Source organism: Paenibacillus sp. L3-i20, assembly GCF_022180385.2.
In the GTDB taxonomy this organism is placed as follows: domain Bacteria; phylum Bacillota; class Bacilli; order Paenibacillales; family Paenibacillaceae; genus Pristimantibacillus.
In genome coordinates this window covers 1,610,619-1,667,458 of sequence record NZ_BQME02000002.1, presented here as the reverse complement: position 1 = coordinate 1,667,458, position 56,840 = coordinate 1,610,619, and the positions used below count along the sequence as shown (strand labels likewise).

The following is a 56,840-nucleotide window of genomic DNA, read 5'->3' as shown; positions in this document are numbered from 1 at the left end:
AACCTCCATAAATTTAGAGTAAACCTATAGGTTTACTAATAGAATATAGGAACGCAGGAGGGAAGGCAATGCAAAAATATATTAAGTCCGAAAAGGGCGGCACTTTGATGATAGCATTCGGATTTATCGTAGTTCTTGCGATAATGATAGCCCCGCTTGTACTACAAACGAATAACGGTTTGTTGCAGGCCAAGACGGGAGGAAATAAAGAAATTGCCTTTACACAAGCCCACTCTGCTTATTCTGTATTTGGACGATTATATGAAAATCTACAAACAAAAACGAATAAAAAATATACGAAGGAAGATGTTGAAGCAATCTACAATTCTGTGGCTAACTTGGCTGAATTCAAATCTGGACCCGGAAAAGTAGTTTTAAAATGGGAGGAAAAAGAAGGCAAAGCTATAGCTGTTATCTTTACTTCGCAAAGCGGAGAAGGTAATCAAAAAAGAGTCAGCAAATTGAAATATCCTTTAAAGGCACTTCCGGAAATCCCAGAAGTAACATCACCGCCAACTAAACCGGAACCAACAAAACCACCTATACCAGGACATAAAACAGTCATACAAAATAATCCTGTAAATGATCGAATATTTGTAAAATGTCCGGTTCCTAGTACTGACTTTATTGACCATAGTTATAACCCGGTTAAATTCAGAGCAGACTTCGGTCAACAATCCGAACACTACTTAACGACAGTGTTCCAACAAACAAATGCAAGCAGATTAGAAGATGTAGCGACAATCAACAATAACAAGACAGCATTAACGGATAAAGTAATAAATGGATCTAGCAAAGTGGGCGCTTATGCAGGAAACATAAATATTATAGGGACCAGCTCAGATGTAACATTGATTGACGGAATAGAAGCAGCAGGTAATCTCGTTTTTGCAGAAAATATATCAAAAAAAACGACGGTTAATGGCAAGACGAGAGTCGGCGGAAACTTGACCATACTAAATGTTCAGACTGCAATTGGATCAGCTGTATATACCCCAAATGAACAGCTAACATTTTCAGACTCGGTTTATGTACGGGGAGATGCCATAATTGGTTCAGGAGGTCCTGTTAATAAGTTAATTGTAAAAGGTGACCTTATTATTGGAGGCAACTTAACTTTTAAGAATACGGCATATGATCTGCAAGTAGAAGGAGATCTAATAATCGGGGGGGACCTGATTGGGGAGCAAGCCAGTACGATAGAAAATTGGACGGTAAATCGTTCTATGTTAATTAAGGGGTCAATGAAATTTAACAATACAATCGAGAAATTTGCAGTAGGTGGAAATTTTATTTCGAAGAAAACGATGGAATTTTCAAATCGTGTTAAAGACTTGCAAATTGGTGGCGCGCTTGTGTCGGGTAACGATATGAAATTTGGCAACAATCTTGATGTCATTGTTGTTGGGACAGACTTAATAGCTGATAAAAATTTTACTATTGCTGTAGCTGGGACGAAAAAGCTTGTAGTGAACGGCAATTTTATCGTTTATGAAAATGCTTCGATAAGTGAAGTTGCAATTGCAAATACGGATAACAAAATGAATGCTTTTATGGTTGGAGGTACAACGAAATTTATTAATTATACAAACGAAAAAGCAGTCTGTATTACAGGTTAATAAGTTAAGAGTATTTTTTGATTGATATGTACTATAGAAGGAGGATCCCATTGATTAAATCATTGTTGCGTAGCTTAGCAGGTAAACAACTCAGTATTGGAATTGAGCTGACAGAAAAAGAAATAAAAGCATGTGAGTTGCTTACTGACGGAAAAGGCAACAATAATGTGGTCCGCTATGCAAGGTCACCATTAAAAGAGGGGTTGCTACAGGATGGTAAAATCGTTGATGCCACAGAGCTTGGGGAGGCAATTGATAATCTATTAAAAGCTAATAAATTTTTATCGAATCATGTTCATTTCTCGGTGCCTAGCGAAACGGTGATGGTTCGTACTTTGAAGCTCCCGGATTTGTCACATATGGAGTTAAAGAAGCTCGTTCAGTTTGAAATGAATAATAATCTTCACTTAGCATTTGAAGATCCTTATTATGATTTTGTGAAGCTTCCAAGCTCACAATCAGGATCGTCGGAAACAGCGAATAACGAGGTTGAAAAACTAGCGGAAGTACTCGTTGTAGCAGCGTCTACAAACATTTTGCGTCAATATGCAGATATGTTCGAGAGTATTAAACTTAAACCAATCAGTTTTGAGATTAAGCCATTCTCACTGTTACGGCTGCTTACACAAAGTAATAGAGATCTACAAGCAAATTGTTATTTGATCGTAAACGTGAATGAACTAAGCAGCGAAATTACTATTATTGATAACGGTGCTATCCGATTGTCGAGACTCGTTGAAGTACCTTTTCAACTAATGATGAGCAGTGAAGTGAAACAAGGAAATGTTTGGCTTGATAACTACACGGATCCAAAACAATTATTCACAAATGCGGCACAGGATTTAATTGAAGAGATTGATAGATTAATGAACTTTTACTACTATTCATTAGGAAAAAGTGAGCAAACTTTTCAAAGTATAATGTTAACTGGAGATTTACCTAGTGACAATATGATTCATTTAACTGAGATGATGCAAGAGGGGCTGACTCCAAAGGTGTGTCAAGTAGAGTGGGATAGTCTACCTATGGATGTTGATGTGAGTGGATGGAGTATACCAGTATACGCTGTGACGCTCGGTCTTGCATTAAGGGGTGGAAAGTAATGTGGAATGTTGGAACGATTAATTTACTCCCGCCCAAAAAGAAGGCACCTCGACCATCACAAGGATTAATTCTAATTGTATTAGCTTTGATTTTAACAATCGCTATTGTTGTGCAGTGGGTGCTCGCTTCAAAATGGAAAACAGAAGCAGAAGTGTTCGATAAAGTAACAAAGCAAACAGAAATTCAGATTAAAGACTTAAAAGAAAATGGCGAACTAATTGCAAAACGAAATGCATATGCAGATGCCAAAATGTTTATTGAAAAAAATGAAAAAAGTCGCATAGACTGGGCGCCGTACATATCTGCGGTAGTAGAACCATTGCAGAAACAGGATATTATTAAGCTTTTGACAGCAGATGAGTTTAATAAACTAACTATTGATTTTGAATTTCAAAAACTTGAAAGTTTGATTGAATATATTGAGCAGCTTGAGCAGGATAATAGGCTTAAAGAAGTAAAACTTGATACTACATATTTAAGTAAAAATAATGAGGATGCTGAAAATGCTGACCAATCAAACGGTGAAAAAGAAAAAGACATCTATAAGTTAAAGCTGGCCATTCATTTAGAAAAGGCAGGAGGTCAACCGTCATGATTAAACTTCAACGACAAAACCTGCTTGCTGGAGCTTCTTTAAGTCGAATGCAAATTGTGTTAATTATTGTAGTGTTTATATTTTTAATAGTGAATGTCGCAATGTTATTATTAGTAACATTACCCCAGCGGCGTGAGACAACAAAAAATGAGTTGATGTTAAAAGAAAGTCTCGCGCAATCTTTTCAACTAGCTGATACATATACGCTGCAAAAGCTTCCACAATCGGATGTTGACAAATTAAAAATCAGAGCTCCGTTCGAACGAAAAGATTCAGATGTACTGCTTGATTTCCTAGAAGTTGCAGCCATTTCAAACGTTTATGTTACTTATTTAAATCAATCTGGATTAGATAATAATGGTGCGGTCCAAGTGCAAGCTAGTGGGAATACAGGTCCTAATGGAAACACAGAACCAAACCCAAATGAAATTTCCAGTCCCGGTATACAAACGCCAACTGGTACGATGATAGAACCTGTTTTTAAGTTAAAGCTAATCGGAAATCGAGAAGGTATATTATCATCTATCAACCATTTGCATCAGCATGATAGGCTTTATCAAAATATGAAGTGGGTAATTACGCACAAGTCAAGAAAGCAGGCTGAAGAGGATCATCCTAATATAAAGGAGAGACCGATGATTAATCTGGATGAGCCTATTTATGAAATTGATCTTGATATTCGTACTTATATATTGGGGCAATATGCACATTTATTTACTAACAAAACACAATAGAATGTAACAATGATTAGAGGCGGACAGGACGTTGTTCCTGTCTATTTTATTTGCTCCTCAAGCAGCCGGTTCGTGATTGTCATACTATTGTCATAGGAGACGGTGTATTGGCAGTTGTTAGGGTACGGGAAAAAGGGCATAATGGTAGCAGATAATAATACATAGAAAAGAGGAACGGGAATGTCTTATAACGACCGTTTCATACGGGCAAGCATGAAGGAACACGTAGATCGTGTGCCGGTATGGTATATGCGACAAGCAGGAAGGTATGACCCTGAGTATCGTAAAATTAAAGAAAAATATTCTTTACTTGAAATTTGCAAGCAGCCAGAACTTGCGGCAGAGGTAACACTAATGCCGGTTCGCAAGTTAGGTGTGGATGCTGCTATTTTATATTCTGATATTATGAACCCTGTAGCATCAATCGGTATTGACTTCGATATCGTTGCTAATATCGGTCCAGTCATCCATAATCCGATTCGATCAGCAGCGGATGTGGAGAGATTGAAACCTATCGATGTTGAAGGCGACTTGGGTCATGTAATTGAAACAATTCGTATATTGGATCGCGAGCTAGATGTGCCGCTTATTACATTTGCGGGAGCGCCATTCACTATTGCAAGTTATTTAATTGAAGGCAGACCGTCCAAAAATTATTTGAGCACAAAAGAAATGATGTATAGCGAACCAAAAGTATGGCATGAACTTATGCGTAAGCTTGGTGATATGGTTATTACCTACTTGCGTGCACATGTCGCTGCTGGGGGCAAAGCGTTCCAATTGTTTGACAGCTGGGTTGGTGCGCTCGCACCTGCTGACTTTAAACGATTTGTACTGCCGACGATTGAAAGAATATTTGATGAGTTGTCGGATTTGCCACAACCGAAAATCTATTTCCCTGGTGTCAGCTCTGGCGAGCTTCTACCTGAGCTTCACAACCTTAAGGCAAATGTAATTGGCCTTGATTGGCGTGTGTCGATACCTGAAGGTCGCAGAAGGTTAGATCATAAGTTTGCGGTTCAAGGAAATCTTGATCCTACAATATTGACAGCGCCAATGAGCGTTATTGAATCATATGCTGCTGAAATTATTGATCAAGGTATCACAGATCCAGGTTTTATATTTAATTTGGGGCATGGTCTCTTCCCAGAAGCTTCTTTAGAAAAGCTTGCTGAATTGACAGCCTTTATCCATACGTATTCCGAGAAAGCTATTAAAGCACAGAACAAAGGGGCGACAAGCAATGTCTGATCGCAATGGTAAAATTGGCGTGTTAGTAATGTCATACGGCACACCTGAATCCATGCAAGATGTTGAAGCTTACTACACACATATTAGACGCGGTAACCCACCCACATCGGAGCAGCTTGCTGAATTAACGGATCGTTATGATGCAATTGTTGGTGGAGTATTCCCTCTAAGGGAAAATACGAATGGACAAGTAGCAGGCCTGCAAGACAAGCTTGAGCAAATAGCTCCGGGTCAATATACATGTTACCAAGGTCTTAAACATGCTAAGCCATATATTGAGGACGGCGTTGATGCGATGGCTCAAGACGGTATAAGCAGAGCTGTCGGCATCGTACTTGCACCTCATTATTCTACAATGAGCGTAGGTAGTTACATTAAGAGAGCTAAGGAAAAAGCAAGCGAACTTGGTATTGAGATGTCGTTTGTAGAGAGCTATCACCTTCATCCAAAGCTGCTTAAAGCTTTAACGGAACGTGTACAGGATGGTTTGAAAAAGCTTGTGGAAGTAACTGGAGGAGAACAGAAAGTTAAAGTTCTCTTTAGTGCGCATAGCTTGCCTGAACGGATTAGAGAGATTGGTGATCCGTACGAAAAGCAGTTGATGGAGACATCTGCTGCAATAACGGATGCTGCTGGTATAACGGAGTGGCAATTTACATGGCAGAGCGCAGGTCGGACGAAAGAGCCTTGGCTTGGCCCAGATATATTGGAGACGCTAGCTACGCTGCAACAAGAGGATGTTAAAGCGGTATTGGTAGCACCTGTTGGTTTCGTATCGGATCATTTGGAAGTGCTCTACGATCTAGATATTGAAGCTAAGGCTGAAGCAGAAAAGCTTGGAATGACACTTGAACGTATTGCAATGTTAAATAAAGATCCACTATATATGGAAACATTGGCTGAATCGATCATAGATGCGATGATCGTGACTGGAGAGGAATGAATATGATGCGGAGTACAGAAACGATTGATCGAATTGTCATTATTGGCGGGGGGATCAGCGGACTGAGCTCCGCTTTTTATTTGCAGCGAGAAGCGGAGCGATTAGGTAAAAAGGTACATCTTACAATCGTAGATGGTGCACCAACGCTAGGTGGCAAAATTAATACGCTCAAGAAGGATGGCTTCGTTATCGAAAAGGGGCCGGACTCTTTTTTGGCGCGTAAATTAGCTATTGTCGACCTAGCGAAAGAACTTGGCTTAGAAGGTGAATTAACAGCTACGAATCCAGAGGCCAAAAAGACATATATTATGCACAAAAGGAAGCTGTTTGCGATGCCGCCGGGACTTGTCCTTGGCATTCCAACTGAAATTGGACCATTTGCAATGACGGGTCTGCTCTCTTGGGGCGGGAAGTTGCGAGCATTGCTCGACTTGTTCTTGCCATCAAAGGCTAGCCAAGAAGATGAATCACTAGGTGGTTTCCTAGAGCGAAGAGTCGGTACAGAAGTAATGCGACGAATTGCAGAGCCATTGCTTGCAGGAATCTATGCAGGTGATCTGAAGAAGCTCAGTTTAAAGGCAACTTTCCCCCAGTTCGCGGATTCCGAACGTAAATTCGGAAGTTTGATCAAAGGAATGCAGCATAATCGCAAAGTAGCCGCAGCATCACCTCATGCACCTGGAAGTACGTTTCTAACGTTTAAGGGAGGTTTATCTACACTTGTTAATGGTCTTGATGATGCCCTTAGTGATGTGGGACGACGTCTCGGTGTGAAAGCAACTCGTATTGAGCGAGAGGCTAACGGATATGGGATTGAATTGGACAGCGGTGAACGGTTACTTGCTGATCGCATCGTAATGACCGCGCCTGCGTTTGCGGCAGCAGATTTACTTGAGCCACTGGTAGATTGCCCAGAGCTTCGTAATATCCGTTACGTTTCGGTAGCGAATGTCGTTATGGCTTTCGAAAAGAGTACATTCGGCTTATCGTTTGATGGTTCAGGTTTTGTAGTTCCGCGTTCAGAAGGATTGCATATTACTGCTTGCACGTGGACTTCGAGCAAATGGCTACATACAAGTCCAGATGATAAAGTGTTGCTCCGTTGTTATGTAGGTCATTCGGAGGATCAGGAAAGCATTAAGCTTCCAGATAATGAGCTTATTGCTGCTGTTCGGCAAGATATTCGGGTAACAATGGGGATTACTGCGGAACCTATATTTACAGAAGTAACGAGATTAAATCAATCTATGCCTCAATATCCTGTTGGCCATGTAGATAATATGAGTACTTTGCGTACCCGATTAAAAGAACAGCTCCCTGGCGTATGGGTAACTGGTGCTGCATTCGATGGTGTAGGTTTGCCCGATTGTATACGACAAGGGAAAGAAGCTGCTGCTGTTCTGCTCAAACAATAGAATAAAAGTCATTTTTCCCCGAAGAAGAAATAGGACAATATTAGCTTCGCTTAAGAGAAAAGAGAAGGTATAATGAGGAAGTCTAGCTTTTCTGAATGATAGTTTATCAGGTAAAGGAGTCTTTCAATGTCATTATCCAGATCGAATTCTCGTCAAAATGAGAAAGAAAAGCGAAAAAAGAGATTTCGCAAACGATTAAGTCTTACACTAATTCTACTAGGAAGCAGCATTATCATAATAGGTGTTGTATTGGTTTATGCTAAAGAAGCAGGACTGAGGGATTGGATTCCTTTTATAGCGAGTCAAGAGAATGGGGAAAATAGCAATTCTCAGACTGGGACTAACGTAAACAAAACTAGCGATGGGAAAAAAGGCGAGGATCTACCTAAAGTAGAGGAACCTTCTTCTGAAGTAGTGAAGCCCGGAGTAAAAGAGTCCGAGGAGCCTTTGCCAACGAGTACCGATAATGCTACAGAAGGTACAATTGAAGAGGCAGATAAGAGAGTCACCTTATCCTTTGTAGGCGACTTGCTGCCAGGAGAATATGTTACACCTTTTATGACTCAACACGGCTACGGATTTCCTTATGAGAAAGCAATGTTATATTTAAGTGAACCGGATCTGTTAGCTGGAAACTTGGAGCTTCCTATTACGAAACGTGGAACGCCACTAGTGGGCAATAAATATGTATATAAAGGATTGCCAGAAGCACTTCCTGCACTTCGTGATGCTGGTTTTGATGTGTTTAGCTTAGCTAACAACCATGCGCTCGATCAAGGAGTAGAAGGAATGGTTGATACAATTACTCATTTGGACGAAGCTGGTATAAGCCATATGGGCACTGGAAATAACGATACAGAAGCTTTTGCTCCAGTTATAAAAGAAGTTAAAGGGATCAAGGTTGCTTATATTGGTGTAAGCAACGTTATACCTTTTGCCGAACAGAAGGCGGATAAAAATGTTGCAGGAATTGCGGAAACGTATGAGACGAAACGTGCAGCAGCAGCGATAGAAAGTGCGAAGAAACAAGCGGACATCGTCGTTGTGATGGTCCACTGGGGTGAAATGGAAACAGATCAACCCAAACCTTACCAAAAGAATAACGCACGTATATACATAGATGCGGGGGCTGATCTCGTGATAGGCAGTCATCCGCATGTACTGCAAGGCTTTGAGACGTATAAAGGGAAATGGATTGCATATAGCTTAGGCAATTTTGTGTTCACTAATTATCCAAAAGGTGCCCTAGCTGAAACAGGTGTGCTTGATGCAAGTTGCACGAAGGAAGCTGATTGTAAGTTATCATTTAATCCGATGATTGTTACGGAAGTTCAGCCAACACCGCTCGAAGGTGAAGATGCGAAAGCATTGCTTGATCGACTAACGTCAATATCGTTTGGGGTAAAGCTTGAGGAAGATGGATCTATCGTACCGAAATGAGGATTGAGAAAATGAGAAATCCGTGCGTTGCCCATCGAGGCTGGTCTAGCCGCGCACCGGAAAATACGATGTCTGCGATACGACTTGCATTTGAAGCGCCTGACATTGATTGGATTGAAATTGATGTACAGCTTTCGAAAGATGGAGTACCCGTCGTTATTCATGATTATACGTTAAGAAGAACGACAAACGGTCGTGGGGAAGTAAGGAAATGGACAGCAGCAGAGCTCGCATCGCTTGATGCAGGTAATTGGTTCTCGCAGAAATATCAAGGCGAAGCTATTCCTACGCTGGATACTGTTTTGAAAGAATATGGAGGTCGCTGTAAACTTAATATCGAGCTAAAAACAGATGGAATTCGTTATCCCATGATCGAAGAGAAAGTACTAGAGCGCATCTATGCATATGGAGCTACTAAGGATGTTGTGTTGACATCGTTTCATATGGGAACGCTTGGACGTATTCGTAAACTTTCGAAGGGGATACGTACAGGTCTTATTTTGGATGGCTGGCGTAATACGTTAACGAGGGAACTTGCGGAGATCGAATCGGACTTCCTCTCTATTGGCTATTCAAGATTAAACAAAGCTCGGATTGAGGAGCTTCAAGAAGCTCGAATTGAAACGATGGCGTGGACAATTAATGATAAAAAAGCCATTCGAAATACGGCTACTCTTGATCCTAATCTCCTTATATGTACGAACTATCCTGATCGGTGGCGGGAAGCAATGAATCCAAATGTAGCATGGAGAACGTTTTCTGGGCTATTAGATAAGTTTAGGAAATAACTCAACGTACAATCGTTTTATGTGCTATTGCAGGAAGGCTCGGTGAAGATCTTGGTTGGATTGATAGATGATTGGTTAATAAGACTGCTGGTCGGGATAATTGGGAGCGGTCTAGCTGCATTTTTTGCATATCGGGCACGTTCCTTGTCAGCATCAGGTGCTTGGTCAGCGATGGTGATGGGAACAGGATTTATAACATTAGGCGAACCTATTTGGTTCGGAGTGCTGATCGCCTTTTTTATCTCCTCGTCTTTCTGGTCGAAGTGGAAGAAAAGATCGAAGGCGAAGGAAGATGCCGAAGCAAAATATGCGAAGGGCAGCAGGCGTGATGCTGGGCAAGTTTGGGCGAATGGCGGCGTGGGCTTGCTTTTATGTGCCGCTCATGCCATTTGGCCCAATGAGGGATGGATGTTTGCATACATCGGAGTGATGGCATCCGTGAATGCGGATACGTGGGCGACTGAAATAGGAGCCCTAAGTCGTACTGCGCCGCGAGCTATTACGAGCGGCAAGCGGGTAGTGCCCGGCACGAGCGGCGGAGTTACGCCGCTCGGCAGCGCAGCAGCGCTTGGCGGCGCCGTCTTCATCGGCGCCGTTGCCGCGCTGCTGCAAGTGCTCACGCAGCAAGCCGGTGGCGTTGCTGCGGGCTATGGCGGCGAAGCCGCTGCGACGGCGTTCATCGTCGCAGCGGCCGCCGCTGGCCTGGTCGGCGCTTTCGCCGATTCTCTGCTCGGCGCAACAGCCCAGGCCATGTTCCGCTGCCAAGTATGCGGCAGCGAAACGGAGCGCGTCGCGCACTGCGGCACCGCGACGCGGCATATACGCGGCTTCGCAGCGCTGAACAACGACAGGGTAAACCTGCTGTCGTCGCTCTTCGCTGGCTTGCTTGGCTTTGCAATCGGTGCATTGTTCTAGCCTGCTAAGGTGCTTGACGATTGTTGCTTTGTACTGACGAGTTAAAGAGTGCTGCGATTTGTCGGAGCAAAAAATGGCGTTGCCCTTTAAGTAGAGTAATCTACGAAATGAGGCAACGCCATTTTTTTATGGATTCGTAATTTGCGAAAGGAGACAACGTCATTTTTTGGGACTTCGAGAACAAATAACTATGTTCAACATGAAACTTATTTCGCAAATATATTTGAACAGTGACTTAATTAAGTGCATAACTACACTTTATTCGTTCATAGTGGTCTATATGGGAAAAGGCTTCTTATTTACTTGCTAGTCAGTTGCTCCATCTGACCAATTAGCTCCTCGAATACGCTCATCGCTTGCTCGATTGGCTCAGGTGAAGACATATCAACGCCCGCCTTCTTCAAAATGTTGATTGAGAAGTCGCTGCCGCCACTCTTAAGGAATCCAAGGTAACGTTCTACTGCAGGTGCACCTTCTTCTAAGATTTGCTTAGAGAAGCTTGTAGCTGCTGAGAAGCCCGTTGCGTATTTGTAAACATAGAAGCTGTTGTAGAAGTGTGGAATCCGTGCCCACTCCATTTCTATGTCCTTATCTACGACCATTCCAGGTCCGTAGTATTGAACATTCAAATCGTAATAGATTTTGCTTAGCTCCTGAGGAGTAAGTGATTCTCCTGCCTCTGCACGTTCATGTACGATTTTTTCGAACTCAGCAAACATCGTTTGACGGAATACGGTTGTACGGAATTGATCGGCATAATAAGTGAGAAGGTACATCTTTTCTTTTGCATCTGTCGATTTGCCTAATAAGTGATCCATCAGGAGCGCTTCATTAAGTGTGGATGCGACTTCAGCAAGGAAAATTGTATATTGAGCATCACGATAGTTTTGTGTCGTATCTGAATAATACGAATGCAGCGCGTGGCCCATTTCATGCGTTAAAGTGAACATACTGTTTAAGTTGTCTTGATGGTTGAGAAGCACATATGGATGTGTTCCGAAAGCGCCCCAGCTATATGCCCCGCTACGTTTACCTTCATTTTCATACACATCGATCCAGCCATTGTTAAAGCCGTCTTGAAGTACATTTAAGTAATCTTCACCTAGCGGCTTTAAGCTTTCATGAATAATCTTTTTGGATTCCTCGAAGCTGATCGCCATGTCGAATTCTTCTACGAGGGGAGCAAACAAGTCGTACATATGCAACTCATCAACACCGAGCAGCTTTCTGCGCAGTTCCATATATCTGTGCATAAGTGGAAGATGCTTATGGATCGTATCAATTAAGTTTGTGTACACTTCCTTCGGGATATTGTCGCCATAGAGCGACATGCCTAGGGTAGAGTCGTATTTGCGAACTTTTGAGTAGAAAGTATTTTTAGTAACGTTTGCATTTAAAGTAGATGCTAACGTATTTTTTAGTTTGCCATATGTATCATATACCGCTTTGAAAGCTTCTTTTCGAACTTCACGATTTTTACTTTCCATAAATTGAATGTAGCGGCCATGAGTTAACTCTACTTCTTCGCCAGCTTCATTTTTCACTTTAGGGAATTTCAAATCTGCATTGTTCAACATGCCGAAGATAGTACCTGGTGCCGAGCTGACATTGCCAACTTGAGCAAGTAGTGCTTCTTCTGTTTTCGAAAGAACATGAGCCTTTTGACGACGCATCTCTTCTAAAGTATGGCGGTATTTCACTAATGAATCGTCTCCGATCATAGCATCTAGCTCACCATCGGAGAGACTTAACACTTCCGGTGTTACGAACGATAACGCTTCGCCTGTTTCTACACTTAGCTTTTTGGATTTGTCGGATAATGCTTGATAACCAGGTTCAGCTGTATCTTCATGATGGCGCATGTTGGCATACACATAAAGTCGTTCAACATGGAGCGAAAGTTCGTCTTCAAGTTCAAAACAAGCCTTTAGCTGCGCTGCATTATTTAATTTACCTTGATAATCGGCAGCTTTTTTAATTAATTTCTTAGCAGATGCGTATTCCTTATCCCAAGCGGTTTGGGACGGAAACAGATCCTCCAGTTTCCAGCGATGCTCAGCCGGCGTTTCTGAACGTTTCGGTATGTGATTCATCGTATTCCTCCTTGGTATCGATAAGATAGATTGCTTCTGCCCAGCAAGGTCTATCAATTGATCATTGGTGACAACACCTTGCGTAAGCGTAATAGCGAGCAGTAGAGACAGCCATTTCATCAAAGCTTCTCCTCTCAAACACAGTTTGTCGCTACTATGTCCGTTTGAAGAGGAAGTTATTCTAAGATGGTAAGCATATTTCTAGTCTGCCTACCAATAAAACTAAGAAGTTCCTGTACCCATTTTGAATAGTGAATAAACAATAAGGAAAAAGGCAAATGCGATGAGTGAGATGGAGACAATCGCCATCCCGCGCCGCATTTTTGGCGGTAATGTGTCCCGCTTCAATATAACTACGAGGCCTAGGGAGAACGCCGCAATAATGAAAATAATAGTTGATGAATTTGGATCCATGTTCGTAAAACAGCCTCCTATCGTTAACTATGCAAAGAACTCAATCGTTATGTTCGCCACCCCATGCTACAATTCCTTCACATGAAGCATGGGGTTTTAAGAACAGCTCTATCTACATGGTGGTATCCGCTTAAACTTCTTTTAAATTGCTCATAATGCTTTCTAGTTCTTCCTCGCGACCTACAAATTGCTCAGCGCGGTAACGATTTTTTGCCCAGTGAAGCATTTCTTGACGGCTAACGAATGTGTGGCAATCTTCGCCCCATTGATCTGATATTTCTCTGACAATTAGAGTTTTTCCCTGTACAACAACTGTCAGCATATTGTAATTGTCGATTTTGTAAATTTGATGTTTTTTAAACATTGAAATAGCCACCTTTAGATATTTGATTTATAGTATAGTTAACATGATAGCCATTATGGGGACGGTAAGCAATACGAACCGTCTCTTGAGTCAATTGTTTGATGGGCTATTTATGCAGAGAAATACCAGTTGAGTAGAGTTTAGTTGAGACGAGATGAGACGAGATGAGACGAGGAGAGGGTTTATTTGGAAAAACCACAGTATGAGCAAGTTGGCGTTGCTATGACTTGCAGAAGTTATGTTGAGTACCTTAGTATGTTTGACTTAACGGATACTGAGCTAAAGCAAGGCGCAATATTGGATATTGCAGCAGGAGGTTCCTCGTTCATAGCTGAAGCAAGAGAACGTGGTTATGATGCTTACGCAGTTGATCCTAGATATGCTGGTGATGTTAATAAGTTGGTCACTGAGGCGCGCCAAGAAATCGAAACGTCAACGGCAAAGCTAGAAGCGCTTAAGGAACACTTTGACTGGAGTTATTATGGTTCAACAGATGTTCATCGAAGAGGTCGCTTGGATGCATTGAGTAAGTTTGCAGATCATGTTCAGCGTGAGAATAAGAACAGTTTTTATATTGATGGTAAGCTCCCTGTGCTTCCCTTTAAAAATAATACATTTTCTAATGTGTTGTGCAGTCATTTTATGTTTCTCTACGGTACTCAATTTGATTTTACATTTCATCTAGCTTCAATTATAGAGATGTTGCGTGTACTTAAACCAAATGGCCAAATTCGGATATACCCTCTTATTACACTGCAATTTCAGCCTTATGATCGTCTTGATGAGCTCATTCAACTCATTAGTTCGGAAGGTGGAATAGTTGAACGAAGAGATTCGCATCTACCATTTATTCCTGGTTCCGAGCACTATTTGCATATTCGAAAAAAGTCTTAAAGTATGATCCGTTTTACAGAAATTTAAAACCAGAAATCGAATCATTATTAATGATAAATGTAATTGTCTCTATTCAGCAAATCAAGGCAATAAAAACAAGGACTCTCCACTAGTAGGAGGGTCCTTGTTTAAAATATAAGAACTTATAAGTTTTTCATCTTATAAGAGGCTTATATTTCTCCGCGAAACGAAAACTAAGCCTCCAAAGGACGGCTTTAGCAGTTTACGCTTGTTTCCACACAAGACAAGATTAATATTCCATCTTTATCGGTTCCAACGACTGAAGTGGTAGAGCAGGAAGCCAATTGCTGCTGCGCCAGCGATTCCAGTAGCTGTTTGATAGTAAATTGCACGTCCGAATGATTCGTAGATGAACCCTCCTAATACACCGCTAATAATTCCTGCCAACCCTGTCCAAATGATCGTATATACTGCTTGACCTGATGCGCGGAACTCGTCAGGGATAAGCTGTGAAATATATCGCAGCGCTGTAGAGAAATAAATGCCAAAAGAGACGCTGTGCATAAGTTGGGTTGCGACGACCCAACTTGGATCAGTTATTTGGCTTAGAAACCAAAGCCTGAGCCCATACATAATGGAAGCAAACATGAGTAGCGGTAGCTCTTTAAATTTATGACCATATTTGCCGAGTAGAAAGAGAATCGGAATTTCACTTACCGCTGATACGATGAGTTACTCATAACACCAAAAAGAAATCATCATAAATAAAACTGTATCTTAGAACAGGATAAAGTATGAATTTACCTGGTTTATTACGCCGTCCTTTTTCGATTACTTCCACATAAACCTTTTCAAAAATGGATCTCAAAATTCTATTCTTATCTTCTGGATCTACGGCGTTGTTAAAAATCTGTAAAGCAGAATTGAAATTTCCCCTTACTTTTGCGATATCTAATTCAGGTTTGTTATCTAATGATTGTTCGTTATAATTAAAGAGCATTTGTTTTAATTTGGCTTGCTCATCGCGTATTTCATTTCTGCTTTCTTCAAACTCTTCGTCGTCATATTTACCTTGCTCGTATTTATCTCTAATGAATTTCAATCTTGTTTTTAATTCTGTGTTTCGTCTTTCGATATATTGCTCAATGTCCTTGACTGATTCTTTAGGTCGGTTGTCAGAACTGCTAGATGAAATCGAGAGAAGTGTAGTTTCAATTTCATCATCTTTTAAATCTCTTAAATAGGATATTGTTTCGACTAATTGATCAAGGACTAAATTATATTTTACTGAGGTACATTGTGAGTATCTACAAACCATAAAATCTTTATTGTGGATGGAAATTTCCCCATCCTTTTTTTTATACTTCTCTCTCCGCTGATTTCTTGTCATTTTGTAACCACATACTTTGCAAACACAGAGGCTGGTCAGCTCTGTTATAGTTGCCTGTAATTTAACTCGAGGTGCGTCAGTATCAAGTGCGAGTTTAGCTTGTGCTTTATTCCAAGTCACTAAATCGATAATAGGTTCATGAGCATTGTGAACAATAACATGTTCTTCTAATGGTCTTTCTATTTTAGTCCCGTCTGGCAGTATTTCCGTACGGTTATAAGCTACTGTACCGATATAAGCATCGTTAATTAAAATTGATTCGATAACTCCAGTCGACCAGCGTTCACCTCGCTTGGTAGATGTAGGTATTTTTTGAGACAATAGATAGGTTGAAATTGACCTAGAACCAACATTTCTCCTCTTGTCCGACCCTTTAATAGGAATTCCGTAAGCAAACAAATCAAAGATGATTCTAATAATACGCGCATTTTCAGGGTCGATTTCAAGCTTGCGAGTGTTTTTATTCCGAGTATAACCAAAGGGTACTTTTCCCGCTGTCCATCTCCCTTCCATGGCTTTAGTTATTTTTCCCCCAGTTAATCGTTCTCTGGTTGTTTCAAACTCTTCACGTGCAAAAAATAATTCAAATCTAATCTGTCGTGTATCAGATCCATTCTTCGGGTCAAATACACGAGATGGAGTTATTATAAAAATGCGATTCGTTACAATAAGGTCATAGATAACTCCCATATCAGCATAACTTCCACGCCCCATACGACTAATTTCTTTAACTGCAATCGCTTGATAGAGTCCTTGCTCAAGAAGTTTAAGAACATTTTGAAAAACAGGTCGACTTTCAATCTTATCACCTGACCCAATTTCATCCATCTGTATATAGGGTATCCCTAAAGGTGCTAGAATGCGATCCATAAGGTCTCGCATATTTTTCAATGTATCTTCGCCCGTTTTACGTTCTAGATCAATTTCTTTCCGTGATTTTCGATTATAGTTCAAGATGCTCACGACACCATTGGCTTTTAGAAAATCGACACTTGACATGTACGCCATATTTACAGCTCCTAATATTTAATTCATGTGTACTACGAAATCTTGAAGGTTTATGCTTCCTGCTCTTTTTTATGCTCAAAAATTTCTCCTACTGATACATCTAAAAAGACACATAACTTTTCGATGGTCTCCAAATCTACACGTTTAACAGTGTCATTATATAAACCAGCAACAGTATTGATTGCCAGTCCTGTGCCTCTGACAACATCTCGTTGACTGAGTCGTTTACGTCCCAAAATTTCACTTAGATGATTGATAATCATAAAGTAACACCCCCTGGATTTAGTATAAGCTAACTAAAATTAAATATCAATTAGTTGATACATTGTATTGACTTGTGTATCAACAAGTGGTATATTTGTATTAGGAAGTTGATATAACACTTCCCGAAAGGGTGAGAAAATGAAAGATTGGGTTTTGCTCTTAACGGCGGTCATTCAGTTCTACACTGCAATCATTGTAAGTCGGACAAGCCGTAAGACAAAGAAAAAAGGAACCAAACGACGCCAGCGCACCACACGCACACGCAAACGTAAATAGGTTCCTAGGAGGGAGTTAGAGGCTCCCTCCACCCAATCTTAACATATAGCATGATTAAAATAAATGGAGGGAAGAGCGATGGAAGTAATCACATGGGTCATCATCGTAGCAGCTTTAGGGGTTAGTTTGATCGGATTGGTTAAGGCTTTAAAAAATCGCAAATAAGCCGGCGGGCGAACGTGAGGGAGGATATTGAAATGTCAAAAGTAATTGAGTTCCCAGCAGATCGAATTGTGAAGGGTGTACACATGTATATGCCAGAACTTGATGAGCGAAAAGTCAATGCTCAGATCGAAGCGAGTCTAAGTCACTATGGCAACCATTACTTCCTTTACACTTCGCTTGAACTAAAGGGGCGGGGTATCGTCCAACAAGAAACAAGCCGACCTGGTTTGAACAGTTATAAGGTTACAATAAATGCTTTCGAGAAGATTAAGCAGCAGTACTCGATTAGCATGTCTCGTTATCTAGATTAACCGCCTGATGAGTCCACAACGGAAGTGGACGAAACCATATCGTTGAAACTAACGGTATGGTCGCGGAACTCCGCCACGTGGCAGTCGTACACACTGCCCTTTACATATATTGTTCTTTGATAGTTACATAGGACAAGTTTATAAGTGCGTTTTTTTGTCTATCAGCTGCCATCTAATAGTGAGAGTACTAAATGATTATCAAATGTAGTTGATGTCGATGGCGCTCTCATATCTCGTCGCCAAACGCTCAGGTTTCAACCGTTATAGACGCTAGACCTCGACTCATACAATTGAGCGAGATAATCTACAGCGTCCTAAAAACTAAACTGGAGCGTTTGGCGATGTGCATTAAAAACCAAAAATTGATTGAACAAGCCTAAGTGGATTAGGCTACGTCTAGGCCAGCCCCGTAGTTGGTGAGGCCGCCGTTTTGTTTAGCTGCGGGGCAAATTATTTTTAATGTCAAGACTGGTTTAAGAACGTTTGTTCGCATATAATAAAAACATCAAATAATGAGGACGGTGTTTTTATGGCAATGCCACAACGTAAAAAGCTAGAAGGAAATGGGTTATGGGAATCTAGTCGAATGATATTGCCTGAGCATAGGAAAGCAATGAATGATTATGACAAAGAGTCGAAGCGTAGAAGTAGGATAAGTCTTGATGAACAAGAATGGGAAGACATTTCAAGGGATGTTTCCGAGTCTATGGCAATGCGGCAACAGATCACTCTTCGCATGTATCATCCTTTTGAAGAATTAACTATAGTCGGCGTAGTTGATCGAGTGGATCAATTGAAAAAACGATTCATGGTCGATGGCGAGTGGTTTGATATAAAAGATATCGAGGGTGCTAGTATCAATTCTTAAAACTGATTAGCTAGTATGATGAATTGGTAAAAAGGAAACTCTCTACTTAGATAGAATAATTAAGTGGAGGTGATTTCAATGACCGAAAAGGTTGCATACACAATATTACTTAACCAACAAAATGGACAGCCAGCCAAATTTGTCATACCTAATGAACTCGTAACTTTCCCGTCAGATTCAGACAATCATGAATTTATGTTTATGATTGCAGAAGATAGTGAAGGAAAAGTAGAGTTTTTATGTTCGGAAGATATCAATTACATTACTACAACCGATCCTGATAATCCGAATAGTTTGGCTGTGTTTAAGTCAGTGCGCGGAGATCGATGGCCTGTACATACTGAAAAAGCAGTGCTGCAAATGACGAATTTAATGGGTAAACTCTTGGTAATAGATGGCGGGCGGTAAGTCGTAAAAGCAAAAAAAGAGCCGCGGGGATGCTCTCCCATACGACTCGATTCCGATGCTTTCGGTTGCCAATAATATAGCATGTTTGATTTGGTCAGTCAATACAACTTATAGTCACCCTAAGGGGTGGCTTTTTTCTTTGAATACTAACAGGAACGAGGTGTTAACTGTGGAAGAAAGGTTTGTTTTCCCTGAGGACTTAAAAAAACGTGCTGGAGCTATTCGGATTACTGAGGATGGCAAAAGCTTTTTTACCCCAGTAGTTGTTTTTGGTCCTGATGGAAAAACTCCGCTCAGTGTGGGTGGCGGGCAGAGTGTTTATTCAGATGAATACTTTACGGGATCAGCAAATACAACAAAGGTTTTTTCCAAGCAAGCTGTCGGCTTTGGGATTTCTAACACTGGCAACAATCCTTTAACGGTGACAATTGGAAGTAATGTAATAGAAGTTGATTCTGCGGAAGGGTTTGAGCAGTCTTTCAAACCATTTACGACTGTTATGGTAACGGCCAGCGGTAAATTTCGGGCGTATGGTATTTTCGGGGATATTCCCCCAGTTGTTAATCCCCCAGACACGACGCCACCAGTGAATGTGACGTTATTAACGAGTGTACCTGGTGAGAGAAACGTGCAGTTAAGTTGGGTTGCTTCGACGTCACAGGATACAGTAGCTTACGAGGTGTACAACGGTAACGTATTAGTGCAGAGCGTTACTGTAACCTCGCTCAATATCCAGGGGCTTTTAGCAGCTACTGCCTATACATTTACAGTAAAAGCTAAGGATAATGCGGGCAACATATCAAGTGGTGTATCAGTGACGGCAACAACGCTAAATGCCAGTCAACCACCTGATACAACAGCTCCTACAAGCGTAACTAACCTAACGGGTGCGCCAACTGAGACGAGTGTGTTATTAAGTTGGACAGCGAGTGTGAGTAATGATGTTGCAGCTTATGAGGTGTACAGAGGGTCGACGTTATTAGCTGCGGTGACGACAACAACATTTAGCGTCACAAATTTGACTGCAGCAACTGGCTATACATTTATGGTTAAAGCTAAGGACGCTTCTGGAAACATCTCGACGGGTACATCAGTCAATGTTACTACTTTAAGCAATACACTTCCTCCTGATACAACGGCTCCAGCAGAAGTTACAAACTTAGCAGCTGCCAATCACACAGAAACTAGCCTAACGCTGTCTTGGTCTGCTTCTGTGTCTTTAGATGTTGCGAGTTATGACATATACAAGGATAGTGTATTTTTGATTAATGTGACCGGCACTACTTACAATGTAACGGGGCTATCAGCTGATACTCAATATAGTTTTAGCGTCAGAGCAAAAGACTTGTCGGGTAATGTGGCTAATGGGGTTAGTGTAACAGCGAGAACCAAAGCGACAGTCATCGAAACGGGCCATGTAGAGGATGCTTCGCTTATCTATTACGCAAATAACCCCGTTAATGATAGTGCAATTACAACCCCGAATAAGTACTTTAATGGAACCGAGCAATTTACATTGGTATTAACAGCACAAGTTATGGGAGAGTACATCAATCTGCTTTCTCGGCAGCAGGAAGCAAATAGCAACTCAAGAGTAAGACTTCGTATCGATGGCGGGTATCAATTGGATACTACTTTCTTTGGACGTAATACATCTACTTCCGTTGACTCATATATCACGATTGCAAAGTCTACCAATACAGCAATATCTAATGATCGATTTTACCATATAGTCTATGTCAGGGATGCATCTCACTTGTCGTTGTATATCGATAATGTGCTCAAAGGGCAAGTGGCATGTGGTAGCAATATAAACTTTGATAGTAGTGGAGTCAAAGGCCTAACTATCGGTGGGAAAAATGGTAGTAATCAAACTGCAGTTACTAAAAACGCCGCATACTATAACCGTGCGCTTACAGCGGCTGAGCGGACACGTAACTTTAACGCACTCAAGTAAGGAGGTTATTTCATGGGTGGTTGGTCAACAAATAGGGGCGGCGAGTCTCGTCCTGATCCAAATAGCCACACACATTCAAATCGATCAACGCTCGATAAATTTGGAGAGAGTGGAGGAGTACCAACCTTTAACGGCTCCGCATTAGGCGGTGGAGGATCTTCTGGAGATGGGGTGCATAACCTTGTTCAACGGAGCCCATGGCTTCCTGATGATTTTGATGACCTTGTGTTTATGGACGCAAACCAAAGCCTAAATGTAATGCTAGGGTCAGGCGAGTCGTTGCGGCCAGTTTATATTGATGCTAACTCAGTAGAGTTTGATGTCTTTTTTGGCGGTAAGTCTAACAGTCAAGTCTTATTAATCGGTGGAGATAAGACAGTGGGGCTTGTTATTACATTAAGACCAAATCTGACACAATATGATATTGGAGATCAAAAAGGGTCTGCCATGATTAAGTCGGCTAAGTTCACAGCCCTCACAACGGATAAGCTGACACATAACAACGGGGATAGACTTAGATTAGTGAGGACGACAGATGGTAGCATAAGACTTAGCCTTAAAAAGAGTGGGGCAACATCGTTTATTGATTACTTAGTACTTACTCCATCTGACTTAAGACAGTTTCAATCCTACTCTCATGGTAGCGGTTTAGGCTTTATTGCCGATCGCAGAACAAACACATGGGGAACGCCGCTAGAAGGTTTTATGGCTCGTAATGTAACGGTCATAGATGACAGGAGCACGCTTTACACAAAGACAGTTGGGGCAGAGCAAGACGTTCGAGCGCTGAGTAAACAGACGTACAAACATTTCATTCATCAAGCGCAAAACCCGTTGTATATTCCTGACTTTTCAAAGACAAATCAACCTTATCATCCTTCAGTTCTTTATGTACCTAATGGATGGAATGGATATAAATATTGGATGGCTAACACCCCGTACCCTATAGGCATTGGACCTTATAGAGATCGTTGGGAGAGCGTTCATATATACTGCTCAAACGATGGCATTGATTGGCGAGCACCACAAGGACTTGTAAATCCGATTGACGATCTGACTAATCCTCAGATAGACAATTCGGATTTTTTTAGTGATCCGCACTTAGTGCTTAAGGATAACAAGATGGAAGTGTTTTATCGTATCTGTCACAAAAATTGGACAGGGACCGGTAATCCACAACCTACATGGATCATCCGTAAGATATCGAGTAATGGCGTAACGTGGAGCGCTAGAGAAACACTTATAGATTTGGAGTTTGGTAACTCACCAGTGGGTAAAATGGTTCGCTCACATGCCCTGTTTTGGGACGGCACAAAGTACCGTATGTGGTACATTGACGACGAAATAGACGGCGAGCCAGGAGGGTATTGTCAGGTTGCATACTCAGAGAGCGTAGACGCAATCAATTGGACACCAAAGGTCATATGTAAGCTCGATAATTACATTAACCCTTGGCACCTTGACTTGCTCTTTGTAAATGGCGTTTATCATCTGCTCTATCATACAAGAGTAGGACAACGGCTTATCTATTGCACTAGCATAGATGGACTTAACTTCAAGTTTAAGAAAGTGATTCTGGAGAAGAACGGGGATAGGGAATCATTTTACGGGACCGGCTTATACCGCAGTAGCATGGTCTACACTGGGTCAAAGTGGAAGGTCTACTTTACTGGAGAGAATGGGATCCATGCGAAGAACGGTTTGATGATTGGCGACTCGATGGAAGAATTGGTTGTAGTTAACGGTAACTATCATATGCATAAGCAAGTTTTTGATAAAGACATTGAGCTAGTTAATAATGGTCGAAAAAGCAGCAGCATAATCTTAGCGGATTCAGGGGAGTTTATTGGGTTCGATTACACGACCAAAGAGCCTTTTTTTCAAAAGGCTGATGGTACGAAAATCTACTTTACTAGATAACCTATTTAATTATTGGTTTCTTTTGGGGGGTAATCAATTTAAATGAACTTAACTTACGAGTTGATAACCATTTAATTGATACTTGTGCCGCGGAAATTGAAGGTAGCTCAATGAATTTATATGAGAAGTAAGCGATCGGAACTGAAATAACAGGGACTAGAAGGAATGCTACTTGCATTGAGATAAATTTACTCAGGTATAAACTCGACAACATAATCACTGGTATATGTACGAGGTATAGGCTATATGATATTTTCCCTAAAAATAATAAAGGCTTCGTCGTTAGAACAGATCTTGTATTGGAGCTTATAACTATTATGAATAGTAATAAAATTCCGATCGCAGTCATGAGATCTTGTGCAATGGGTTGTTTGAATGAGAGTGTGTAAAATAGCCAGTTATTACTTATGAGAGTTAGAGAAAGTAATGTCAGCATCCATTTAACAAGTCGGTTGAAGGGCTGAAAGATCGAAGTCAAACTTGTTCTGTATTTGGCAAGAACGGCTCCTAGTAGAAAGAAGGGGGTATAATAAACTGTTTCCCTGAGTGAGTAAACTGCTACTGAGGTTAATCCGTCGGGTGTGAAGTTGGACAAGTAACCAATTGCAACAAATGCGACTGCGGTAAAAGTGAATGTTAAGAGAAGTGACTTAATCCACGAGAATCTAACTACTGCGATCATTAATAATGGGAAAATTAATGAAATGCGCATCTCATGGAAAAGGGTCCATACGACTCCGTTCACGTTCGTCGTATCGTAGTTTAGCATGAGAATATAAGCGACAATCGCTTTAATTGATACAGCATGATCCCATCTATCGTTATAGGTCGGGCTCATGTTTGTATCCGGAGAGTGGTTTGCGAATGCTGTCATGATAATAATTGAGACGGCCATAATTGCGATATATGGAATATAGATTCTGCAAAATCGCTTTATGGCGTAAGTCCAATATGCCGGGCCAGGTGAGTCAGCTCTTTTTAAAAATGGTAAGGCTAGCACAAAGCCACTCAAAACAAAGAATAATAAGACAGGCTCATTGCCAGACCACAACAGTTTAAGTGGAGTGCTTGTAAAAAACTCAACAAGTTTGTTCGAAAACTGTTGGCTGTAGTTCGCATTATAGAAGAGAGGGAAGGATATTAGACAATGGAAGACTAAAACCGACATTGCAGCTATCCCTCTTAATGAATCTAGTTCTTCAAATCTCTGTTTCACAATTAGTCCTCCTAAAAGTAGGTAAGATGTACTAATTCGATATTAAGGTATTGTTCGTTCTTTAACAAGAACAAATTTAATTAACGGGGAAATGTTAGTTAGAGGTACCAAGGGGAGGGGCTCGTAGGTTATGAAACGTGGAAACTTAGCACTAACGGGCGCTTACGATGAAAGCCAGCTGCAAGTAGGAACTATAAGGCTTGAGGCTGAGAGAGTGTTGAACATTCGATTAGAAGGGGATGTCGTGATGGCAAAGGTTTCACAGAATTTCACGATGTTCGCTGGTGAGACAAAGAATTTGATTGTAACTGTCACAGAAGAAGGTAAAGGATTAAATCTTACAGGCTCGTCCATACGGTGGTCACTGAGGAAGAGCCCTTTCGATTCAACAGAAATCTTAATTAAAGAGATACCTTTAGATATTGAGTTAGTAGATGGGGGCGAACCAAATGATTTCATGATACAACTTGAACCAGAAGACACTATGGATTTAAATGGAAACTATTATCATGAGAGTACAATGATAGATTCGTCAGGTAATAAATCGGTATTATTGACAGGAAGAGCAACTTTTAAGTAATTGGAAGAGTCCAGAAAACCAACTCAACACTACGGAGGGATATAATGGAGATAAGAACGATCAACATTAGCATGATAAATGCAGCAACATACAATCCCCGAGTTGATTTGCAACCAGGTGATCCCGAATACGAGAAGTTAAAGCGGAGTATAGAGACATTTGGCTATGTAGAGCCGATCGTTTGGAATGAACGCACAGGGAATATGGTAGGTGGACACCAACGATTTAAGATAATGGTGAATGAGAGTGGAAATACGGAGCTTGACGTTTCTGTCGTTGATTTAGACGACGAAAAGGAAAAATTGCTCAACATTACACTCAATAAGGTTACAGGTCGTTGGGATGATGAAAGCCTTGCCCGTCTTTTGGATGAACTGCAATCCAATGGAGCAGATGTTGAGCTTACAGGTTATGATGGCTCGGAAATCAACCGCTTACTCGCTGATTTTACAGAGCCTATAGATGATCAATTAGGAGATTTCAAAAACAGAGAGTTAAGCATATCTGAATTTGACGAAGAGAACTTTGATTGTAAATGTCCACGGTGCGGCTTTGTATTTGACTCTGAGGTAGATGCATGATCCCACAATGGGAATGGAAACTCTCTGACCTCGCCAGAGTCCCGCAAAACGGAAGAACGGTATTTAGTTGCTTCGCATGTGGTGGCGGCTCCACGATGGGATATAAACGTGCAGGATTCAAAGTGTTGGGAAACGTGGAGATTGATCCACAAATGATGCGTATTTACAAAAAGAACCATAACCCGCGGTTTTCTTTTTTAATGCCGATTCAACAGTTTAAGCTGCTGCCGGATCATGAGATCCCTCCAGAGCTGTTTAATTTGGATGTATTAGATGGTTCGCCACCATGTAGTGTGTTTTCTACTGCAGGTGTAAGGGAGGATAAATGGGGTGGAGAGTATGCATTCCGTGAAGGTCAGGCTGTTCAGCAATTAGATGACTTATTCTTCGATTTCCTAGATGTTGCTGAAAGGCTTCGTCCAAAGGTAATCATAGCTGAGAATGTTAAAGGAATGATGATTGGTAAAGCTAGGGGGTTTGTAAGCCTAGTTATATCGAGGCTCCGTAAAATGGGCTACAGGGTACAACTATTCCTTCTGAATAGCGCAACAATGGGCGTACCGCAAAAACGGGAACGTCTATTTTTTATAGCTACAAGGAATGACCTGAGCTTGCCGCCTTTAGAATTGAATTTTAACGATCCACCCGTTCTATATAGAGATATCCGTACTGGTGATGGCTCGACCATTAACCCTGAAAGCAAGACATATGCTCGCTGGCACTTGAAGAGACCAAGGGACTTGAATATGGGTGATGTGACAGAGCGTGAGGAAGGAAAGATGAGCAACTTCAACACGATACTGTTAAAAGGGCAGAAGGTAGCAAATACACTAGCCAGTTCATCGGTATTTCTTCGTGATGATGTTCCAAGACACATTTCTGACTTAGACATCATTAGAATGCAAACATTTCCGTCAGATTATGACTTTATGGATGCAAGTGTGCAATACGTTTGCGGTATGAGCGTACCGCCAGTAATGATGCAGCGTATTGCGGAACAAATATATTTGCAATGGTTTCAAAAATAAAAGAGGACGCGCAAACGTCCTCCCATAGACCAGGGTATCCCCCGGCAGAGATAGCGGCGAGCCACGCGTGGCATTTCCGAGAATCCGCTATCTCGCTTCCATAATAACGGAAAGCCGAGGGGAACAGCAATGGGAACACCAAACGATGATTTGATAGCTCAACATGAGTTAGAAGTTATGCAGGGAATAATGGAGTCAAAGGAACAATACAGACGAATTATTAAGGCAGCTATAGCTCGATGGGTTAAGGACTTTCAAGACAATCGTATCGAAATAAATAGTGTTGATGATCTGCGTAAGCTTATTGAACTGGATATAGAGCTACAGAAAGACGAGATATGATAAAGTCGGGGGTGGTGGTCTTGTAGTGGCGAGAGAACGTAGCCCTGATCGAATGAAAGCTATGCAGATGTGGCTAGATAGCAATGGCGATATGAAGCTTAAGGACATTGCAGCTACTTTAGCTCTTGGTGAAACACAGATTAGGAAGTGGAAGAGCCTAGACAAATGGGATGACGTTTTGAAAGGTAACGTTACCATAGATGATAAGGGTAACGTTACTAAACGAAAGGGAGCGCCAAAGGGTAACAAAAACGCTGTAGGGAACAATGGGGGCGCTCCTAAGGGTAATAAGAACGCTATAGGTAACTCTGGTGGGACTGGTGGTCCATTTGGGAACAAGAAAGCCGTGCGAACTGGAGAGTTTGAATCCATATGGGTTGATACACTGGATGATTTGGAACGTGAGTTAGTTGATGGTATCAGCACAGACCCAGTGCAACAGACAGACGAGTCAATACGACTATTGACCATTCGTGAACGCCGAATGCTGCAGCGTATAAACCGTCTGACGGAAGGGTTAACAGAGAGTGAACGTCGTGTTCTCCAGCAACTTCGAACCAAAAAGGAAGCATACCCTGTACATGATGAAAGAACAGGGCTAACTAAGACAGTAGCGACCACGAAGGAAGAATTGGTTACTGTTGAGGTTGCGGAAACAACATTTAGAGCAGTTGATGATATTCTTCGTATTGAAGAAGCCCTAACACGTGTGCAGGCACAGAAAATTAGGGCAATCGATTTGAAGAACAAGTTAATTGATAAGGAAAAAGAGCTGCGAATTGAAAAGCTCAAGCATGAATTGCAGATTCTCAAAGGTGAAAATGACGGGGAAGATGCTCATGAAGCAAGTAAACGATATGAAGCGACTTTAGATGCTCGAGCAGAAGATGTGTTTGCAGACGACGAGGTAATTGACGATGAAGCGTAAGCGGCGAACAACTTCATTTCAGTTTAAGCCCTTTAGCCTGAAACAAAAGAAACTCCTAATGTGGTGGACAGACAGTAGTAAGTATCGGAATTATGACATGATAATTGCCGAGGGAGCTATTCGTTCTGGTAAGACAATTTCAATGATAGATTCATTCATTACCTGGTCATTGGCGAAGCATGAGAACAAGAACTTCATCCTCGCAGGAAAGTCCATGGGTGCTCTTAAGCGTAATGTAATTGAGCCGATGTTTCAAATATTGACTGCCAAGGGGATTGACTATCACTATCATCGATCGGAGAATCCTCACATAGCTATTGGCTCTAATGTGTATTATTTGTTCGGAGCAAATAACGAAGCCAGTCAAGACACGTTACAGGGGCTTACAGCAGCTGGTGCATACTTGGATGAGGTAGCGCTATTCCCTGAATCGTTTGTGAAGCAAACAATTGGTCGTTGCTCCGCTGAAACAGGAGATCAAGGGGCAAAGATATTCTTTAACTGTAATCCAGGTGGTCCGTATCACTGGTTTAAAACAGATTACATCGACAAAGCCAAGGAAAAGAAGATTCTAGTCCTACACTTTACAATGGATGATAACCTTTCGTTATCCGAAAGAGTAAAAGATCGCTTCAAGCGCATGTTTAGCGGTGTGTTCTATATGCGCTACATTCTTGGTTTATGGGTAATGGCAGAAGGCGTTATCTACGACATGTTTGATAAGGATAAGCATGTTAGAAAAACGATTGAACGAAGGTATGAGCAGTATTATGTAAGCTGCGACTACGGCACACAAAACCCAACAACATTCGGATTGTGGGGCAAGAGTCAAGACGTATGGTACAAGGTGAAGGAATACCACTATGACGGACGTAAGAAAAGCCGGCAGAAAACAGATGAAGAGTATTGTGACGATCTCATAGAATTTGTAGGCAAGCTGTCGCTTAAGGGTGTAATAATTGACCCCTCGGCGGCTTCTTTTATAGCGGCCATAAAAAAACGTGGCGTGTTCCCCGTTATTCAAGCAGATAATAGCGTGATTGACGGGATACGTGATGTAGCTTCCGCTTTGGTAGAGGGCTTGATCAAGTACAATGATTGCTGCACTGAGACGTTTCGGGAGTTTTCATCCTATGTATGGGATGAGAAAGCGGCAGCACGTGGTGAAGATAAGCCAGTGAAAGAAAACGACCATCAAATGGACGGTGATCGTTACTTTGTGAGGACAATCGTTAAAAAGAAATCAGGCGTTTATTTCCCTGACGCTAGTTAGGAAGGAGAATGTAAATGTCATTATGGCCCACTGGTGAGGAACAGCGCGAGATTAATAACATCATTATACGAGGTGCGCGCTCCGCAGCATCAATCGAGCAAATCATCAATATAGAGATAAACGACTGGAAACGCTCTGAAAAACGTAAGTGGATGGACATCGGTGCTCGCTACTATAGGAATAAGACAGATATAGACGATCGTGTACGAACTGTGATAGGGCAAAGTGGTGCGTTAGAAGTAGTTGGTAACTTGGCAAACAACAAATTGGCTAACGGGTTTGTTCGCAAGCTCGTAGATCAGAAAGTCAGCTACTTACTAGGCAAGCCGCTCACTATACAAGGTGATAACGAAACTTATCAAGAAGAACTTGAAACACACTTCAACAAGGCTATGTTACGCAGACTGCAATCAACAAAAAAAGAAGCAGTTAATAAAGGTATTGCGTGGTGGCATGTTTATTACGATGAGGAAAGTAAACTATGTTTCAAGAAAATGAACAGCGAGGAAATCATTCCGCTATGGGCTGATGAAGACCACACGATTCTTGATGCAATCATTCGAGTGTACACCGTCGAAGTTTACGAAGGGCTGAAACGCACCACTAGTGAGAAGGTTGAGTTTTGGGATTTGAACGGGGTAAGGCGCTACACTACTGGAGCAACGGGGTTTGTTCCTGATGTAGAAGCAGGGGCAATAGGCTCACACTTCTTAGCTAGCGATGGTAAGGAAGAAAAAGCTCTAAACTGGGAACGCATCCCGTTTATTGCTTGGAAGTATAACGAGGAAGAACAGTCTCTTGTTGAATTAATAAAGTCACTAGTAGATGACTATGACGAAAAGAAATCGGATAACAGCAACAATCTGGAGGACTTACCGAATAGTATCTATGTCGTTAAGAACTATGCAGGCACGAATGGCGGGGAGTTCAGGAGGAATATTTCACAATACCGCACAGCTTTTGTTGATGGTGATGGTGGTATTGAAACTGTGGGTATTGAGATCGACACAGAAGCATACAAAAACCACCAAGAACAGAATAGAAAAGACATTTATGAGTTTGGTCGGGGAGTGGATACGCAAGGCGTAGAGATCGGTAGTGCACCGTCTGGAATAGCACTGCGTTTCTTATATTCAGACCTAGACCTTGATTGCAGCATGGTTGAAACGGAGTTCCAAGCAAGCCTTGAGCAACTGAGATGGTTCATTGACACCCATATACACAACACTACTGGTACTGATTACTCTGCAGAAGAAGTTGAATTTATCTTTAACAAGGATATGCCAATTGACGAAGCAGCAATAATCACTGGTATTAAGGATAGCGTAGGTATACTGTCGGACGAAACGCTTATTGCTCAACATCCTTATGTGACGGATGTTCAGGCAGAGCTTAAGAGAGTGAAGTTGCAGCGTGAGAAGGAATTGGAGGATTTGGACCCGTATAGGGATGCGAATAAAGAACCTAACGCTCCTAAGCCATCGGGAGTTGAAGACTAATGAACTCTCAAGATTATTGGCGTATACGTGCAGAACAGCTAGCAAGAGCACAGCATGCAAAAGCAGACCATTATAGTGAAGGTGAATTAAAACTAGAGTTTGACCGCGCTATGATAGAGATAAGGCGGTACATTGAGGTCTTTTATCAGCGCTTCTCTAACAACAATGGCTTTATATCGCTTGGAGATGCTAGGAAGATGTTAAACGGATCGGAACTAAAGGAATTTAACATGGATCTCGAAACGTTTATCATGCTTGCTAAAGATAATCCTGATGGACGTTGGACCCAAATACTTAATAACGTCTATTATAAGGTCCGTGTTACCCGTTTACAGGCATTGCAGATTCAAGTTGAAGCATCTATTCAAAATCTAAGTACAGCGCAAAATAAAGCTATGACAGCTTTGTTGTCGGATGTATATTCGGATACCTATTATCGTACTTTGTTTGAGCTGCAAAAGGGTGTAGGAATAGGCGCTTCATTTGCTAAAGTAGATCAAAAAACGGTAGATACAATAATCCATCGCCCATGGCAAGAGAGCAACTTTAGTAAGAGGATTTGGGGCAATAACACTAAACTAGTTCAGCAGTTACAGACTGAATTTACTCAATCGATTATTCGCGGCGAAAGCAGCAAGAAAGTTGCAGCTAATTTAGCCGAGCGAATGGAAGTTGGAAAGAAGTCTGCCGAGCGCTTAGTACGCACAGAAGCAAGCCATATTCAAAACGAAGCTTCATTTGCTGCATACAAGGAGAGCGGCATTGTTAGGAAGTATGAATTCCTTGCTACCTTAGACAGTCGAACAAGCGATAAGTGTCAATGGATGGATAAGAAGGTGTTTAAATTGTCTGAGAAGGAAGTTGGAGTCAATTTCCCGCCGTTACACGTTAGGTGTCGCTCTACTACGACTGCTTATTTTGAAGATGAAATAAGTGTAGGCGAACGAATCGCCCGCGGCGCAGACGGCAAACAATACAATGTACCTGGCAACATGACATACAAGCAATGGCACGATAAGTATGTTTCATAGGAGGTGTGAGAGTGCCTGTAAAACAGTATCAGCGGAAAGTAATCTGTTCAGCTCTTCAATTTACTAATACTGAACCGGCACATGTTCAAGAGATTATTAACTTTGTAGCATGGCCTATATCGATAGACTACACGGCACCGCAAGATGTGAAGTTGAGAGTTATCCGTAGTTCATATGATGTCTTAGTAGCTGGAATAAGCGATTTTATCGTTAAGAAGCAAGATGGATCATTGTCGATCGCTAAATCTACAGACTTTTTAGCGGAATATACAGAATTAATCATCTGATTTGGGCCATGGCTGAGACTACCACGGCCCATTTAAATTAACCGGACACAACCGGGATACCAAGTGAGGTTGATGAGATATGGATTGGTTAAAAGAGTTGTTGAAAGCACAGGGTCTGACAGATACTCAGATCACAGCTATTGTAGGAGGTGTGGAAACAAATTATAAAGGTTGGGTTCCTGAGCATCGCTTCAAAGAGATCAATGATGCGAAAAAGGCTGCTGATGAATCTATCAAAGATCGTGACAAACAACTCGAAGACTTAAAGAAGTCAGCGGGTGACAATGCAACTCTGAAAGATCAGATTGATAAGTTACAAGGTGAGAACAAGATCGCACAGGAAAAGTACGATGCTGACCTTAAGGAGCTCCAAACCAACACAGCTTTGAAAATGGCGCTGTCTGGTAAGGTGCATGATGTAGACCTCGTATCTGGATTGATAGACAAAACGAAAATTGAATTGGATGAGGCCGGTAATGTGAAAAGCGGTTTCGATGATCAGTTTAAAGCCCTGCAAACGAGCAAGGCTTTTTTGTTTGTTCCGGAAGATAAGGGCGGCAATCAATTTCAGTTCAAGGGTACAAAACCTAACGAAAGCGGCGGCTCAGGTGGTAATGGTGGCGGTGGTAACGCTGCAAGTGATTTTGGTAAGAGAATAGCAGATTTTAGCAAGACAAATGCGGACACTGCAAAAGCACAACAATCCTATTTTGAATGATAAGGAGGCAGATTGTAGATGAGTAAATTTATTAAAACGACTTATACGAATAAGAAGGGCATCCTCAAGTTCCCTGACCACTACGTTGCTATCCCAGTAACTGTTGATGATGCTGGAGTGGTAGTGGTGGATGGTAAAAAGATTGTGCCAGCAGGAACGATTGTAGGGGGTGGCACACTTACAACACCAGCTACAAAGGTGAAAAAAGCAGTAACAACCACAGGTGTGTCAAACGCTGAGGGGGTTCTTTTTGATGATGTAGATGTTACCTATGGTCCAGCATCAGGTGCAATGGTCATCCATGGATTTATCAATAGATCAAAATTACCTGCTGCACCAGATGCTGCAGAAGTTACCGCACTTAAACAAATTACATTCCTTGCCTAAAGGGCAGAAAGGGGCTATTACATGCCTACAATTTTTGATTACGTTAGCGCCAATGCGATTGCTACGTTCATGGCTAACAATCCTAGTAATTCCGTTCCATACTTGGGGTCAACGCTGTTTCCTGCTAGAAAGAAATTAGGTCTAGACCTAAGCTGGATCAAAGGTTCTCGTGGATTACCAGTATCACTACAGCCTTCCGCATTTGATACAAAGGCAACATTGCGTGACCGTATCGGATTTAGCAAAGTTGAAACGGAAATGCCGTTCTTCCGTGAGGCTATGCGTATCGGGGAAAAAGATCGTCAGGACCTTCTCCGCTTGCAGGATAATACCAATGATCAATACATTATGCCTTTGCTAAGTCAGATATTTAATGACGTTGGGGCGCTTGTGCTTGGTGCTGAGGTAATCCCTGAGCGTCAGATCATGCAGCTATTATCCAGTGGCCGAATTCGTATTACGTCCGCTGAGACACGCCAAGACCATGATTACAACTATGGTATGAGTGCTGATCATATGGAGACGATTGCTGACCCTGCTCAGAAATGGAGTAATCCTTTGGCCGATATTGCGGGTCATATCACTGGCTGGCAAGATAAGATTGAGAGCGACACAGGTGTTCGTCCTAAACGCGGTCTTTGTACTCGTAAAACATGGGGCTATATCATGAAAAATGAGGGCTTCTTAAAAGACATGAACCCTGTTGGATGGCAAAATGTTATCGTGACTGATGCAACAATGCGCCAGTATCTTCTTACAAAATTCGGGTTGTCGATCGCTGTGTATAACAAAAAATATGCACTGCTTGATGGTAGCACTCACCAGTTTTACCCTGATGATTATTTCACTCTATTTCCGGAAGGTAATTTGGGCAGCACTTGGTATGGTACTACGCCTGAGGAAGCTGATCTATTGAGTGGAGCAACTTCGGCAGAAGTACAAATAGTCAGTACTGGTGTTGCAATAACGACGATTAAGGAAGCACACCCTGTTAATGTTCAGGCAATAGTATCCGAGATCGTGCTTCCATCATTTGAACAAATCGACACTATATTTATAGCGAAAGTAGCATCATAAGAGAGGCCGAGGCCTCTCTTTCACTTTGAAAGGGGAATGAAATATGAGTGACGAAGAGAAAGCGAAGTTGGAAGCAGAAGAGGCAGCTAAGATGGCAGCTAAACACGAAGATAAAGAACAGAAAAAGAAGCCCAAAAAAGTTGAGGTTATTTGGACTAAAAATGTCCGATACACAGATGGTCTGCATCAAGAGGGAGAGAAGTCCTCATTAACAGAGGAAGAAGCAGAAGAGCTCTTAGCCGAAGGATTAATTCGATTCCCGGAGTAGGTGAATTTGATGAGTAATATGGCAGTACTTGAAATAGTGGACCGCCGACTTGGATTGAAAGATGCAGAACATCATTCTTCAATTCTTAGCTACGTCGATGAAATAGGGTATCGGATCATGCACTATTGCGGACTTGATAACGTACCTGATGGACTCAAATACGTGTGGGCATCAATGACTATCGACGTTGTTCGGATTGAATTGCCGCATATCTCAGAGATTGCGGATACGGTGGGTGATGGGGCAGTTAACATCAGTGTGGGCGATACTTCATCTGGTGGTAGTGGCAGAGGAATTACGAATACTTCAAAAGCAAGTATTGAGGATGTAGTTACAAATTACCGTGTAGATCTAAACCGCTACCGAAAAATGAGGTGGTAGGATGGGGATTAACTACGCTAAACATCGCAAGTCAATAGAGCGCATGTATGAGGATACTTGTACGATATTTCGTCATCGCAGTGTTAAAGATCCCATAAAGAAAACTACGAGACTCGAGCCACAAAAACTGTTCGAAAACTTAAAGTGCAAACTATCAAAAGCAGGATTGCCTAAGAACGGACAGACTGAGGCGCAGAATGACGTTGTTTTCGATGCGAAACTATTTATTGCACCAGAGATTGAGATTTTACAAGGCGACTTAATAGAGGTTGTGAGGGCTTCTACAGGTCGCAAGGAATCATATACAGCAGGAAAGCCATTCCCGCCTTATAGTAGCCATCAAGAGATAAGCCTATCCTTTAGGGGATGGGCTTAATTTTGAAGTGGGGAGAATTTGATTTCTCGGCGCTAGAACGTATGACCAATCACATGAGGACATCTATGGAAAATGGAATCATTGAGAAGTTTATGCATGATTTCATACTTGAAGTAGCTTTTCGCGCGGAACGTAAAATCAAACCACGCACACCATTAGGTGAAACGGGAGAATTACGCCGCAGCTGGATGGTTGGAAAAGTAGAGCGTCATGGGAACGATTTTGTCGTGGAAATCTACAACAATACGGAATACGCCATATTTGTTGAGTACGGACATCGGACAGGTAAAGACCTCACTGGCTGGGTGGACGGAAGGTTTATGATGACAATATCCATGAAGGAAATCGAACGTGAATTACAGACTTACTACGATAAACATGTTACTAGACTACTGGATGATTTAATGGGGGGCTGAGCATGAGTCAAGTGACATTTAATGAAGTACGTTATGCGGTTCATGCTGCTCTTGATGTGGCTTTTCCGTTAATGCCGATATTTGATGAAGAGATTAAACAAGGGCTAAAACCACCGGGCTTTTTTGTTAAGCTGCTTGAGCCTAGCCATAGTCATGAGTTAAATAACAGGTACATGCGATATCACCCACTGGATATTCACTATTTTGCCGATGGCAGAAAAAATGATGACATGTACGCTATGGGCGAGCAGTTAACAAGCGTACTAGAGTTGATAAATATAGGTGGTCGCTCTTGTGCAGGGAAGAACATGAGGATTGTGATCATCGAAGATGTATTGCATTTTTTTGTGGATTATAACTTTAAAGTGTGGCGCAAAGAACCACAATATCCATTAATGCAGACACTTGAGCATAAGGAGGTAATAAATCCGTGACCGAAGTACAAGGTTTTACTAAGGCCCGATTATTGGGGTCTGAACAATTTATGCCTATCCAGAAAGACATCTTAACCGCACTGCTAGATGACGATAAATTATACTCTGTGGATGATGCTAAACGGAAGATTGAGCAGTATCTAAAGAAGGAGGCAAGATAAATGGCATCTGGAAACTGGACAACGACAAACAAGGAAAGACCAGGCGTATACGTGAATTTCACTTCTGAGCCACAACCACTCGGAACTGTAGGAGATCGTGGTGTAGTGACTATCCCGCTAGTAATGTCATGGGGTCCTGCAAAGACGGTTATTGCTGTTGACGCTGGAGCGGATACGTTTAGTACATTAGGGTATTCGCTTGCTACTAGTGAGATGCTGCTAATACGTGAGTCTTTGAAAAGAGCTAAACGATTACTTCTCTATCGTTTAAATGCTGGAACTAATGCGACAGCAACGCTAGGAACGTTGACTATGACAGCGAAGTATGGCGGTATTCGGGGAAATGATATTCGAATTGTGAGTGCGGCTAATGTTGATCAAGCAGGCACTTTTGATGTGATGACTTATGTATCTGGTGCATTGGTAGATGAACAAATTAAAGTGCCTAACGTTGGAGCGCTTAAAGCTAATGACTGGGTTAACTTTAGTGGAACAGGGGCGTTAAGTGCTTCTGCTGGTGTGCCATTGCAGGGCGGTTCAAATGGTACGACAACTAACGCTGATTTCACAGACTACATGGCGGCCATTGAAATTCATAACTTCGATACACTAGCTTACACGGGTGTAGATGCAACGCTGAAAGGAATATTCACAAGCTTTTGCAAACGACTAAGAGATGTTGAGGGCAAAAAGTTACAAACCGTTTTAGAAAACTACCCTACTGCTGATTATGAGGGAGTTATCAGTGTTAAAAACGGTGTGGTACTTGCTGATGGAACAACACTTACAGCGGCTCAAGCAACTGCGTGGGTAGCAGGAGCAACGGCGGGGGCACAAATCAACCAGTCGTTAACTTATTCGGCGTATGACGGTGCTGTTGATGTCTCACCGCGTTATACGCACAGTCAGATCGTTGCAGCACTTCAAGCTGGAGAGTTCGTATTTACCTTGAGCAATCAACGGGCAATAGTCGAACAAGACATTAATTCACTTAAAAGTTTCACTCCAGCAAAAGGTAAGCAGTTTGGAAAAAACAGAGTGATTCGTGTTCTTGATGGAATTAATAATGATTTTGTTCGTATTTTCTCTGATTTCTATCTGGGCAAGGTTTCGAACAATGCAGATGGCAGGAACCTCTTGAAGGGAGATTGCATCAAACATATGGAACTGTTGCAACGGATTGAAGCAGTGGAGAACTTTGATTCACAAACTGATATAACCGTATCTGTAGCTGATGGACAATCAGACGGCGTGTATATCGAGTCATACGTCCAACCAGTAGATAGTATCGAGAAAATTTATGTGTTGGTTAAAGTGGGAGGTGCAGCATAATGACATTCTTTAGAGAGTCAGATGCAGTAAGTGGTAAGTATGCTAAAGCTTTTGCGATAATTAATGGCCGAAAAGAAGAATTGTTTTATGCAAAATCACTAGAATCAACAATTGAAAAAAATAAGGTTGATGTACCTGTTCTCGGCAAGGTGAATACACCAAAACGTTCAACGGGCTGGAGTGGAACCGGCTCAATGACAGTCTATTATGTCACATCAGCGTTTCGTCTGTTGATGCACAGATACATTAAGACTGGACAGGACTTTTGGTTTGATCTTCAAGTTACAAATGAAGACCCTAGTTCCTCAACAGGAAAGCAAACGGTCGTGTTGATAAATTGCAACATAGATAGTATTACTGCAGCACAATTTGACACAAGTAGTGATGATATGCTGGAAGAGGAAATTCCATTCACATTTAGTGACTACGACTTGTTAGACAAATTCAATACAATTACAGGTGTCTAATAGATACCTGATACCAGGAGGTAATTATGAGTTCATTACAGGAGTTTTTGAATAACAATCCAATCGATAACATAACAAAAGAGGTGCCTATTTCAGAACGCCTTAAGGATGATAAAGGTAATTTGCTTTTATTTAAAATCAAAGGAATGACGGGTGATGAATTTGAAGATTTACGGAAGAAGTCTACAAAAACTGATCTCAGGAAAGGAAAACGGTCTGTTGCGTTTGATAATAAAACCTTTAACGAACAAATGGTTATTAACCACACAATCGAACCAGATTTCAAGTCTGCTGCTAGCATCGAGGCTTTAAAATGTACTAGCCCTTCGCAGTACTTGAACAAAGTGCTTCTAGCCGGTGAAATAATTGAGCTGAGTAATCAAATTCAAACGCTGAGTGGATTTGAATTAGACCTTTCAGAATTGGTAGAAGAGGCAAAAAACTAATAGAGGAGGGCGATGGCGAGGCTAACTATGCTCACTATGCCCTCCATAAGCTACACATACTCCCAAGTGTGTTTGCCGACTTGCCGAGGAGAGAAAAAGCATTTGTAATGGCATCTATAGATATAAAAATAAAAAGGGACAATGAAGAAACAAAAAAACTGAAACGCAAATAGTAGGAACCTCGTACTTGTGGTAAAATGAATTGCATTTACCATTATTAGGGGGTTTCCTATGACTGATCTCTTTGGAATCGTATGGCTACTAACTGGAATTTGTTTAGTAATATTCGCTATTCTTTGGATAGTAGCTAGTAAAAAACGTACTAGAACGAAGGGACATAAGACCATGACATTGACATCATTCTTTTTGTCATTGATCTTTTTTATTAGTTTTATAGTCTCTGTTGCGATCGAACCAGCTCCAGAAACAGCTAACAACAAGGATATCACTCAAAGCGCTGAGAAAGCGTCAAAGGTTAATGTAATAATTAATGCATCGCAATTTAGTGGGATCACACTTACCGAGCTTAAGGATATCATGGGTACGCCCGAATCTGTTAAAGGATGGAACTTTAAAGCACCTAGTAGAACGTACGAGGCTACTGACGTTACTTATGAGAATAACAAATTTGAATTTATAATAATCGATAACAAAGTCGTAAGGTTAACTTACTATGGTAGTACCGATGAGTATAGTAATGACCAACAAATACCTGAGTTATTTGGCATTAAGATGACACCAGGAATGTCGGTCAATAGTAATGGTGGATCAATACGGTTCGGTTCAATAGATGATAAAATTGACGATCTATGGGTGACCACTTTAGATATTGCTGCGACCTATAAAGTGACATACGACATGACATATTTTAAATGACACCCTTTGGGGTGTTTTTTTATTCCTTTCTAAATGAGGTGATAGTATCGCATCAGTTACGTCAAGCTTAAAGATGATAGATGGCATGTCCAACACTTTAAATAGAGTAATTAAACGTATGGAATCCTTGTTAGGTACGGCAGAACGATTGAATAAAGTTATGTCATCGTCTAAAGGGAATAGTTTGATACCAGCAAAGACAATTAGCGACCAAAACCAAGTAGTGAGTAAAAATCAACAAATTATTCATCTCACACAAGTCATCAACAACAACTACAACCAAATAAATAACACCATCCATAACAATAATCAGACACTAAATCAAACAAATAATACTCTTAGCCAAGTGGCTAGTAAACAAAATCAAATTAATTCTGGATTGCGTAGAGGTAAGAAGGAATCATTTGATATGCTTTCCAATTTTCAAGGCATGGTAGCTGCATACTTAACTTTTCAGGGAGCTCAGGGAATAGCTACAGCTAGTGACAGCTATGTTAATAGCCTAGCTCGAATTGATATGATTAATGATGGCTTACAGACGACAGCTGAACTCCAGAATAAGATATTCGCTGCTGCAGATCGCTCTAGGGGTAGCTATACGGATATGGCTGGCGTAATCGGAAAGATGGGCGTATTAGCCAAAGATGCATTTAAGAGCAATGACGAACTTGTCGCATTTTCTGAACTTATGCAAAAGTCATTCCGTGTAAGTGGTGCGTCTACTATGGAACAACAATCCGGTATGTATCAATTATCGCAAGCGATGGCATCTGGTAAGTTGCAAGGGGATGAGTTTCGATCGATTATGGAGAATGCCCCTATGCTAGCACAAGCAATTGCGAAGTTTACAGGAAAATCGATGGGTGATCTTAAAAAAATGTCGGCAGAGGGTACAATTACAGCTGACATCATTAAGGGAGCCATGTTTTCTGCTGCTGATGATATAAATGCAAAGTTAGATTCAATGCCCAAAACATTCGGTGATATTTCTAATCAAATACGCAACACAGCTCTCAAATCGATGGGCCCAGCTATCCTTAAAATTAGCGAAATGCTTAATGATCCAGCTACGCAACAAAACCTGAGCAATTTGGGTAACGTTTTTGGAGCTGTTGCGGTAGCCGCGGTATGGCTCTTAAATGCGGTAGCGCAAACTTATGGTTTTTTTGCGGATAACTGGCCTACGATTAGTCCTATTATTTGGGGTGTAGCAACAGCGCTAGGAGCTATGGCAATAGGTACAAAGGCGGTAGCAATCGCTACTGCGATAGCAACGGCGGCTACTAAAGCAGGAACCATCGCATTTGCTTTAAAGACCGCTGCGACATTAGGATTAGCTGCTGGATGGCGAACACTTAATACAGCGATGAAGGCTAATATATTTGTCTTAATTATATCCGTAATCATTGGTCTAATTACGTGGATTGTTAAACTGTGGAAGACAAATGATAAATTTGCAGAGGGGTTAATGCGAGTGTGGAATAGCATTTTAAACTTTTTTGATCGTATTCCGGCGTACTTTTGGCAACTGGCAGAATGGTTAATGACACCGTTTGAATGGTGGGCTGATAGCATTGGGAAAATTTACGATACAGTAATAAACGGAATCATAAAAGGTATGAATACGGTGCTGAAATTAGTGAATAAAGTAAGTGGCAAATCCTACGAGATATCTGCAGAGTTTAGTTTCGATAAAATTACAGCTGGTATGAATGATATCGTTGCTTTAAAGAAAACAGAAGCCTATGCCAATGCTGCTGAGAAAGCAGCGGAACGTGAGGCGAAATTGCAAGAGAGCATGAAGGCAAGAGCCGCTGACGAAGCACTTAAGAATACTGAAAAAGAAGTTGCTAATGAGGAACCGTTTGATTTTTCTGGCGCTGCTGATGCTATAGATATAGGTAATGTAGACAAGGTAGGGGAGCTAGGCAAGATCAATGACACGGTGGATATTAGTAGTGAAGATCTTAAGCTAATGCGTGAAATCGCTGAAATGAACAACATCCAGAACTTCATTTCGTTATCTCCTAAAATGTCATTTGGAGACACGTATATACGCCAAGATGGTAGATCTATTGATGAAATCGTTTCAAATATTACTAATAAGCTAACGGAAGAGATAGCTTCAAGCGCTAAAGGGGTGTTTAGGATTGAGTAAGTATGGGGTGTATCTATCTATTAATAATCAAGATGATGGCTTTCAACTCCCAATTAACCCGTCAAGCATTGAAGCAAGCGAAGGTAGTAATGGACAAACTTACGACATCATAAAGCTTGGTGAAATTAATGTTATTAAAGCTCGTAGCCTTACGCAATATTCTTTCGAAGGGATATTTCCTGCACAAAGATATCCATATCTCTCCGTGGAAAGTCCACGTACACCTAAAGCATACGTTGAAGACATTGAAAAATGGATCGAATCGAAACGACCAATTAGATTCGTTTATACGGGCAAAAAATATGCTAATGGTAAATCATTTGAAATAAATGAAGCAGTAAGTATCGAGTCATTTAACTGGAAAGAGACAGCAGGACACGGGGGAGACATAACCTATTCGCTTAAACTTAAAAAGTATGTTTTTTACGCTGCTCGACGTATTTCCATACAGGGAGCATCAAGGGGGACATCAAAATCATATGTCGCTGCCCCTGCAACACGGCCCAACGATACTCAGCCACCTAAGGTATATGCGGTAGTGGCTGGTGACACATTGTGGGCCATAGCGAAACGAACGTTAGGTGCAAGTGCGAGGTGGAAGGAAATACAGTCATTGAACAAATTAACCGACTCCCAAGTTAAATCATTACGTATTGGTCAATCTCTAAAAATACCGAGGTGATTCGCAATGATAGAGATGATTATAGACAACAAGAACGGAAATGTATGGGATGTGTCAGAAATTGTGTCCAGTATAACATGGAAAACAAGTCGGGTTGGTCGCCCGAGTAGCTTGGATTTCACTTTGATTAAAAATGCACTATATGAAGAAAAAGCTTTCACATATAACAATGGCGATGTTGTCAGGTTTAGATACAACAGTGCAAATGTCTTTTATGGCTACATTTTTAACTCTGATGGCGGCAAAGATGAAGCAGTGAAAATTAAGTGCTATGATCAGATTCGCTATCTGTTAAATAAAGAAACATATGTGTTCGCAAATGTGACAGCTTCCGATATTGTTAAGCAAATTGCAAAGGACTTCAATTTGAAGATAGGAAGAATTGAAGATACGATTTATAAAATCCCAACCATGATAGAAGATGGTCAGACACTTATTGATATAGGCACGAAAGCACTAGATCTCACATTAATAAATTCAGGAAAAAACTATGTGCTCTTCGACGACTTCGGGGCATTAACGCTTAGAAATGTTGAAAATTTACTCGTTGATTTTATCATAGGTGATGGTAGTTTAATGACTGATTATCAACTTAAGAGTAGCATCGACGAGAGCACTTACAATCGAGTCAAGTTGTTCAAAGACAACAAAGAATCTGGTAAGCGTGAGGTTTTTATTACTCAGGACAGTACTAACATTGCTCGATGGGGAACGTTGCAGTTGTATCAATCTGTAGACGAAAAAATGAATGAAGCTCAAATTACACAATTAATGGATCAATTAATTAAACTTCACAATCGGGAGTCGAAGTCATTAAAGATACCAGCTATCGGTGACGTTAGGGTTAGAGCTGGAAGTTACGTACCGATCATGATAGCGGAGTATGCTATTAACCAACCATTTCTCGTTGACGAGTGCACCCACCGTTTTGAAGGGGTTGACCATACCATGCAAGTCGACATGAAGGTGATATCTTGAGTAACCTATTATCAACAATTAAAAATGCAGCAAGAGACGCAATTGAAGCTTCTAACCCCGTGAATTTACTTATGGGCGTTATAAAATCAGAAGATCCGCTCGAAGTAACCGTTGATCAACGGTTTACACTCGGTGCGGATTTTTTAATTGTGCCAGAGTCGTTAACTCGGTTGGTGTTGGATTTACGGCATACTCACCAATACACCGACTCAAGTGACAGCGGAACTGCTAACAAGAACACTACAGCAGCTTTACCAGTAGAACCGTTCGTCATTCGTCGGGGGCTAGAAAAAGGTGACAAAGTGCTCTTGCTACGAATTCAAGGTGGTCAAAAGTTTTTAGTTATGGATAGGGTGGTGGGCTAGATTGATACCTGTAGGGAGTACGTTGAATAGTGATATTGTACAAGAGGTTCAGCAGCCATCTTTAACATGGAGAATTGATTTTGAAAGAGGGCGTATATCAGGAATGGTTGATGGACTAGATGCAGTTAAGCAAACGGTTTTTAATATCTTTAACACAAAACGGTTTGCTCACCTAATCTATAGCTCAAATTTTGGTCATGAATTTGACTATGCGATTGGGCTAGGGCCATTATTTATGCGTTCTGAAATGTCGAGGATGGTAAAGGAAGCACTATCTCAAGATGATCGTATTTTAAGTATTGATGATCTGCGAATCGAAACAATAGGCGACAGGGCCCTTGTAACATGTCAAGTTGTTACTAGTTTAGGCACGTTTGAACAGAGGCAGGAGGTGGGCCGAATTGTATGAGCATTTAACCTATGAGTTTATCTTGCAACGAATGCTAGATCGTGTTCCTGACACAATTGATAAAAGAGAGGGTAGCTTAATTTATAATGCACTAGCACCTTCTGCGGCAGAACTTGCCCAAGCTTATATTGTGTTAGGCATAAACGATAATCTAGCATTTGCGGATACAAGTACGGGTGAGGAATTATCTAGAATTACTGCAGAAGATGGGGTTAATCGTGCACCGGCAACGACTTCAAGGCGTAAAGGCACGTTTACAGGAAATGCCGGTGCACTTATAGATATACCTATTGGGAGTAGATTTAGTATAGAGAACGTTACTTTTGTAGCGACCTCAAAAATAAGTACAGGTGTATTTGAAATGACCTGTGAGCAGTCCGGAAGCAACGGTAATAAGCAATTTGGAGCGCTACTTCCGATTGTGTATATTAACGGTTTAGAAACGGCTGCACTGGGAGAAGTTTTGATACCTGGTGAAGACGAAGAGGATGACGAGACTTTACGAGCAAGGTATTATGCCTTTGTTAACGAACCACCATTTGGGGGTAATGTCTCAGACTATAAAGAAAAGGTAAATGAGATTGATGGTATTGGTGGGGTAAAGGTTTACCCCACATGGAATGGTGGAGGCACAGTAAAGTGCACAATCATTGCTTCTGATTGGAGTCAACCTACCACTTCGCTTATTAGTGCAGCACAAATGATTATTGACCCAGTTGGACATAGTGGGAAGGGCATGGGTACTGCACCTATAGGCCATACTGTTTCAATTGTCGGAGTACAAAATACGATAATTAACTTCGTATCTGTACTCACCCTAAAAGCAGGAGTTACAGTTGGACAGGTACAAGCCCCCATAACTAATGCTATCAGTAATTACTTACTAGAGTTAAGGCAAGATTGGGCCGAACAAGATCAAACAGTAGTTAGGGTTGCCATGATTGATGCGGCCATTCTCACGATCGCTGGAGTAGTTGACGTTTCAGGAACAAAACTGAATGGTACGGCTGCTAATGTAACTATGGCTGTAGATAGGATTCCTGTTGTTGGGACGGTGACATTAAGTGGCTAATCGAGTAGTTAAACACTTACCTGAGTTTTACCGTGATATACAGGATTTTAGAGAGCTTGATGTAACGGTCAGTGAGGAACTAAATAATATCGACTCTGCAATAAACCAGTTGTTGGACAATCGATTTGTAATGACTAGTAGTGTGGAAGCAATTGAGCGGCGAGAGAAAATACGCCGTATTAACGCTGACCCAAACGTGGAATCGCTGGAATTTCGAAGGCTTAGAATACTTAACCGTAATCAAACGAAGCCGCCGTTTACAATACGATATTTACAACAGCAACTAGATAGATTAGTTGGGGTTGGCATGACTATTGTTACCGTGAATTCTCAGCAATTTATCATATCAGTCATGACAAATATTGAAAATGCACTCCTCTTTCGTGAGGTGCACTATACGATCAACATAGTTAAGCCGGCTAATATGTTGTATCAGCAATCAACTTCGCTCGGTGAAAAGATTGGGTTTAAAGAAAGCATCTCTCGAAAAAGTGTCACATGGAATTACAAACTAGGGTCATGGAAAGTTGGAGAGAAGCCTTTTGCAACACTGGGGAGTGAGGTGGTTATTAAATGATTACAACTCAATTGATTGGTGATGCTGCTCGTTATGTAGATAGTCGAATCGCAAAGGTAGTGCTAAATGGAACTTATACTATAACTAATTTCGCTAAAAAATCCACCACGGGTGGAACTGTTGCGATAAATTATCTAGTTCCAGTAAGTGGAGTATCACTTATAACGCTAATCGAACTTAAGGACGCAAATAATGTAGTTTTATCAACTAATCCCGTTAACGTCCCAATAGCAGCAGATACAATGTTAATGCAAACAATTGAGGTAAAAGAGGTGACAAGTTAATGGCAAAAACTAACTGGGCACTGGATGATACTGTACTGCCCACAGACTTAAATCAAATTGGCACAGAAATTAATACGGCGATTAAGAATGCAGGAGAGGCAAATAGCGCAGTTGCTGGTGTGTCAACACAATTAACTACTCATATGAATGATACAACCGGAGCACATGGAGCGACTTCTGAGGCTATCCCTGGTACTTTAGCTGAAAGGACTGCCGATGGATGGCTTGCGGGTGTCGGGTTTGCATCAAGTGCCCCACAGGGAACAGCACCGTTTTGGACACAATCCACAACGCTAGTTGAGCGATTCAATTCCGAATTTTTTAATGGATTACGTAGTAGTGATTTTTACCGCTATGGCGGTAATACAGGTGTAACAAACGCTGACACACACATCGGAAATGGGTTTTACTGTACGCCCGATACTTTCGTTGGTAGTCCATTCCCCGGACAAAATGGCTCCAATCAAGGGTATCTTGAACACATTAGCTGGTTTGGTCGTACGGACTATGCTTTACAAAGACATACACCAATAAATGCAAATATTTCAAATAGATACCGAATCAAAAACAATGGGAAATGGCAGCCATGGGTGACAACATGGGATTCAAGCAATGACGGTGCTAACAGTGGCTTAGATGCAGATAAATTGCATGGCATGCCGCCTTCGTGGGTGCAAGATGCTGACTCAATAGTAGCAAGGGATAGTAAAGGGGACATTACAGCGCGTCAATATGTTTCAGTTGTAGGAACAGGTACAGCGCCACTTAAGGTGTATTCCACAACTCCAGTCCAATATCTCAACGTCGATTTACTAGACAGCAAACATGCTAGTGATTTTGACTTAAGAACGAATGGCTCAACTACGGACTTTAATGCCGCACTAACACATGGCAAGTATGGGTTTGCTTCTGTTGTTGCAAATTCTTGGCGCGGTGGAATGTTATATGGTGTACTTGAAGTTATAGTAAGCGATTTTGGAATACACAATAATAGGGATAACTGGATATGGCAAAAAGCATATACAACAGATTCCGAAACATTTATAAGAAATAAAGTTAATAGTAGCCCATGGACTGCATGGCAACCAATATGGACTGGCATAAATAGTGATTTTGCAACAAATGCCGATGTTGGAAATAAGGCATCATTAGCAACGTCGAACAAGACGAACCTTGTAGCAGCTATAAACGAGGTTTTTACATCTGCCAGTGACGGTAAAGCAGAAGTTGCCGCTGTGATTACTGGTAGAGAAGTACCGACAGCGGCAAATGCTTCATATACAGTAATGGCTAATAACATTAAAAAAATTCCAGCAATACGAGCAGGAGCTATGTGGGAATTACGCTCTACTCCTGAACTTGATTTGAACTCAGTTTGTTATGGCAATGGATTATTTGTAGCATTCTCAACTGAACAAACATCAACAAATTTTATGACATCTACCGATGGGATTAACTGGACATTGAGAACGAGTCATTTCGGTTGGTGGACTCCTTTCTATGCCAATGGATTATTTGTTGCAGTAACTAGTAACGCAACTGCGGGATATAGAGCTATGACATCACCAGATGGTATTAACTGGACATTGAGAGCAACTCCTGCTGATATTGGTTGGGGATCAATTGCTTATGGTAATGGGATTTATGTAGCTGTATCCGATTCTGGAGTAGGTAATAGAGTAATGACATCACCTAATGGAATAAATTGGACACTTAGAGCTGCACCGATCAATAATGATTGGAATTCTGTTGTTTTTGGCAATGGAATTTTTGTAGCTGTAGCCAGTAGCGGTACTGGAAATAGAGTAATGACATCTTCTGACGGTATTAGTTGGACTTCACGAACTAGTGCGGCAGATAATGGCTGGTTATCAGTTTGTTATGGAGATGGATTATTCGTAGCCGTTTCATTTACTGGTACAGGTAATCGAGTAATGACATCACCTAACGGGATTAACTGGACAATAAGAACAAGTGCATCAAATATTAATTGGTACTCTGTAGCATATGGTGCTGGAATGTTTGCTGCAGTAGGTACTACAGGAACTGGAACAAGAGTAATGACATCTTATGATGGAATTACATGGACAATGCGTACAGGGAATGCCACAGGATATTGGAGATCCGTTTGTTTCGGAAATGATAAATTTGTGGCTGTTGCTGGTAATGGTGACGGCACCGTTGCGAATAATCGAGTAATGACATCTTCAACTCATATGTAGATAAACAATCTTTAGTTCAAAGCTCTACCTAAACGGTAGGGCTTATTTTTATGCAGAGAGGGGCAAGTAGATGTCGGACAACCCGATGGATAAATTAAACGAAACAATGGTTAATGTAAGGCTCGATATTCGGGAGCTAAGTACTAAGGTTGATGGTATGTCCGATGTAAAGAGAGAAGTAGTCCAAGCAGGCAAAGTCGCTGATGAAGCTCTCGATAAATCAGAATCGGCCCATCACAGAATAAATCGTATCGACAAAATCACTTTTTGGGCGGGTACGACAATTGTAGGTGGAGTCGTTATTGCACTTTTAAATATGCTATGGAGGAGTGGTGGTAAATGATCAAGTCCATCAATATAAACGGCGTTAGCATCATTTACTCTATTGCCAACCCTAAAGTTGATGATATCTTTGTGGCTGCAAAAACAGGAGCGACAGTCAAAGAGACTGCCATAGCAGAAGGTGCTACAGTAGCAGCTAACCTTAATTATGCCCACACTAAAGACGGTATCCCGATTGGTCGAGTGATCGTTAATGGCAAAGTGGTTAATGGAGACATCGACAAAACGATACCGCGGGAAGAGCTCTACATGCTGTCCGATGGGTCGCTTCATATCGGCAAGGCTCCCAAAACTGCAGTATGGGCCAAACAAGGGTCACCGCGTTTACTTTTAAACGGGAAGAATGTAGTTGCAAACAGCGTCATACGTGACCAACTCCATCCGAGTATATGGGCAAACAACGCCAAGCACGTACGTATAGCACACGGTGTTACGGCTGACAACAGACTTGTTATTGTCCGAACGCTGAGTAAGGTCACGCTCAATGCACTCACAGCTATTATGAGTGCGTTGGGCTGTGTGCAAGCTCTTAATGGTGACGGCGGCGGCAGTGCTTACTTGTGGCCTGCTGATAACGGTAGTGGCCGTAAAATGGGAGCAACATTATGTATTAAACAGGGAGGTAAGGTTAAGCCGATGAAAGAACTCAATATTAAAGAGAATTTTATCCCGAAAGGTCGAGGGAATAGAACGGGTTATACAATGAAACCCGAATACATTACTATCCATGAAACGGGGAACAAAGCTGCAGATGCGGAGGACCATGCGAAATATCTCAAGGGAGATACTGCCGCAAGTAAGCCAGTATCATGGCATTACACTGTTGATGATAATGAGACTATTCAGCACTTACCTACTGACGAGAGTGGATGGCATGCAGGGGACGGAGCTTCGGGACCTGGTAATAGGAAGTCTATTGGTATTGAGACTTGCGAACACGCGGGTATCAATCAAGAGGTCGCTTGGTTAAATACAGCGAAGCTAACGGCGTGGTTGCTATTTACTCTTAACTTACCGTTGTCAGCAGTCGTGCAGCATAGCAAGTGGTCTGGAAAAGATTGTCCTCAAGACTTGCGTAAAAGTGGCAGATGGCAATGGCTGCTAGACAATGTAACAAGGGAATTAAAACTGCTAGATCCATTACCAGAAGAAAAGCCTCCTGTCTCAATCGTCGAGGGGTTCAATGATATTAATGGTCATTGGGCAGAGAAAGCGATTGTTAAGGCTAAACGAGCCGGCGTAATGAATGGCGTGACCTCTGATCGATTTGCTCCGGACGAGCCATTAACGAGAGCGCAGACTGCTACTTTGCTGGATCGGCTTGGATTACTACGAGAGGGGGTGAAATAGAAAATGGAAAATGAAATTATCCAATATATCACTGAAAAAGCACTGGTGCTTATACCGGTGCTTTTTATTATCGGCTTGCTGCTTAAGAATACGCCGAAGGTTGCTGACTGGTCGATTCCTTGGGTACTACTAGTGTTTGGAATAGTGGGAGGAATCCTAGTCGTTGGTGATGTAGTGCAGGGTGTAATACAAGGCGTACTTCTTACTGGAGCTACGGTGTTATCTCACCAGCTAGTAAAGCAGACGATTAAAAAGTAGTAAACACAACGAAGCCCGCCGACCATCATGAACTGACCCCAAAAAGTTGGACACTTTAATTAAGCTGCGTTATTGGACTGTAGCCGGTATTCTACTGGGGACAGTCCATTTAGTTTTTCCTTAGTTCTACGATGATTATAATAATGTATGTATTCATGGAGTTCCTTAATAAACTCTTCTGTGGATGAGAAGGTTTGTATGTACCAAAGTTCTGTTTTGAGAATGCCGAAAAAGTTTTCTATAACAGCGTTATCGAAGCAATTTCCTTTTCGAGACATGCTTTGAATGACCCCATTCTTTTTAAGGGTATGGCGGTAATGTTTATGTTGATACTGCCACCCTTGGTCAGAATGGAAAGTTAGCTTATGCCTCTTTGGTAGCTTATTCATCGCTTGTTCAAGCATATTAGATACCATAGATAATGAAGGACTATGGGAAACGGTGTAACTGATGATCTCCTGGTTGTATAGATCCATGACAGGAGAAAGATAAATTTTATCTCCGAACAAATGAAACTCAGTAACATCTGTTACCCATTTTTCATTGAGCTTCTCCGCTTTGAAATCTCTCTCTAAGACGTTTGGAGCTATTTTACCTACTTCTCCCTTGTAAGAGCGGTATCTCTTCCTACGAACCATGCAGTACAGTTCAAGCTCTTTCATAAGCTTCTGTACAGTTTTATGGTTAATCTTCTTCGTTTTCTGCAATTCTCTAGTCATGGTGCGGTATCCTGCACGACACTTTAATTCTTCTTTGAAAATATATACCATAGCAACCTTGACCTCTGCATATTTATCGGGTTTGCTCCGATTTTTGACATGGTAATAATAAGTACTTCGTGGAATACTCGCTATTTTCACAAGTTTATTAACATCGTGCTTATGCCTTAGTTCATAAATGATTAAAGCCTTTTCCTCATTCGTAACTTTCTCTTTTCCTGAACTAAGGCATGTAACTTTTTTAGGTAATCAACTTCCATACGTAAACGCCTATTTTCTTGCTCCATATCCTCTACAGAATCGACATTAGACCCTGCTGGTTGGACAGGTTCACTGTTGCTCTTCTTGCGGCCACGACGATCTATATAGAGGCTGTCAGCTCCATCTGTAAGGTACTGTTTCTTCCACTTGCGAATGGCGCTGTCTGCTATTCCGTGCTTTTTAGAAGCTCCTTTATAGCTTAATTGGTTATTATGCATATCTTCTAGAATAAACAACTTCTGTTCTCCAGTGAATGTACGTTTAGTAGTTTTATCCACCATGCCATGTTCACCATTGTTGATGTAGGCAGCCACCCATTGATTTACAGTGACATGATTCATTCCATATTTACGAGCTGCCTCATTTTCTGATAAACCATTTTCAAGAACTTCATGAACAACCTTTAGTCGAATTTCCTTGTTGTATTTATTCATAAATAAAAAACCGCACCCCTTTGCCTGGACTAGTATATCATGTGTCCAACTTTTTGGGTGCGGTTCATCATGGTTAGCGGGCTATTTTTGTGTTTTTAATGTTAATTGCATCGTCCCAATTACCCATTTTGCATCATGTTTGCCATTGAGTAAATATTGGATTTGTCCATGAATTGCTTGTAAGTGTGATCAGCACGACCCACCCGTCCAGCAATGAGCGTCACGCCATGCCCATGGTCAAATACTACGTGTATCCACTCTTGGATGTCGTCGACATCCTTCTTGGTTATGTAAAACGTTTGTATACTTTTAAAACCACTAATGGATCTATCTTCTTTTTGATGCTCCTCTACAAGTTGCATCACTTCGTCCACCAATTTTTTATTCCCTTTTGAAACTTCTAATAGGCGGTCTGAATTAATTTCAAAATCGAAATATTGCGAAAAAATAGAACGTTTTTTGTTATCCTGATTAGCTAACTTGGAAATATCGGAAATACACTCATGCTCGTGATTTTTCGGCTTACCTACTCGAAGCAATGATTCAGTTTTAGATTTCATCGTTTCACCACGCTCCTACGTCCATTTGTATTCATTTCTCACTCATTTAATGCATGTGAAGTAGTCAGGGGCTATACGCCCATGTTGATTGAAACTTGTTAACTTAGGTTAGACATAAGCCCTAACGGACTATCCCCCGTTGGGGCTTTTTGTAATTTCAGGAAAAGGACAAGTAATTGATGTTAAACAATCCGAAATTCGTTGTAGTCGAGATCATCCCAACCATGTTCTGCAAGAAAAACATCTTCGTCAAATCCAATTGCTTCTAGTGCTTGTTCAACCGTCATCGACTGATTTGTGATAACTTCGCCAACCAAAATGTTCTCGTAGAATACTTTTATCATAAGTTCTCCTTATCAACTCGCCGCCCTTTGTCGGCTGTCAGCTCCCCATGTCGTCCCTTGCTGTGATTTCATCATAACATATAGTTAATTACATGTAAATAATTATATTTAAATTAATTTTCTAGGTACGATTCTTTTTATTCTTTTCATAATGCTCCAAATCTTCACGCAGATACAGCCTTGTTTTTCGGACTTCCCCAAATTCTGTGAATGGCAGGATTTGTTCTGTTGATACAGATTGATTGAATCCTGAGACAGATTGTTTTGTGATTTTCCGTGCTTCGTCCTGCATAACCAAGTTGTCTTGAATCCATTGTTTAATTACTTCTTTGTCCATTTTCCCGAACCTCCAACGCTTTAATATACGGAGCATGATATTTTTCTTCTAATTGCTTTCTTGCATCTATAGCATCAGTAATTTTCTTAAACGGGCCTGCAAAGTAACGTTTTCCTTTAATCGAAAGATTAACTTCGTAGTACTCTTTGCCTTTACGTTGGCGATATGCTACACCTTTATGACCACTCTTACTATCGATTCTCACTGAACTTTTTAGATTTGGAACTAGCACTCCATCTACGGACTTTTCATTAGTTAGTACATCTCTGGCTTTCTTCATTTGTGTAGGTCTTTGGCAACCGCATGATACAACATCACCTTTGCTTAAGCTTGTTGCATTTGCATTTGTGTGTCCCCCACAATCACATTTGCACAACCAAAGAGCATTATCGTTAATGGTTTTGCCTGCTCTTTCTAATGCCACCAACATACCAAATCTTTGATTGGCTAAATCGAGAACATTTTTTGGGGACTTCTTTCTCAAACATCCACAAGACTTTTTAGTTCCTTTAACTAACTGGCCTCTAGTTGCCTTCGTTTCTTCACCACATGAGCATTTACATATCCAAGCAACTTCGTTTCTTAATCGCACAGTATCTTCTTTGACAGTAGTGAGCTCACCAAAAACCATATTTATTTGAATATCGTTTTTGTGCATTACGCCGCAACCTCCTGTTCGTTAATGTTATCCAATAATGCAAATAATATCATGCAAATAAGTGCATGTAAATAAAAAACCACCCGAAGGTGGTCAACTCCAAAAATCACTTTGTTTAACATTCTTCTTTGATAATTTACTTGCTGCATCTGTAAGCAGTTTCCTCGTACTTTTCTTCACCGAATATTCTTGATCATTACAGGCACGTGTAATGGTGTCTCTATGCAGCCCCGTTTCTTCGCTTATGCGCTCTTGCTTAATCATATTAATGTCAAGAAAATCTCCGTATTTTGTACGTTTTTTTCCTATCCCAAACATGCACATCATACCTCCAAACTAATCTAGTTGCGTTTAGTTTGGACGAGTCTCTTAAAATTTATACTCGTACTCTTTCCGAAAAATCGGAAAGTTAACCAAGCATTCGACATATTGTGTAACTAGGTGATCACCTAACACATGAAAAACTGTTTGATTGAGCAACTAGGTACACAACCAGAAAGCAGGTGCTTATATGGGAATAGCCGCAATCGATGCTGGAGGAAAGAACACAAAGTTTTATGACGGAAAGCAACTAATAATGTTTCCGTCCGCTATTGGAATCAATGAATTGGAGCGGAACCTCAAGTCTGAACATGCTCAATTTGAGTACGAGTGGGAGTATGAGGGAAAGAAAGGATTCGCAGGGACGCTTGCGGAGGAAAGCGAGTATGCGGAAAGTAGGAGAGATGATTCAAAGGCACATTTTGACGCAATACTTCGGATACTAATAGCCCTTCATCAATTTGGTGAAGGCATATCATTTAACATCGTGGTTGGTCAACCAATTGAAACGCACAATGAAACTGAAAAGATTGCTATTAAAACCATGCTACAGCGCCGTCACGATCTAACTATAAACGGAAAAGCCAAGACCATCATTATTAATCGATGCGAGGTTACACCAGAAGGAGCTACCGCGGGGTTGCTTACCGTTGAACAAGGGCTAGTCCGGATAATAGATATTGGTAGCGGCAGTGTGAATTATGGAACATTGAAAAATCGAAAGTTTCTAAATAAGGGTAGTTTCACCTTTACAGAGGGAATGGAAAGTAAAACTAATTTGAATATCGAAGCATTTGCTCGCCAGATCGGAACAAAGGCAATTAATAAAAAATGGGGTAAAGAGGATGTGGTGTATCTATGCGGGGGTGGTGCGGAAGTTATCCTTCCTTATTTGAAAGCGGAGTTTTTCCCTAACGGCCAATTACTTGCCGCAGATCCACTTTACTCAAATGTTAAAGCATTTTTCATGATTGCGAGGAAATTATATGGCTGACATTTTAAAAAAACGTATCCAGGTAGTTTTTAACGTGCTCGATCAGGACCAATTGACGTTATACAACTATGTCAAAGGTAAATCCAATCAATCAGCCTATTTGAAGAGGTTAGTACAACGTGATCTTGATGTTGGATTTGTTTTAACGGGGAGTCGGCCAGTCATTGTACCAACAGATAGTGGAGATTTTGATCTAGGGAGTTTTATTGGATGAATTCCTATGGGCGCAAATCGGCTAAGGCGCTGCGGGCGGATTACCCTCAGCATATGCGCGTCAACGCAGAATAATGCACGTACGAGGAGGTAGGACAGTGTGAAATTTTATTTAACATCGACAGGGATGTGTGAGGCTGGTTGGCAATCTGCTTGTGTAAACCCTATGTCACAGGAGGTTAAGTCATTATTAGAGAGGATTAAGGCAGGGGCAAAAATCATTATTGAGCACATTGACTGCAATAAAACCGTTTATCGCATTGGTGCTATTACGCTGGCAATAATGCTTGGTGGAATTGACATCGTATCAGCGGCGAGTGGTGGTATTGATGCTGGAGCTCAAATGATCTATACCAAACTCGTTAATGTCGGTAAGTGGGTCATTATTATTAAAGGTGGATTTGACACGATCAACGCTACGGTTCAAGGAGATTTTGTCACAGCTCGAAAATCGTTTTTGTCCTACCTCCTCGTTTATGTTGTGCTGCTCGGTTTGCCTTGGGCATTCGAACAGGTTGAAACTCTTTTCTTGGATGTGACTTAAGATGCCAATGAAATTTAGAGTAAGCTCACAATTTGGCGCACTGGAAGAGATACGCAACGGGCGAATTCACAATGGGATTGACCTTGCTATGCCAAAAGGAACGGAACTCCACAGTATCGCATCTGGCACAGTAGAGAGGGTAGTAAATAATATAGGTGGATTGGGCAAAGGGGTGTACATTAAGGATGGGAACGGAGATGTGCAGATTTATGGACATCTCGATCAGGTAAGTGTCAAAGAAGGTGCTCACATTGATGTGGGGGATCTGATCGGATTTAGCGGTAATACCGGTCACAGTACGGGGCCGCATCTCCATTTTGGGTTGATGCATGATAGTCAATACGCTGACCCTACGCCATTGCTTAATACTGTTCAACACTATTCAGGTGAGATTGCAGGACCGTCTATTCTCGGCGTAAAAGGACCGGCAATGTGGATCATAGAAAAGGCGACAGGTCACACGCAGGGAGAAATTATATCGAGTGCCAAAACGCATATCATTGATTGGCTGCATGCTGCAGCAAGTGTTGCTTTTGATTTGAGTTTTGGTATTGGGCTAATCGGTTGCGCAGCACTAATCATTTTAGGTGTGGCAGGGCTTAAAGATGGCTTTCGATGGTCGGGGTTGTTATTTGTGGCCAGCTCGGTTATACGAATGTTACTTGGAGGTGCTGCGCAGTGAAATCAATTAAAATCACCAAGTACCTTGAGATTGTACAGCCCGAATATGTTTATCTGCGAATAAAACCAAATAACTCAATTCGGAATCAAGGCACTTATAAAGTAGCAAGGGCGATAGCGGCCATTTATACAAACACCATGAAAAATTTAAAAGCAGAAGAGGAAGAGGTAATAAAAGCGTTTGGGAGGGAGTTTGTAGTCGGGACCAAGTACAGATATGCTCTCCCTCCAAAAGTCTCATATTACATCTACATGGAGCAGCGTAAAGTTGATTTTTACTTTATTGTACCAAAACAATATGTCGGGTATTTTCAAGAAAAGATTTCTGACGTATGGGGCAGTGTGACAATTGAGGCTGTTGTTGAATTGCCAGTGTTCGGGAAAAGGGCAACAAAATACGAACTTGTCTATGACAAAGAGGACGCATTAAGTCTCGTAGCGGATCGTCGCAGCAATGATCTGTTAAGTAGCAACTTAAATACTGTTGAGCTACTGGAGGAGGGAGACAAACTCGGCATCTTCTATAACTTTGTACCAATCAATCAAGTGAGCTGGAGGCATCTATATAAAGCTACGATCACAAAGGTGAACAATCGAATGCCTGTAGATCGCAATAAATTCGGTTCGTCCTTTGCGCTAAAATATGTACTATCTTTTATGGACCTCATGTTTAAGGAAATTGCTCAAACGCTAAGCGGTGAAAAGAAAAAAGATGGCGATAACAACATTATTGAAAGCTTGATTGAGAGATTGAACGGTGCACGAAAAATCAGCGAGAGTACATCAAAAAAAGCTACTAGCACCATCATAGATACACAAATTGTAGTCATGGCAGAAAGCGCAGATTCACTCCGACAACGAAATGCAGCTCGTAGC

General features: G+C 41.3%; 69 protein-coding genes (1 of these 69 only partly in view). 55 read left to right on the top strand and 14 right to left on the bottom strand.

The window, feature by feature from the left end:
- Positions 1–68 precede the first annotated feature (68 nt).
- The 10 genes from MFF31_RS21610 (at position 69) to MFF31_RS21565 (ending at position 10,804) form a co-directional block, all read left to right on the top strand.
- Positions 69–1,619 (top strand): hypothetical protein, encoded by a 1,551-nt coding sequence (locus MFF31_RS21610; protein WP_238190935.1) that lies wholly within the window; start codon positions 69–71, stop codon positions 1,617–1,619.
- A gap of 50 nt (positions 1,620–1,669) precedes the next feature.
- Positions 1,670–2,722 carry a type IV pilus biogenesis protein PilM gene (pilM, locus tag MFF31_RS21605; RefSeq protein ID WP_238190933.1) on the top strand — a complete coding sequence of 351 codons (1,053 nt, stop codon included), beginning with the start codon at positions 1,670–1,672 and terminating at the stop codon, positions 2,720–2,722.
- Entirely contained in the window at positions 2,722–3,318 is a 597-nt protein-coding gene (locus tag MFF31_RS21600) for a hypothetical protein (RefSeq protein WP_238190932.1), read from the top strand. Before pilM ends, MFF31_RS21600 begins: the two co-directional genes overlap by 1 nt.
- On the top strand, positions 3,315–4,052 hold the full coding sequence (locus tag MFF31_RS21595; RefSeq protein ID WP_238190930.1) for a hypothetical protein: 738 nt from the start codon (positions 3,315–3,317) through the stop codon (positions 4,050–4,052). The genes MFF31_RS21600 and MFF31_RS21595 overlap by 4 nt, the downstream gene beginning before the upstream one ends.
- Positions 4,053–4,232: 180 nt before the next feature.
- Positions 4,233–5,303, top strand: coding sequence for a uroporphyrinogen decarboxylase (gene hemE / locus MFF31_RS21590; RefSeq protein ID WP_238190928.1), 1,071 nt, complete (start codon positions 4,233–4,235; stop codon positions 5,301–5,303).
- On the top strand, positions 5,296–6,246 hold the full coding sequence (hemH, locus tag MFF31_RS21585; protein ID WP_238190926.1) for a ferrochelatase: 951 nt from the start codon (positions 5,296–5,298) through the stop codon (positions 6,244–6,246). The genes hemE and hemH overlap by 8 nt, the downstream gene beginning before the upstream one ends.
- A gap of 5 nt (positions 6,247–6,251) precedes the next feature.
- The gene (gene hemG / locus MFF31_RS21580; RefSeq protein WP_238192183.1) at positions 6,252–7,661 is read left to right on the top strand and encodes a protoporphyrinogen oxidase; all 1,410 of its coding nucleotides are present in this window, start codon (positions 6,252–6,254) and stop codon (positions 7,659–7,661) included.
- A 126-nt stretch (positions 7,662–7,787) separates the two neighbouring features.
- Entirely contained in the window at positions 7,788–9,101 is a 1,314-nt protein-coding gene (locus MFF31_RS21575; RefSeq protein WP_238190925.1) for a CapA family protein, read from the top strand.
- Positions 9,102–9,112: 11 nt separating this feature from the next.
- Entirely contained in the window at positions 9,113–9,889 is a 777-nt protein-coding gene (locus tag MFF31_RS21570) for a glycerophosphodiester phosphodiesterase (protein WP_238190923.1), read from the top strand.
- A 51-nt stretch (positions 9,890–9,940) separates the two neighbouring features.
- A complete protein-coding gene (locus MFF31_RS21565) occupies positions 9,941–10,804 on the top strand; it encodes a DUF92 domain-containing protein (protein ID WP_282570604.1) in 864 nt (287 codons plus the stop codon).
- Between the two features lie 299 nt (positions 10,805–11,103).
- Here MFF31_RS21565 and pepF read toward each other — a convergent pair whose 3' ends face one another.
- From pepF to MFF31_RS21550, 3 genes are all read right to left on the bottom strand, one after another.
- On the bottom strand, positions 11,104–12,897 hold the full coding sequence (gene pepF, locus MFF31_RS21560) for an oligoendopeptidase F (protein WP_238192182.1): 1,794 nt from the start codon (positions 12,895–12,897) through the stop codon (positions 11,104–11,106).
- A 222-nt stretch (positions 12,898–13,119) separates the two neighbouring features.
- On the bottom strand, positions 13,120–13,311 hold the full coding sequence (locus tag MFF31_RS21555) for a hypothetical protein (protein ID WP_238190919.1): 192 nt from the start codon (positions 13,309–13,311) through the stop codon (positions 13,120–13,122).
- A gap of 130 nt (positions 13,312–13,441) precedes the next feature.
- Complete coding sequence (locus MFF31_RS21550) at positions 13,442–13,675, bottom strand: hypothetical protein (protein ID WP_238190917.1); 234 nt, start codon at positions 13,673–13,675, stop codon at positions 13,442–13,444.
- A 186-nt stretch (positions 13,676–13,861) separates the two neighbouring features.
- On the opposite strand from MFF31_RS21550, the gene MFF31_RS21545 reads away from it, so the two are divergent.
- Positions 13,862–14,569, top strand: coding sequence for a class I SAM-dependent methyltransferase (locus MFF31_RS21545; RefSeq protein WP_238190914.1), 708 nt, complete (start codon positions 13,862–13,864; stop codon positions 14,567–14,569).
- Positions 14,570–14,833: 264 nt separating this feature from the next.
- Here the strand turns inward: MFF31_RS21545 and MFF31_RS21540 are convergent, their stop codons facing one another.
- From MFF31_RS21540 to MFF31_RS21530, 3 genes are read right to left on the bottom strand one after another with little or no spacing between them, the layout of a single operon-like run.
- A complete protein-coding gene (locus tag MFF31_RS21540; protein WP_282570603.1) occupies positions 14,834–15,259 on the bottom strand; it encodes an MFS transporter in 426 nt (141 codons plus the stop codon).
- Between the two features lie 7 nt (positions 15,260–15,266).
- A complete protein-coding gene (locus MFF31_RS21535) occupies positions 15,267–16,928 on the bottom strand; it encodes a recombinase family protein (RefSeq protein WP_238190913.1) in 1,662 nt (553 codons plus the stop codon).
- Between the two features lie 50 nt (positions 16,929–16,978).
- Complete coding sequence (locus MFF31_RS21530; protein ID WP_238190912.1) at positions 16,979–17,191, bottom strand: helix-turn-helix domain-containing protein; 213 nt, start codon at positions 17,189–17,191, stop codon at positions 16,979–16,981.
- Between the two features lie 474 nt (positions 17,192–17,665).
- Between MFF31_RS21530 and MFF31_RS21525 the strand changes: the two genes are divergently transcribed.
- The 5 genes from MFF31_RS21525 to MFF31_RS21505 all read left to right on the top strand — a co-directional run bounded on the left by MFF31_RS21525 (position 17,666) and on the right by MFF31_RS21505 (position 23,097).
- Positions 17,666–17,944: a hypothetical protein gene (locus MFF31_RS21525; protein ID WP_238190911.1), complete on the top strand. Its 279-nt coding sequence runs from the start codon at positions 17,666–17,668 to the stop codon at positions 17,942–17,944.
- A 529-nt stretch (positions 17,945–18,473) separates the two neighbouring features.
- Entirely contained in the window at positions 18,474–18,812 is a 339-nt protein-coding gene (locus tag MFF31_RS21520) for a YolD-like family protein (RefSeq protein WP_238190910.1), read from the top strand.
- 78 nt (positions 18,813–18,890) lie between these two features.
- On the top strand, positions 18,891–19,220 hold the full coding sequence (locus tag MFF31_RS21515; RefSeq protein WP_238190909.1) for a hypothetical protein: 330 nt from the start codon (positions 18,891–18,893) through the stop codon (positions 19,218–19,220).
- Positions 19,221–19,359: 139 nt separating this feature from the next.
- On the top strand, positions 19,360–21,177 hold the full coding sequence (locus tag MFF31_RS21510; RefSeq protein ID WP_238190908.1) for a fibronectin type III domain-containing protein: 1,818 nt from the start codon (positions 19,360–19,362) through the stop codon (positions 21,175–21,177).
- Positions 21,178–21,189: 12 nt separating this feature from the next.
- Entirely contained in the window at positions 21,190–23,097 is a 1,908-nt protein-coding gene (locus tag MFF31_RS21505; protein ID WP_238190907.1) for a hypothetical protein, read from the top strand.
- Position 23,098: 1 nt separating this feature from the next.
- On the opposite strand, the gene MFF31_RS21500 is transcribed toward MFF31_RS21505, so the two are convergent.
- Positions 23,099–24,313 (bottom strand): acyltransferase family protein, encoded by a 1,215-nt coding sequence (locus MFF31_RS21500; protein WP_238190906.1) that lies wholly within the window; start codon positions 24,311–24,313, stop codon positions 23,099–23,101.
- Positions 24,314–24,443: 130 nt separating this feature from the next.
- Between MFF31_RS21500 and MFF31_RS21495 the strand changes: the two genes are divergently transcribed.
- From MFF31_RS21495 to MFF31_RS21330, 34 genes are all read left to right on the top strand, one after another.
- Positions 24,444–24,893: a hypothetical protein gene (locus tag MFF31_RS21495; RefSeq protein WP_238190904.1), complete on the top strand. Its 450-nt coding sequence runs from the start codon at positions 24,444–24,446 to the stop codon at positions 24,891–24,893.
- A gap of 44 nt (positions 24,894–24,937) precedes the next feature.
- Complete coding sequence (locus tag MFF31_RS21490; protein WP_238190902.1) at positions 24,938–25,474, top strand: ParB N-terminal domain-containing protein; 537 nt, start codon at positions 24,938–24,940, stop codon at positions 25,472–25,474.
- Entirely contained in the window at positions 25,471–26,502 is a 1,032-nt protein-coding gene (locus MFF31_RS21485) for a DNA cytosine methyltransferase (protein ID WP_248565550.1), read from the top strand. Before MFF31_RS21490 ends, MFF31_RS21485 begins: the two co-directional genes overlap by 4 nt.
- 129 nt (positions 26,503–26,631) lie before the next feature.
- Entirely contained in the window at positions 26,632–26,844 is a 213-nt protein-coding gene (locus tag MFF31_RS21480; RefSeq protein ID WP_238190898.1) for a hypothetical protein, read from the top strand.
- 25 nt (positions 26,845–26,869) lie between these two features.
- Positions 26,870–27,772, top strand: a complete 903-nt coding sequence (terS, locus tag MFF31_RS21475; protein WP_238190896.1) for a phage terminase small subunit — start codon at positions 26,870–26,872, stop codon at positions 27,770–27,772.
- Positions 27,762–29,045, top strand: a complete 1,284-nt coding sequence (locus tag MFF31_RS21470; protein ID WP_238190894.1) for a PBSX family phage terminase large subunit — start codon at positions 27,762–27,764, stop codon at positions 29,043–29,045. Before terS ends, MFF31_RS21470 begins: the two co-directional genes overlap by 11 nt.
- A gap of 14 nt (positions 29,046–29,059) precedes the next feature.
- Complete coding sequence (locus MFF31_RS21465) at positions 29,060–30,544, top strand: phage portal protein (RefSeq protein ID WP_238190892.1); 1,485 nt, start codon at positions 29,060–29,062, stop codon at positions 30,542–30,544.
- Entirely contained in the window at positions 30,544–31,575 is a 1,032-nt protein-coding gene (locus tag MFF31_RS21460) for a minor capsid protein (protein WP_238190890.1), read from the top strand. The genes MFF31_RS21465 and MFF31_RS21460 overlap by 1 nt, the downstream gene beginning before the upstream one ends.
- 11 nt (positions 31,576–31,586) lie before the next feature.
- Complete coding sequence (locus tag MFF31_RS21455; RefSeq protein WP_238190888.1) at positions 31,587–31,862, top strand: hypothetical protein; 276 nt, start codon at positions 31,587–31,589, stop codon at positions 31,860–31,862.
- Between the two features lie 79 nt (positions 31,863–31,941).
- The gene (locus MFF31_RS21450; RefSeq protein ID WP_238190886.1) at positions 31,942–32,580 is read left to right on the top strand and encodes a phage scaffolding protein; all 639 of its coding nucleotides are present in this window, start codon (positions 31,942–31,944) and stop codon (positions 32,578–32,580) included.
- 18 nt (positions 32,581–32,598) lie between these two features.
- Positions 32,599–32,967, top strand: coding sequence for a hypothetical protein (locus MFF31_RS21445; RefSeq protein WP_238190884.1), 369 nt, complete (start codon positions 32,599–32,601; stop codon positions 32,965–32,967).
- A gap of 21 nt (positions 32,968–32,988) precedes the next feature.
- A complete protein-coding gene (locus MFF31_RS21440; protein ID WP_238190882.1) occupies positions 32,989–34,044 on the top strand; it encodes a major capsid protein in 1,056 nt (351 codons plus the stop codon).
- Positions 34,045–34,087: 43 nt separating this feature from the next.
- Complete coding sequence (locus tag MFF31_RS21435) at positions 34,088–34,312, top strand: hypothetical protein (protein WP_238190881.1); 225 nt, start codon at positions 34,088–34,090, stop codon at positions 34,310–34,312.
- 9 nt (positions 34,313–34,321) lie between these two features.
- The gene (locus MFF31_RS21430) at positions 34,322–34,693 is read left to right on the top strand and encodes a DNA-packaging protein (RefSeq protein ID WP_238190880.1); all 372 of its coding nucleotides are present in this window, start codon (positions 34,322–34,324) and stop codon (positions 34,691–34,693) included.
- A 1-nt stretch (position 34,694) separates the two neighbouring features.
- Complete coding sequence (locus MFF31_RS21425) at positions 34,695–35,069, top strand: ABC transporter ATP-binding protein (RefSeq protein ID WP_238190877.1); 375 nt, start codon at positions 34,695–34,697, stop codon at positions 35,067–35,069.
- Complete coding sequence (locus tag MFF31_RS21420; RefSeq protein ID WP_248565549.1) at positions 35,060–35,485, top strand: HK97 gp10 family phage protein; 426 nt, start codon at positions 35,060–35,062, stop codon at positions 35,483–35,485. Before MFF31_RS21425 ends, MFF31_RS21420 begins: the two co-directional genes overlap by 10 nt.
- A gap of 2 nt (positions 35,486–35,487) precedes the next feature.
- A complete protein-coding gene (locus MFF31_RS21415) occupies positions 35,488–35,919 on the top strand; it encodes a phage tail terminator family protein (RefSeq protein ID WP_238190873.1) in 432 nt (143 codons plus the stop codon).
- Entirely contained in the window at positions 35,916–36,080 is a 165-nt protein-coding gene (locus MFF31_RS21410) for a hypothetical protein (protein ID WP_238190871.1), read from the top strand. Before MFF31_RS21415 ends, MFF31_RS21410 begins: the two co-directional genes overlap by 4 nt.
- On the top strand, positions 36,081–37,412 hold the full coding sequence (locus MFF31_RS21405; RefSeq protein WP_238190869.1) for a phage tail sheath family protein: 1,332 nt from the start codon (positions 36,081–36,083) through the stop codon (positions 37,410–37,412).
- On the top strand, positions 37,412–37,879 hold the full coding sequence (locus MFF31_RS21400; RefSeq protein ID WP_238190867.1) for a phage tail tube protein: 468 nt from the start codon (positions 37,412–37,414) through the stop codon (positions 37,877–37,879). Before MFF31_RS21405 ends, MFF31_RS21400 begins: the two co-directional genes overlap by 1 nt.
- A gap of 26 nt (positions 37,880–37,905) precedes the next feature.
- A complete protein-coding gene (locus MFF31_RS21395) occupies positions 37,906–38,325 on the top strand; it encodes a phage tail assembly chaperone (protein ID WP_238190865.1) in 420 nt (139 codons plus the stop codon).
- A 231-nt stretch (positions 38,326–38,556) separates the two neighbouring features.
- Positions 38,557–39,201: a hypothetical protein gene (locus MFF31_RS21390; RefSeq protein WP_238190863.1), complete on the top strand. Its 645-nt coding sequence runs from the start codon at positions 38,557–38,559 to the stop codon at positions 39,199–39,201.
- Positions 39,202–39,286: 85 nt separating this feature from the next.
- Entirely contained in the window at positions 39,287–41,359 is a 2,073-nt protein-coding gene (locus MFF31_RS21385; RefSeq protein ID WP_238190862.1) for a tape measure protein, read from the top strand.
- Entirely contained in the window at positions 41,352–42,041 is a 690-nt protein-coding gene (locus MFF31_RS21380) for a LysM peptidoglycan-binding domain-containing protein (RefSeq protein ID WP_238190861.1), read from the top strand. The genes MFF31_RS21385 and MFF31_RS21380 overlap by 8 nt, the downstream gene beginning before the upstream one ends.
- Positions 42,042–42,047: 6 nt before the next feature.
- Entirely contained in the window at positions 42,048–43,019 is a 972-nt protein-coding gene (locus MFF31_RS21375) for an XkdQ/YqbQ family protein (RefSeq protein WP_238190860.1), read from the top strand.
- Positions 43,016–43,384, top strand: coding sequence for a DUF2577 domain-containing protein (locus MFF31_RS21370; protein WP_238190859.1), 369 nt, complete (start codon positions 43,016–43,018; stop codon positions 43,382–43,384). The genes MFF31_RS21375 and MFF31_RS21370 overlap by 4 nt, the downstream gene beginning before the upstream one ends.
- Position 43,385: 1 nt before the next feature.
- Positions 43,386–43,793, top strand: coding sequence for a DUF2634 domain-containing protein (locus MFF31_RS21365; RefSeq protein ID WP_238190858.1), 408 nt, complete (start codon positions 43,386–43,388; stop codon positions 43,791–43,793).
- Positions 43,786–44,865 (top strand): baseplate J/gp47 family protein, encoded by a 1,080-nt coding sequence (locus MFF31_RS21360; protein ID WP_238190857.1) that lies wholly within the window; start codon positions 43,786–43,788, stop codon positions 44,863–44,865. Before MFF31_RS21365 ends, MFF31_RS21360 begins: the two co-directional genes overlap by 8 nt.
- A complete protein-coding gene (locus MFF31_RS21355) occupies positions 44,858–45,442 on the top strand; it encodes a putative phage tail protein (protein ID WP_238190856.1) in 585 nt (194 codons plus the stop codon). The genes MFF31_RS21360 and MFF31_RS21355 overlap by 8 nt, the downstream gene beginning before the upstream one ends.
- Positions 45,439–45,726, top strand: a complete 288-nt coding sequence (locus MFF31_RS21350) for a ketopantoate hydroxymethyltransferase (RefSeq protein ID WP_238190855.1) — start codon at positions 45,439–45,441, stop codon at positions 45,724–45,726. Before MFF31_RS21355 ends, MFF31_RS21350 begins: the two co-directional genes overlap by 4 nt.
- On the top strand, positions 45,726–47,948 hold the full coding sequence (locus MFF31_RS21345) for a pyocin knob domain-containing protein (RefSeq protein WP_238190853.1): 2,223 nt from the start codon (positions 45,726–45,728) through the stop codon (positions 47,946–47,948). Before MFF31_RS21350 ends, MFF31_RS21345 begins: the two co-directional genes overlap by 1 nt.
- A 70-nt stretch (positions 47,949–48,018) precedes the next feature.
- Positions 48,019–48,291, top strand: coding sequence for a hemolysin XhlA family protein (locus tag MFF31_RS21340; protein WP_238190851.1), 273 nt, complete (start codon positions 48,019–48,021; stop codon positions 48,289–48,291).
- Positions 48,288–49,640, top strand: coding sequence for an N-acetylmuramoyl-L-alanine amidase (locus tag MFF31_RS21335; RefSeq protein WP_238190849.1), 1,353 nt, complete (start codon positions 48,288–48,290; stop codon positions 49,638–49,640). Before MFF31_RS21340 ends, MFF31_RS21335 begins: the two co-directional genes overlap by 4 nt.
- A 3-nt stretch (positions 49,641–49,643) precedes the next feature.
- Positions 49,644–49,898, top strand: coding sequence for a phage holin family protein (locus MFF31_RS21330; RefSeq protein ID WP_238190847.1), 255 nt, complete (start codon positions 49,644–49,646; stop codon positions 49,896–49,898).
- A gap of 59 nt (positions 49,899–49,957) precedes the next feature.
- On the opposite strand, the gene MFF31_RS21325 is transcribed toward MFF31_RS21330, so the two are convergent.
- From MFF31_RS21325 to MFF31_RS21295, 7 genes are all read right to left on the bottom strand, one after another.
- On the bottom strand, positions 49,958–50,797 hold the full coding sequence (locus tag MFF31_RS21325) for an IS3 family transposase (protein ID WP_238192180.1): 840 nt from the start codon (positions 50,795–50,797) through the stop codon (positions 49,958–49,960).
- Positions 50,798–50,799: 2 nt separating this feature from the next.
- Entirely contained in the window at positions 50,800–51,312 is a 513-nt protein-coding gene (locus tag MFF31_RS21320; RefSeq protein WP_238190845.1) for a transposase, read from the bottom strand.
- Between the two features lie 119 nt (positions 51,313–51,431).
- Positions 51,432–51,872, bottom strand: coding sequence for a hypothetical protein (locus MFF31_RS21315; RefSeq protein WP_238190843.1), 441 nt, complete (start codon positions 51,870–51,872; stop codon positions 51,432–51,434).
- 182 nt (positions 51,873–52,054) lie between these two features.
- Entirely contained in the window at positions 52,055–52,216 is a 162-nt protein-coding gene (locus MFF31_RS21310) for a hypothetical protein (RefSeq protein WP_238190841.1), read from the bottom strand.
- A 121-nt stretch (positions 52,217–52,337) separates the two neighbouring features.
- Positions 52,338–52,553 carry a hypothetical protein gene (locus MFF31_RS21305; protein WP_238190839.1) on the bottom strand — a complete coding sequence of 72 codons (216 nt, stop codon included), beginning with the start codon at positions 52,551–52,553 and terminating at the stop codon, positions 52,338–52,340.
- Positions 52,534–53,211, bottom strand: a complete 678-nt coding sequence (locus tag MFF31_RS21300; RefSeq protein ID WP_238190837.1) for a hypothetical protein — start codon at positions 53,209–53,211, stop codon at positions 52,534–52,536. Before MFF31_RS21300 ends, MFF31_RS21305 begins: the two co-directional genes overlap by 20 nt.
- Positions 53,212–53,304: 93 nt before the next feature.
- A complete protein-coding gene (locus tag MFF31_RS21295; protein WP_238190835.1) occupies positions 53,305–53,529 on the bottom strand; it encodes a transcriptional regulator in 225 nt (74 codons plus the stop codon).
- A gap of 193 nt (positions 53,530–53,722) precedes the next feature.
- Between MFF31_RS21295 and MFF31_RS21290 the strand changes: the two genes are divergently transcribed.
- The 5 genes from MFF31_RS21290 to MFF31_RS21270 form a co-directional block, all read left to right on the top strand.
- Complete coding sequence (locus MFF31_RS21290; RefSeq protein WP_238190833.1) at positions 53,723–54,526, top strand: ParM/StbA family protein; 804 nt, start codon at positions 53,723–53,725, stop codon at positions 54,524–54,526.
- Positions 54,519–54,740, top strand: coding sequence for a hypothetical protein (locus tag MFF31_RS21285; RefSeq protein ID WP_238190831.1), 222 nt, complete (start codon positions 54,519–54,521; stop codon positions 54,738–54,740). Before MFF31_RS21290 ends, MFF31_RS21285 begins: the two co-directional genes overlap by 8 nt.
- A 99-nt stretch (positions 54,741–54,839) precedes the next feature.
- Positions 54,840–55,283 (top strand): hypothetical protein, encoded by a 444-nt coding sequence (locus tag MFF31_RS21280; protein ID WP_238190830.1) that lies wholly within the window; start codon positions 54,840–54,842, stop codon positions 55,281–55,283.
- Between the two features lies 1 nt (position 55,284).
- Positions 55,285–55,965 (top strand): M23 family metallopeptidase, encoded by a 681-nt coding sequence (locus MFF31_RS21275; protein ID WP_238190828.1) that lies wholly within the window; start codon positions 55,285–55,287, stop codon positions 55,963–55,965.
- Positions 55,962–56,840 carry the 5' portion of a type IV secretory system conjugative DNA transfer family protein gene (locus tag MFF31_RS21270; protein WP_238190826.1) on the top strand. 1,461 nt of this gene lie beyond the right edge of the window, so 879 of the gene's 2,340 nt are visible here — the first part of the coding sequence; its start codon is at positions 55,962–55,964; its stop codon lies beyond the right edge, outside the window. The genes MFF31_RS21275 and MFF31_RS21270 overlap by 4 nt, the downstream gene beginning before the upstream one ends.

What these genes read in the sequence shown, in the direction of transcription:
- MFF31_RS21610 (WP_238190935.1), top strand. Translation starts at nt 69, where the DNA reads ATGCAAAAATATATTAAGTCCGAAAAGGGCGGCACTTTGATGATAGCA.
- MFF31_RS21600 (WP_238190932.1), top strand. Translation starts at nt 2,722, where the DNA reads ATGTGGAATGTTGGAACGATTAATTTACTCCCGCCCAAAAAGAAGGCA.
- MFF31_RS21595 (WP_238190930.1), top strand. Translation starts at nt 3,315, where the DNA reads ATGATTAAACTTCAACGACAAAACCTGCTTGCTGGAGCTTCTTTAAGT.
- hemE (WP_238190928.1), top strand. Translation starts at nt 4,233, where the DNA reads ATGTCTTATAACGACCGTTTCATACGGGCAAGCATGAAGGAACACGTA.
- hemH (WP_238190926.1), top strand. Translation starts at nt 5,296, where the DNA reads ATGTCTGATCGCAATGGTAAAATTGGCGTGTTAGTAATGTCATACGGC.
- hemG (WP_238192183.1), top strand. Translation starts at nt 6,252, where the DNA reads ATGCGGAGTACAGAAACGATTGATCGAATTGTCATTATTGGCGGGGGG.
- MFF31_RS21575 (WP_238190925.1), top strand. Translation starts at nt 7,788, where the DNA reads ATGTCATTATCCAGATCGAATTCTCGTCAAAATGAGAAAGAAAAGCGA.
- MFF31_RS21570 (WP_238190923.1), top strand. Translation starts at nt 9,113, where the DNA reads ATGAGAAATCCGTGCGTTGCCCATCGAGGCTGGTCTAGCCGCGCACCG.
- pepF (WP_238192182.1), bottom strand. Translation starts at nt 12,897, where the DNA reads ATGAATCACATACCGAAACGTTCAGAAACGCCGGCTGAGCATCGCTGG.
- MFF31_RS21555 (WP_238190919.1), bottom strand. Translation starts at nt 13,311, where the DNA reads ATGGATCCAAATTCATCAACTATTATTTTCATTATTGCGGCGTTCTCC.
- MFF31_RS21550 (WP_238190917.1), bottom strand. Translation starts at nt 13,675, where the DNA reads ATGTTTAAAAAACATCAAATTTACAAAATCGACAATTACAATATGCTG.
- MFF31_RS21535 (WP_238190913.1), bottom strand. Translation starts at nt 16,928, where the DNA reads ATGGCGTACATGTCAAGTGTCGATTTTCTAAAAGCCAATGGTGTCGTG.
- MFF31_RS21530 (WP_238190912.1), bottom strand. Translation starts at nt 17,191, where the DNA reads ATGATTATCAATCATCTAAGTGAAATTTTGGGACGTAAACGACTCAGT.
- MFF31_RS21525 (WP_238190911.1), top strand. Translation starts at nt 17,666, where the DNA reads ATGTCAAAAGTAATTGAGTTCCCAGCAGATCGAATTGTGAAGGGTGTA.
- MFF31_RS21520 (WP_238190910.1), top strand. Translation starts at nt 18,474, where the DNA reads ATGGCAATGCCACAACGTAAAAAGCTAGAAGGAAATGGGTTATGGGAA.
- MFF31_RS21515 (WP_238190909.1), top strand. Translation starts at nt 18,891, where the DNA reads ATGACCGAAAAGGTTGCATACACAATATTACTTAACCAACAAAATGGA.
- MFF31_RS21505 (WP_238190907.1), top strand. Translation starts at nt 21,190, where the DNA reads ATGGGTGGTTGGTCAACAAATAGGGGCGGCGAGTCTCGTCCTGATCCA.
- MFF31_RS21495 (WP_238190904.1), top strand. Translation starts at nt 24,444, where the DNA reads ATGAAACGTGGAAACTTAGCACTAACGGGCGCTTACGATGAAAGCCAG.
- MFF31_RS21490 (WP_238190902.1), top strand. Translation starts at nt 24,938, where the DNA reads ATGGAGATAAGAACGATCAACATTAGCATGATAAATGCAGCAACATAC.
- MFF31_RS21485 (WP_248565550.1), top strand. Translation starts at nt 25,471, where the DNA reads ATGATCCCACAATGGGAATGGAAACTCTCTGACCTCGCCAGAGTCCCG.
- MFF31_RS21480 (WP_238190898.1), top strand. Translation starts at nt 26,632, where the DNA reads ATGGGAACACCAAACGATGATTTGATAGCTCAACATGAGTTAGAAGTT.
- MFF31_RS21470 (WP_238190894.1), top strand. Translation starts at nt 27,762, where the DNA reads ATGAAGCGTAAGCGGCGAACAACTTCATTTCAGTTTAAGCCCTTTAGC.
- MFF31_RS21465 (WP_238190892.1), top strand. Translation starts at nt 29,060, where the DNA reads ATGTCATTATGGCCCACTGGTGAGGAACAGCGCGAGATTAATAACATC.
- MFF31_RS21460 (WP_238190890.1), top strand. Translation starts at nt 30,544, where the DNA reads ATGAACTCTCAAGATTATTGGCGTATACGTGCAGAACAGCTAGCAAGA.
- MFF31_RS21450 (WP_238190886.1), top strand. Translation starts at nt 31,942, where the DNA reads ATGGATTGGTTAAAAGAGTTGTTGAAAGCACAGGGTCTGACAGATACT.
- MFF31_RS21445 (WP_238190884.1), top strand. Translation starts at nt 32,599, where the DNA reads ATGAGTAAATTTATTAAAACGACTTATACGAATAAGAAGGGCATCCTC.
- MFF31_RS21440 (WP_238190882.1), top strand. Translation starts at nt 32,989, where the DNA reads ATGCCTACAATTTTTGATTACGTTAGCGCCAATGCGATTGCTACGTTC.
- MFF31_RS21435 (WP_238190881.1), top strand. Translation starts at nt 34,088, where the DNA reads ATGAGTGACGAAGAGAAAGCGAAGTTGGAAGCAGAAGAGGCAGCTAAG.
- MFF31_RS21430 (WP_238190880.1), top strand. Translation starts at nt 34,322, where the DNA reads ATGAGTAATATGGCAGTACTTGAAATAGTGGACCGCCGACTTGGATTG.
- MFF31_RS21425 (WP_238190877.1), top strand. Translation starts at nt 34,695, where the DNA reads ATGGGGATTAACTACGCTAAACATCGCAAGTCAATAGAGCGCATGTAT.
- MFF31_RS21420 (WP_248565549.1), top strand. Translation starts at nt 35,060, where the DNA reads ATGGGCTTAATTTTGAAGTGGGGAGAATTTGATTTCTCGGCGCTAGAA.
- MFF31_RS21415 (WP_238190873.1), top strand. Translation starts at nt 35,488, where the DNA reads ATGAGTCAAGTGACATTTAATGAAGTACGTTATGCGGTTCATGCTGCT.
- MFF31_RS21405 (WP_238190869.1), top strand. Translation starts at nt 36,081, where the DNA reads ATGGCATCTGGAAACTGGACAACGACAAACAAGGAAAGACCAGGCGTA.
- MFF31_RS21400 (WP_238190867.1), top strand. Translation starts at nt 37,412, where the DNA reads ATGACATTCTTTAGAGAGTCAGATGCAGTAAGTGGTAAGTATGCTAAA.
- MFF31_RS21395 (WP_238190865.1), top strand. Translation starts at nt 37,906, where the DNA reads ATGAGTTCATTACAGGAGTTTTTGAATAACAATCCAATCGATAACATA.
- MFF31_RS21390 (WP_238190863.1), top strand. Translation starts at nt 38,557, where the DNA reads ATGACTGATCTCTTTGGAATCGTATGGCTACTAACTGGAATTTGTTTA.
- MFF31_RS21385 (WP_238190862.1), top strand. Translation starts at nt 39,287, where the DNA reads ATGTCCAACACTTTAAATAGAGTAATTAAACGTATGGAATCCTTGTTA.
- MFF31_RS21375 (WP_238190860.1), top strand. Translation starts at nt 42,048, where the DNA reads ATGATAGAGATGATTATAGACAACAAGAACGGAAATGTATGGGATGTG.
- MFF31_RS21350 (WP_238190855.1), top strand. Translation starts at nt 45,439, where the DNA reads ATGATTACAACTCAATTGATTGGTGATGCTGCTCGTTATGTAGATAGT.
- MFF31_RS21345 (WP_238190853.1), top strand. Translation starts at nt 45,726, where the DNA reads ATGGCAAAAACTAACTGGGCACTGGATGATACTGTACTGCCCACAGAC.
- MFF31_RS21340 (WP_238190851.1), top strand. Translation starts at nt 48,019, where the DNA reads ATGTCGGACAACCCGATGGATAAATTAAACGAAACAATGGTTAATGTA.
- MFF31_RS21335 (WP_238190849.1), top strand. Translation starts at nt 48,288, where the DNA reads ATGATCAAGTCCATCAATATAAACGGCGTTAGCATCATTTACTCTATT.
- MFF31_RS21330 (WP_238190847.1), top strand. Translation starts at nt 49,644, where the DNA reads ATGGAAAATGAAATTATCCAATATATCACTGAAAAAGCACTGGTGCTT.
- MFF31_RS21320 (WP_238190845.1), bottom strand. Translation starts at nt 51,312, where the DNA reads ATGAATAAATACAACAAGGAAATTCGACTAAAGGTTGTTCATGAAGTT.
- MFF31_RS21315 (WP_238190843.1), bottom strand. Translation starts at nt 51,872, where the DNA reads ATGAAATCTAAAACTGAATCATTGCTTCGAGTAGGTAAGCCGAAAAAT.
- MFF31_RS21310 (WP_238190841.1), bottom strand. Translation starts at nt 52,216, where the DNA reads ATGATAAAAGTATTCTACGAGAACATTTTGGTTGGCGAAGTTATCACA.
- MFF31_RS21305 (WP_238190839.1), bottom strand. Translation starts at nt 52,553, where the DNA reads ATGGACAAAGAAGTAATTAAACAATGGATTCAAGACAACTTGGTTATG.
- MFF31_RS21300 (WP_238190837.1), bottom strand. Translation starts at nt 53,211, where the DNA reads ATGCACAAAAACGATATTCAAATAAATATGGTTTTTGGTGAGCTCACT.
- MFF31_RS21295 (WP_238190835.1), bottom strand. Translation starts at nt 53,529, where the DNA reads ATGTTTGGGATAGGAAAAAAACGTACAAAATACGGAGATTTTCTTGAC.
- MFF31_RS21290 (WP_238190833.1), top strand. Translation starts at nt 53,723, where the DNA reads ATGGGAATAGCCGCAATCGATGCTGGAGGAAAGAACACAAAGTTTTAT.
- MFF31_RS21285 (WP_238190831.1), top strand. Translation starts at nt 54,519, where the DNA reads ATGGCTGACATTTTAAAAAAACGTATCCAGGTAGTTTTTAACGTGCTC.
- MFF31_RS21275 (WP_238190828.1), top strand. Translation starts at nt 55,285, where the DNA reads ATGCCAATGAAATTTAGAGTAAGCTCACAATTTGGCGCACTGGAAGAG.